General features: G+C 68.1%; 58 protein-coding genes (1 of these 58 only partly in view). 24 read left to right on the top strand and 34 right to left on the bottom strand.

Features of this window, described 5'->3' with window-relative positions; genetic code table 11:
* From alc to uraD, 9 genes are all read right to left on the bottom strand, one after another.
* Nucleotides 1-500: the 5' portion of an allantoicase gene (alc, locus tag IU459_RS10280; protein WP_195129251.1), read on the bottom strand. The gene continues 478 nt to the left of window position 1, outside the view; only the first 500 of its 978 coding nucleotides appear in the window; the start codon lies at nt 498-500; its stop codon lies beyond the left edge, outside the window.
* A gap of 190 nt (nt 501-690) precedes the next feature.
* Nucleotides 691-2,025, bottom strand: a complete 1,335-nt coding sequence (locus tag IU459_RS10275; RefSeq protein WP_228837681.1) for a DUF6986 family protein — start codon at nt 2,023-2,025, stop codon at nt 691-693.
* Nucleotides 2,022-4,838 carry a molybdopterin-dependent oxidoreductase gene (locus IU459_RS10270; RefSeq protein ID WP_195129250.1) on the bottom strand — a complete coding sequence of 939 codons (2,817 nt, stop codon included), beginning with the start codon at nt 4,836-4,838 and terminating at the stop codon, nt 2,022-2,024. The genes IU459_RS10275 and IU459_RS10270 overlap by 4 nt, the downstream gene beginning before the upstream one ends.
* Nucleotides 4,835-5,683 (bottom strand): FAD binding domain-containing protein, encoded by an 849-nt coding sequence (locus tag IU459_RS10265; protein ID WP_195129249.1) that lies wholly within the window; start codon nt 5,681-5,683, stop codon nt 4,835-4,837. The genes IU459_RS10270 and IU459_RS10265 overlap by 4 nt, the downstream gene beginning before the upstream one ends.
* Before the next feature lie 589 nt (nt 5,684-6,272).
* Nucleotides 6,273-6,425, bottom strand: a complete 153-nt coding sequence (locus IU459_RS10260; protein ID WP_195129248.1) for a hypothetical protein — start codon at nt 6,423-6,425, stop codon at nt 6,273-6,275.
* A 131-nt stretch (nt 6,426-6,556) separates the two neighbouring features.
* Nucleotides 6,557-7,909: an 8-oxoguanine deaminase gene (locus IU459_RS10255; protein ID WP_440446476.1), complete on the bottom strand. Its 1,353-nt coding sequence runs from the start codon at nt 7,907-7,909 to the stop codon at nt 6,557-6,559.
* Nucleotides 7,906-8,811, bottom strand: a complete 906-nt coding sequence (gene pucL / locus IU459_RS10250; RefSeq protein WP_195129246.1) for a factor-independent urate hydroxylase — start codon at nt 8,809-8,811, stop codon at nt 7,906-7,908. The genes IU459_RS10255 and pucL overlap by 4 nt, the downstream gene beginning before the upstream one ends.
* 7 nt (nt 8,812-8,818) lie before the next feature.
* Nucleotides 8,819-9,136 (bottom strand): hydroxyisourate hydrolase, encoded by a 318-nt coding sequence (gene uraH, locus IU459_RS10245; RefSeq protein ID WP_195129245.1) that lies wholly within the window; start codon nt 9,134-9,136, stop codon nt 8,819-8,821.
* A gap of 28 nt (nt 9,137-9,164) precedes the next feature.
* A complete protein-coding gene (gene uraD / locus IU459_RS10240) occupies nt 9,165-9,668 on the bottom strand; it encodes a 2-oxo-4-hydroxy-4-carboxy-5-ureidoimidazoline decarboxylase (protein ID WP_195129244.1) in 504 nt (167 codons plus the stop codon).
* 138 nt (nt 9,669-9,806) lie between these two features.
* Here uraD and IU459_RS10235 point away from each other — a divergent pair, with 138 nt between their 5' ends.
* Together IU459_RS10235 and IU459_RS10230 are read left to right on the top strand one after the other, a co-directional pair.
* The gene (locus IU459_RS10235) at nt 9,807-10,394 is read left to right on the top strand and encodes a nucleotidyltransferase family protein (RefSeq protein WP_195129243.1); all 588 of its coding nucleotides are present in this window, start codon (nt 9,807-9,809) and stop codon (nt 10,392-10,394) included.
* A gap of 13 nt (nt 10,395-10,407) precedes the next feature.
* Entirely contained in the window at nt 10,408-11,445 is a 1,038-nt protein-coding gene (locus IU459_RS10230) for an XdhC family protein (protein WP_195129242.1), read from the top strand.
* Between the two features lie 4 nt (nt 11,446-11,449).
* On the opposite strand, the gene IU459_RS10225 is transcribed toward IU459_RS10230, so the two are convergent.
* The 4 genes from IU459_RS10225 to IU459_RS10210 form a co-directional block, all read right to left on the bottom strand.
* Nucleotides 11,450-12,538, bottom strand: coding sequence for an ABC transporter substrate-binding protein (locus IU459_RS10225; RefSeq protein WP_195129241.1), 1,089 nt, complete (start codon nt 12,536-12,538; stop codon nt 11,450-11,452).
* 89 nt (nt 12,539-12,627) lie between these two features.
* A complete protein-coding gene (locus tag IU459_RS10220) occupies nt 12,628-13,425 on the bottom strand; it encodes an ABC transporter permease (RefSeq protein ID WP_195129240.1) in 798 nt (265 codons plus the stop codon).
* Nucleotides 13,422-14,168: an ABC transporter permease gene (locus IU459_RS10215; RefSeq protein WP_195129239.1), complete on the bottom strand. Its 747-nt coding sequence runs from the start codon at nt 14,166-14,168 to the stop codon at nt 13,422-13,424. Before IU459_RS10215 ends, IU459_RS10220 begins: the two co-directional genes overlap by 4 nt.
* 112 nt (nt 14,169-14,280) lie before the next feature.
* Nucleotides 14,281-15,084 (bottom strand): ABC transporter ATP-binding protein, encoded by an 804-nt coding sequence (locus IU459_RS10210; RefSeq protein ID WP_195129238.1) that lies wholly within the window; start codon nt 15,082-15,084, stop codon nt 14,281-14,283.
* 155 nt (nt 15,085-15,239) lie between these two features.
* On the opposite strand from IU459_RS10210, the gene IU459_RS10205 reads away from it, so the two are divergent.
* From IU459_RS10205 to IU459_RS10195, 3 genes are all read left to right on the top strand, one after another.
* On the top strand, nt 15,240-15,941 hold the full coding sequence (locus IU459_RS10205; protein ID WP_195129237.1) for a nicotinamide mononucleotide transporter family protein: 702 nt from the start codon (nt 15,240-15,242) through the stop codon (nt 15,939-15,941).
* 164 nt (nt 15,942-16,105) lie between these two features.
* Nucleotides 16,106-16,582, top strand: coding sequence for a hypothetical protein (locus IU459_RS10200; RefSeq protein ID WP_195129236.1), 477 nt, complete (start codon nt 16,106-16,108; stop codon nt 16,580-16,582).
* Entirely contained in the window at nt 16,579-17,403 is an 825-nt protein-coding gene (locus tag IU459_RS10195) for a hypothetical protein (protein WP_195129235.1), read from the top strand. Before IU459_RS10200 ends, IU459_RS10195 begins: the two co-directional genes overlap by 4 nt.
* A gap of 44 nt (nt 17,404-17,447) precedes the next feature.
* Here the strand turns inward: IU459_RS10195 and IU459_RS10190 are convergent, their stop codons facing one another.
* The 5 genes from IU459_RS10190 to IU459_RS10170 form a co-directional block, all read right to left on the bottom strand.
* Complete coding sequence (locus IU459_RS10190) at nt 17,448-18,239, bottom strand: DeoR/GlpR family DNA-binding transcription regulator (RefSeq protein WP_195129234.1); 792 nt, start codon at nt 18,237-18,239, stop codon at nt 17,448-17,450.
* Between the two features lie 75 nt (nt 18,240-18,314).
* Nucleotides 18,315-18,971, bottom strand: a complete 657-nt coding sequence (locus IU459_RS10185; RefSeq protein ID WP_195129233.1) for a TetR/AcrR family transcriptional regulator — start codon at nt 18,969-18,971, stop codon at nt 18,315-18,317.
* 111 nt (nt 18,972-19,082) lie between these two features.
* Nucleotides 19,083-19,982 carry a carbohydrate ABC transporter permease gene (locus tag IU459_RS10180; protein ID WP_195129232.1) on the bottom strand — a complete coding sequence of 300 codons (900 nt, stop codon included), beginning with the start codon at nt 19,980-19,982 and terminating at the stop codon, nt 19,083-19,085.
* Nucleotides 19,979-20,860, bottom strand: a complete 882-nt coding sequence (locus tag IU459_RS10175; protein WP_195129231.1) for a carbohydrate ABC transporter permease — start codon at nt 20,858-20,860, stop codon at nt 19,979-19,981. Before IU459_RS10175 ends, IU459_RS10180 begins: the two co-directional genes overlap by 4 nt.
* 1 nt (nt 20,861) lies before the next feature.
* Complete coding sequence (locus tag IU459_RS10170) at nt 20,862-22,112, bottom strand: extracellular solute-binding protein (protein WP_324198818.1); 1,251 nt, start codon at nt 22,110-22,112, stop codon at nt 20,862-20,864.
* 160 nt (nt 22,113-22,272) lie between these two features.
* Here IU459_RS10170 and IU459_RS10165 point away from each other — a divergent pair, with 160 nt between their 5' ends.
* The 5 genes from IU459_RS10165 to IU459_RS10145 all read left to right on the top strand — a co-directional run bounded on the left by IU459_RS10165 (nt 22,273) and on the right by IU459_RS10145 (nt 28,140).
* Nucleotides 22,273-23,178: an SIS domain-containing protein gene (locus IU459_RS10165; RefSeq protein ID WP_324198817.1), complete on the top strand. Its 906-nt coding sequence runs from the start codon at nt 22,273-22,275 to the stop codon at nt 23,176-23,178.
* A gap of 224 nt (nt 23,179-23,402) precedes the next feature.
* The gene (locus IU459_RS10160; protein WP_228837678.1) at nt 23,403-24,821 is read left to right on the top strand and encodes an ROK family protein; all 1,419 of its coding nucleotides are present in this window, start codon (nt 23,403-23,405) and stop codon (nt 24,819-24,821) included.
* A 358-nt stretch (nt 24,822-25,179) separates the two neighbouring features.
* On the top strand, nt 25,180-26,340 hold the full coding sequence (locus IU459_RS10155; RefSeq protein WP_195129230.1) for an N-acetylglucosamine-6-phosphate deacetylase: 1,161 nt from the start codon (nt 25,180-25,182) through the stop codon (nt 26,338-26,340).
* Nucleotides 26,337-27,290, top strand: coding sequence for a hexose kinase (locus IU459_RS10150; protein ID WP_324198816.1), 954 nt, complete (start codon nt 26,337-26,339; stop codon nt 27,288-27,290). Before IU459_RS10155 ends, IU459_RS10150 begins: the two co-directional genes overlap by 4 nt.
* A 25-nt stretch (nt 27,291-27,315) precedes the next feature.
* Nucleotides 27,316-28,140: a class II fructose-bisphosphate aldolase gene (locus IU459_RS10145; protein ID WP_195129229.1), complete on the top strand. Its 825-nt coding sequence runs from the start codon at nt 27,316-27,318 to the stop codon at nt 28,138-28,140.
* 382 nt (nt 28,141-28,522) lie between these two features.
* Here IU459_RS10145 and IU459_RS10140 read toward each other — a convergent pair whose 3' ends face one another.
* The 3 genes from IU459_RS10140 to IU459_RS10130 are packed head-to-tail and all read right to left on the bottom strand — an operon-like array spanning nt 28,523 to nt 29,807.
* The gene (locus IU459_RS10140; protein WP_195129228.1) at nt 28,523-28,723 is read right to left on the bottom strand and encodes a DUF397 domain-containing protein; all 201 of its coding nucleotides are present in this window, start codon (nt 28,721-28,723) and stop codon (nt 28,523-28,525) included.
* Between the two features lie 15 nt (nt 28,724-28,738).
* Nucleotides 28,739-28,936: a DUF397 domain-containing protein gene (locus tag IU459_RS10135; RefSeq protein WP_195129227.1), complete on the bottom strand. Its 198-nt coding sequence runs from the start codon at nt 28,934-28,936 to the stop codon at nt 28,739-28,741.
* Between the two features lie 10 nt (nt 28,937-28,946).
* Entirely contained in the window at nt 28,947-29,807 is an 861-nt protein-coding gene (locus IU459_RS10130) for a helix-turn-helix domain-containing protein (RefSeq protein WP_195129226.1), read from the bottom strand.
* 187 nt (nt 29,808-29,994) lie between these two features.
* Between IU459_RS10130 and IU459_RS10125 the strand changes: the two genes are divergently transcribed.
* Nucleotides 29,995-30,288, top strand: a complete 294-nt coding sequence (locus IU459_RS10125) for a hypothetical protein (RefSeq protein WP_195129225.1) — start codon at nt 29,995-29,997, stop codon at nt 30,286-30,288.
* 56 nt (nt 30,289-30,344) lie between these two features.
* Nucleotides 30,345-30,785: a DUF4254 domain-containing protein gene (locus tag IU459_RS10120; RefSeq protein ID WP_195129224.1), complete on the top strand. Its 441-nt coding sequence runs from the start codon at nt 30,345-30,347 to the stop codon at nt 30,783-30,785.
* Here the strand turns inward: IU459_RS10120 and IU459_RS10115 are convergent.
* The 6 genes from IU459_RS10115 to IU459_RS10090 form a co-directional block, all read right to left on the bottom strand.
* Complete coding sequence (locus IU459_RS10115; RefSeq protein ID WP_195129223.1) at nt 30,780-31,070, bottom strand: DUF3349 domain-containing protein; 291 nt, start codon at nt 31,068-31,070, stop codon at nt 30,780-30,782. The genes IU459_RS10120 and IU459_RS10115 overlap by 6 nt on opposite strands.
* 17 nt (nt 31,071-31,087) lie before the next feature.
* Nucleotides 31,088-31,423 carry a DUF3349 domain-containing protein gene (locus IU459_RS10110; protein ID WP_324198815.1) on the bottom strand — a complete coding sequence of 112 codons (336 nt, stop codon included), beginning with the start codon at nt 31,421-31,423 and terminating at the stop codon, nt 31,088-31,090.
* An 11-nt stretch (nt 31,424-31,434) separates the two neighbouring features.
* Nucleotides 31,435-31,719, bottom strand: a complete 285-nt coding sequence (locus tag IU459_RS10105; protein WP_195129221.1) for a hypothetical protein — start codon at nt 31,717-31,719, stop codon at nt 31,435-31,437.
* Nucleotides 31,720-31,730: 11 nt separating this feature from the next.
* Nucleotides 31,731-32,951, bottom strand: coding sequence for an inorganic phosphate transporter (locus tag IU459_RS10100; protein ID WP_324198814.1), 1,221 nt, complete (start codon nt 32,949-32,951; stop codon nt 31,731-31,733).
* A gap of 87 nt (nt 32,952-33,038) precedes the next feature.
* Nucleotides 33,039-34,292, bottom strand: coding sequence for a lipase family protein (locus tag IU459_RS10095; protein ID WP_195129220.1), 1,254 nt, complete (start codon nt 34,290-34,292; stop codon nt 33,039-33,041).
* Nucleotides 34,293-34,627: 335 nt separating this feature from the next.
* Nucleotides 34,628-36,139 carry an ATP-dependent DNA ligase gene (locus IU459_RS10090; RefSeq protein WP_195129219.1) on the bottom strand — a complete coding sequence of 504 codons (1,512 nt, stop codon included), beginning with the start codon at nt 36,137-36,139 and terminating at the stop codon, nt 34,628-34,630.
* Nucleotides 36,140-36,235: 96 nt separating this feature from the next.
* Between IU459_RS10090 and ramB the strand changes: the two genes are divergently transcribed.
* Nucleotides 36,236-37,642 carry an acetate metabolism transcriptional regulator RamB gene (ramB, locus tag IU459_RS10085; RefSeq protein ID WP_195129218.1) on the top strand — a complete coding sequence of 469 codons (1,407 nt, stop codon included), beginning with the start codon at nt 36,236-36,238 and terminating at the stop codon, nt 37,640-37,642.
* Nucleotides 37,643-37,696: 54 nt separating this feature from the next.
* Here the strand turns inward: ramB and IU459_RS10080 are convergent, their stop codons facing one another.
* A complete protein-coding gene (locus IU459_RS10080) occupies nt 37,697-38,929 on the bottom strand; it encodes an MFS transporter (protein WP_228837677.1) in 1,233 nt (410 codons plus the stop codon).
* Nucleotides 38,930-39,003: 74 nt separating this feature from the next.
* On the opposite strand from IU459_RS10080, the gene IU459_RS10075 reads away from it, so the two are divergent.
* Nucleotides 39,004-39,846 (top strand): TetR/AcrR family transcriptional regulator, encoded by an 843-nt coding sequence (locus tag IU459_RS10075; RefSeq protein ID WP_195129217.1) that lies wholly within the window; start codon nt 39,004-39,006, stop codon nt 39,844-39,846.
* A gap of 208 nt (nt 39,847-40,054) precedes the next feature.
* On the opposite strand, the gene IU459_RS10070 is transcribed toward IU459_RS10075, so the two are convergent.
* Nucleotides 40,055-41,884, bottom strand: a complete 1,830-nt coding sequence (locus tag IU459_RS10070; RefSeq protein WP_195129216.1) for an acyl-CoA dehydrogenase — start codon at nt 41,882-41,884, stop codon at nt 40,055-40,057.
* A gap of 373 nt (nt 41,885-42,257) precedes the next feature.
* On the opposite strand from IU459_RS10070, the gene urtA reads away from it, so the two are divergent.
* The 6 genes from urtA to IU459_RS10040 all read left to right on the top strand — a co-directional run bounded on the left by urtA (nt 42,258) and on the right by IU459_RS10040 (nt 48,097).
* Nucleotides 42,258-43,529, top strand: a complete 1,272-nt coding sequence (gene urtA / locus IU459_RS10065; RefSeq protein ID WP_195129215.1) for an urea ABC transporter substrate-binding protein — start codon at nt 42,258-42,260, stop codon at nt 43,527-43,529.
* A 333-nt stretch (nt 43,530-43,862) separates the two neighbouring features.
* Nucleotides 43,863-44,747 carry an urea ABC transporter permease subunit UrtB gene (urtB, locus tag IU459_RS10060; protein WP_195129214.1) on the top strand — a complete coding sequence of 295 codons (885 nt, stop codon included), beginning with the start codon at nt 43,863-43,865 and terminating at the stop codon, nt 44,745-44,747.
* On the top strand, nt 44,744-45,889 hold the full coding sequence (urtC, locus tag IU459_RS10055) for an urea ABC transporter permease subunit UrtC (protein WP_195129213.1): 1,146 nt from the start codon (nt 44,744-44,746) through the stop codon (nt 45,887-45,889). The genes urtB and urtC overlap by 4 nt, the downstream gene beginning before the upstream one ends.
* A complete protein-coding gene (urtD, locus tag IU459_RS10050) occupies nt 45,886-46,698 on the top strand; it encodes an urea ABC transporter ATP-binding protein UrtD (protein WP_195129212.1) in 813 nt (270 codons plus the stop codon). The genes urtC and urtD overlap by 4 nt, the downstream gene beginning before the upstream one ends.
* A gap of 2 nt (nt 46,699-46,700) precedes the next feature.
* Nucleotides 46,701-47,393: an urea ABC transporter ATP-binding subunit UrtE gene (urtE, locus tag IU459_RS10045; protein WP_195129211.1), complete on the top strand. Its 693-nt coding sequence runs from the start codon at nt 46,701-46,703 to the stop codon at nt 47,391-47,393.
* A gap of 8 nt (nt 47,394-47,401) precedes the next feature.
* Nucleotides 47,402-48,097 (top strand): GntR family transcriptional regulator, encoded by a 696-nt coding sequence (locus tag IU459_RS10040; RefSeq protein ID WP_195129210.1) that lies wholly within the window; start codon nt 47,402-47,404, stop codon nt 48,095-48,097.
* Between the two features lies 1 nt (nt 48,098).
* Here the strand turns inward: IU459_RS10040 and IU459_RS10035 are convergent, their stop codons facing one another.
* Nucleotides 48,099-48,974: an NERD domain-containing protein gene (locus tag IU459_RS10035; protein WP_195129209.1), complete on the bottom strand. Its 876-nt coding sequence runs from the start codon at nt 48,972-48,974 to the stop codon at nt 48,099-48,101.
* 228 nt (nt 48,975-49,202) lie between these two features.
* On the opposite strand from IU459_RS10035, the gene IU459_RS10030 reads away from it, so the two are divergent.
* A complete protein-coding gene (locus tag IU459_RS10030; protein WP_195129398.1) occupies nt 49,203-49,736 on the top strand; it encodes a carboxymuconolactone decarboxylase family protein in 534 nt (177 codons plus the stop codon).
* Nucleotides 49,737-50,078: 342 nt separating this feature from the next.
* Here the strand turns inward: IU459_RS10030 and IU459_RS10025 are convergent, their stop codons facing one another.
* Nucleotides 50,079-50,864: a TetR/AcrR family transcriptional regulator gene (locus IU459_RS10025; protein WP_324198813.1), complete on the bottom strand. Its 786-nt coding sequence runs from the start codon at nt 50,862-50,864 to the stop codon at nt 50,079-50,081.
* Between the two features lie 127 nt (nt 50,865-50,991).
* Between IU459_RS10025 and IU459_RS10020 the strand changes: the two genes are divergently transcribed.
* On the top strand, nt 50,992-51,369 hold the full coding sequence (locus tag IU459_RS10020) for a VOC family protein (RefSeq protein ID WP_195129207.1): 378 nt from the start codon (nt 50,992-50,994) through the stop codon (nt 51,367-51,369).
* Nucleotides 51,370-51,522: 153 nt separating this feature from the next.
* Here IU459_RS10020 and IU459_RS10015 read toward each other — a convergent pair whose 3' ends face one another.
* Nucleotides 51,523-52,374 carry an SDR family oxidoreductase gene (locus IU459_RS10015; protein ID WP_195129206.1) on the bottom strand — a complete coding sequence of 284 codons (852 nt, stop codon included), beginning with the start codon at nt 52,372-52,374 and terminating at the stop codon, nt 51,523-51,525.
* A gap of 98 nt (nt 52,375-52,472) precedes the next feature.
* Between IU459_RS10015 and IU459_RS10010 the strand changes: the two genes are divergently transcribed.
* Nucleotides 52,473-52,871 (top strand): winged helix-turn-helix transcriptional regulator, encoded by a 399-nt coding sequence (locus IU459_RS10010; RefSeq protein ID WP_195129205.1) that lies wholly within the window; start codon nt 52,473-52,475, stop codon nt 52,869-52,871.
* Nucleotides 52,872-52,909: 38 nt separating this feature from the next.
* Nucleotides 52,910-53,326, top strand: a complete 417-nt coding sequence (locus IU459_RS10005; RefSeq protein ID WP_195129204.1) for a PPOX class F420-dependent oxidoreductase — start codon at nt 52,910-52,912, stop codon at nt 53,324-53,326.
* Nucleotides 53,327-53,391: 65 nt separating this feature from the next.
* Here the strand turns inward: IU459_RS10005 and IU459_RS10000 are convergent, their stop codons facing one another.
* Together IU459_RS10000 and lpdA are read right to left on the bottom strand one after the other, a co-directional pair.
* Complete coding sequence (locus IU459_RS10000) at nt 53,392-54,093, bottom strand: polysaccharide deacetylase family protein (protein ID WP_195129203.1); 702 nt, start codon at nt 54,091-54,093, stop codon at nt 53,392-53,394.
* Nucleotides 54,094-54,216: 123 nt separating this feature from the next.
* Nucleotides 54,217-55,617, bottom strand: coding sequence for a dihydrolipoyl dehydrogenase (gene lpdA, locus IU459_RS09995; RefSeq protein ID WP_195129202.1), 1,401 nt, complete (start codon nt 55,615-55,617; stop codon nt 54,217-54,219).
* Between the last annotated feature and the right edge of the window lie 191 nt (nt 55,618-55,808).

Below are 55,808 nucleotides of genomic sequence, written 5' to 3'. Positions count from 1 at the left end.
AACCGCGCCACGCCGCCGTCGGGATGCATGGTCAGCTTCACGTGCGTCCAGCGTTTCTCGTTCTCGACGGTGAACAGGTTGCGGCGGTCACCCGCGACCGGGGAACGGTCGATCAGCATCACCCAATCATCGCGTGCGGCAATGGTTTCCGCGGCAGGATAGTCCTCGATCTCCAGCGCCGACACCGAAACCGCGGGCGGGTAGTTTCCCTTGAACCACGCGGTGTCGACCACGATGCCGCGGATCACGCCCGGCACGCCCAGCCGCACGATCGCGGAATCGTCGCCGGGCTGCCCGCGATGCCTGCGGGTCTCCCAGCCGTCATAGATCTGGCCTTTGTGCCCGAAGGTGGACGGTCGATGCTCGGCGGGGCCGGGATTGATCAAATTCTCCTTCTCGGCGAAGAATTCGTCATCGGCCCAGATCACCGAGCCGCCGAGCGGGCGGACCGCCAGATCCGGCAGCAGCGTGAACTCTTCGTCCTCGACGCCGTCGTGCATCGCGCCTCCTGGGTCTTCGTGGGACGCCCGCGCCTGGTCGGGGCGATGAGGCGCTCCGCGATCGGCCACGCCTTCAGCGTCGTTCGGAGCCGCACCGTTCGGTAGGCCGCTCACGACTTCGCCTCGCTGGCGCTCGGCTCCGTCGTGCGCGGCGGCGCGCTGCGTCTCCGATTCACTCGCTGACGCTCCCTCACGTCGACTCTTCCGGAATCGGTGCGCGCGCCGCCAGTGCGCGCAGCACCGTCTCGGTCAGCTCCGGTACGCCCGCGGTCGGCCTCGCGCCGCAGTCGATGCCGCGCAGGACCGTGGCGGCCAGCGCTTCGGCCGTGGCAGGCTCGTCCATGACGTCGCGGCCGCGGCGAGCCAGATAATCCAGCAGCCGCGGAACTGCCACGTCGATGGCCCGGCGGAAGAAGTCGTAGGTGGCCAGCCAGCGCGTGACCAGGTGACCGGGATGCATGTCCCAGCCCTGGTAGTACCCGCGCCGCAGGGCTCGGGCGACCAAGCGGTGATGGTTGCGCAGCGCGGCCTCGGGGTTGGCGTCGGGCACGACCTGGGTGGAGCCGTCGCACACCCACACCCCGCTCTGGGCGGCCGCGACCTGCATGACCGCCTTGGCGTAGTCGGCGGCCGGATGGTCCAGCGCCTGGTCCGGCGCGGCGACGCCGCATGCCGCCGTGTAGTCGTAGGTGCCGAAATGCAGTGCGCTGCAACGTCCCTCGGCCAACGTCAGCATTGTGGCCACCGGTGCGGTGCCGTCCGCGGCGAGAATCGCCTGCGGGCTCTCGATCTGCAGTTCGAACCGCAGACTGCCCTCCGCGATGCCGTAACCGCGTTCCAGCCCGACGCACAGCTGCACCAGTGCTGGAACCTGCTGCGCCGCACGAATTTTCGGGACCGTGAAGACGAAACCATCCGGCACCCCGCCCGCGCTCTCCAGCACCAGGTCCAGGGTCCGCAGTGCACGGCGACGCTCACCGACCCCCAGGCCCTTCATCCGGATGCCGCTGCTCACCGGGCGCGGTCGCTGCCCCCGCGCACCAGGGGTGGTTTGCCGGGCGACGTGCTGCCCGCGCCGGAGGTCCGGGTCAGGTTCGTCGGCGCCACCTCCTGTCGCGGACTCTCCGACCGGCGGGCCATCGGAGCGCCGCGACCATGCCGCGAGCACGGCTCCCGCGGCGATAGCGGCCCGGTCCTCCTCGGGGTCGGGGCGCACGCCGTAGCCGTCCTCGAAGTCGATGCGCAGGTCCTGGACCGGGTCCAACTCCAGCCGCTTGCGCACGTCGGGCAGCGACCCGGTGTCGTCGAAGGTGGCCAGCAGATCGTAGTGGCGGTCGAGCAATTCGATCGCGGTCGCGCCCCATTCCGCCGGAGTCTCCTCCGCCACTCGATCGGCCGGAACGTACACCGTGTGGATCGGCTGCGACCTGCCGTTCGATCCCGGATACCTCCGGCGCAGCTCGGCGTCGACCGTGTCGAGCATCGCCTCGATCCTGGCGCGGACGTGCTCGGGCACCTTGGTCATCGCGACTCCTTCTTCCGCAGCGCGGCCCACACCCGGTCCGCGGTCATCGGCAGGCGGTCGAGGCGGACGCCCACCGCGTCGCGGATCGCGTTGGCCAGCGCGGGCGCGACCGGGTTGTACGGCGACTCGCTCATCGATTTGGCGCCCAGCGGCCCGAGGGTGTCGGCCGTTTCGGCGAAGTACACCTCGGTGCGGGGCACGTCGGCGAACTGCGGCACGTGGTAGTGCCGCAAGGTCTGCGTGAGCATCACGCCGTGGTCGCTGCGCATGTCCTCGTACAGCGCGGTGCCGATGGCTTGCGCGACACCGCCTTCCACCTGCCCGCGGCACTGCACCGGGTTGAGAACCGTGCCCGCGTCGGCCGCCTGGATCGATTGGAGGATGCGGACCGAGCCGGTGCCGGGGTGCACGGCTACCCGGAAGGCGTGCACGTTGAAGCTCACCGACCTGGGGCTGCCCGCGTGGTCGGCGCGCGCTGTCAGGTCGCCGGGAGCCAGCAGCTCGGACGCGCCGAGTAGCTGGTCACCGCAGTGCACGCCGCCGGACATCAGCACACAGTCGTGCTCCGGGACGCCCGATAGCTCGGCCGCTCTGGCCAGCAGCAAGCCGCGCAAGGCTCCAGCGGCGGCGTAGACGGCCTTGCCCGCGACCACGATGCCGGTGGAGCCGAACGCGCCGGTGTCGTACTCCACCAGGTCGGTGTCGGCGTGCCGGATCACGATGCGGGACACGTCGGTGTCCAGCGCGGTGGCCGCGAGCTGCGCGTGCACCGTAGTGGTGCCGTTGCCGAATTCCGCTGTGCCGACTCTGATCTCGTAGCGTCCGTCGGGCAGCAGCGACGCCGTCGCGGTCGATCGGTGGCCGCGCGGCGGGATGGTCGCGATCATCGCGGCGGCCATCCCGGTGCCGACGCGCCATTCCGGGCCGGGCGCGTGCACGTCATTGCCCCGCAGAAGTGCCCGCTCGGCCAGGTCCAGGCACTGGTCCACGCCGTAGCTGCCGAACATCAGGTCGCCCTCGTTCACCGCGGCTCCGACGAACCGATCGCCGGGCACCACGACGTTGCGGCGCCGGAATTCGAACGGGTCGATGCCGAGCGCATGCGCGAGATCGTCCAGCGCCGACTCGACCCCGAAGATCACCTGCCCGAGTCCGTAACCGCGGAACGCCCCGGAGGGGACGTTGTTGGTGTAGACCGCTTGCGCGTCGACGCGCTTGTTGGCGCAGCGGTAGAGCTCCACCGACTCACCGACGCCGTGGAACATCACGCCGCCGCTGTGGTTGCCGTATGCCCCGGTGTCCGCGAGCACGTCGACGGCCAGCGCGGTCAGCACTCCGTTCGCGTCGGCGCCCGCCGTCACGGCGACCCGCATCGGGTGCCGGCAGGTCGCGGCGGTGAACTCGTCGGAACGGGTGAACTCGTACTGCACCGGCCTGCCGGTCCGCAGGACGGCCAGCGCGATCAGGTCCTCGGCCAGCATCTCTTGCTTCGCGCCGAATCCGCCGCCGACTCTGGCCGCGAACACGCGGACCCGCTCGGGCGGCAGTCCGAAGACGCGGCACAGTTCGGCGCGCACCAGAAACGGGACCTGGGTACTGCATCGGATGACCAGCCTGCCCGCGTTGTCCAGCCATCCGACCCCGCCGTGCGTCTCCAGATGCACGTGCTGCCCGCGCGGTGAATGCCACACACCACGCACCACCTGGGCCGCTGCCGCCAGACCCGCCGCCACGTCGCCCACCTCGCCGTGCACTTCGGCGACCAGATTGCGGCCGGGATCGTCGATGCGCGCCGAATCCGGCTTGTCACCATGCAGTTTCGGCGCGTCGGCTCGCAACGCTTCCTGCGGGTCGAACACCGCGGGCAGCATCTCGTAGTCGACGTGCAGCAGCCGGACCGCCGCGCGGGCGGTCGCGAGGCTCTCCGCCACCACCGCGGCCACCCGCTGCCCGACGAATCGGACGGTCCGGTCCAGCACGTAGGTGTCGTCGGGGTCGTCCGTCCGCAGCTCATGTCGTGCGGTGGAGAACGCCACGTCCGGCGCGTCGGCGTAGGTCAGCACCGCGTGCACGCCCGGCAGCGCCTCGGCGTGCGCGGTGTGGATCGATCGGATTCGGGCGTGCGGGTGGGGACTCCGCAGCACGGCGATATGCAGCGGTGCGGCCGGGGGCCCGTCGGCCGCATCGCCTGTTCGCTGCCGGTCCGCCGCGGAGGAATCGGCGGCGAGCTCGCCCTGTGGCAGGTCGAGGGTGAAGGGCTCGTTGCCGGTGACGATGCGTGGTCCGGCGATGGCGCCGACGCCCGCGCCCGCGCCCGTCGTCACCGTCTGGTCGAGCGCGATGGCGGCGGGATCGTCCGGGGTGGACGGCTCGCCCAATGCCTCCCGGATCGCCCGGTAACCCGTGCAACGGCACAGGTTTCCCTTCATCAATTCGGCGAGTTCGCTCTCGCGTCCGCCGAGCGGTCCATCCGGGGCGCACTCCAGTCCCACGGCGGTGACGACCATGCCCGCGGTGCAGAAACCGCATTGGAATCCGGCGTTGTCGACGAATCGGCGCTGCACCGGATGCGGGTGCTCCGGCGTCCCGAGCCCGGCAGCCGTCGTGATGGAACGGCCGGCCGCGCGGTAGGCGGGAAACACGCAGGAGTGCACCGTCATTCCGTCGACCAGCACCGAGCAGGCCCCGCAATCGCCCGCGTCGCATCCCTTTTTCACGGCCAGGTGGCCACTCTCGCGCAAGGCCGTGCGCAGGCACTGCCCCGGTCGCGCCTCGAACTCGACAGGCTGCCCGTCCACCTCGAACCGCGTCATGATGCGCGTTCCCGTAGTTCACCGGCGACTTCGCGGGCGAGCAGCCCGGTGACGTGCCGGCGCCATTCCGGCGAACCGTGCGGGTCGTCGAACCAGAGCGTGGGATCGATCGCGCCGAGGGCGTCCCGCAGCTCGGGGTCGCTCGGCGGTGCGGCGAAGTCCAGGACGACCGGCTTGGTCGTGGCGGCCGTGATGGTGACCGCACTGCGGCCGTCCGGATCCCGCCGCCCCATCACTACCGCACCGGACCGGCCGAGTGGGGCAAGCGCGATCTTCCGAAAGCTGGTGTGGGCCAGCAGACTCGATCGAGGCAGGTAGATCGAGCGCAAAACCTCGCCGGGCCGCAGGGCCGTGTATCCAGGACCGAGGACGAAGTCCCGCAAGGGAATACCGCGATCGACGCCGTCCGCCGCCCACACCAGCGCCAAGCCGTCGAGCGCGACCAGCGCGCCGAGCACCGCACCGGCGGGCAGCGCGAGACAGACGTTGCCTCCGACGGTCGCGGTGCGCCAGATCTTGTGTGAGGCCAGCAGCGCCCGGCATGACTGCGCGAACAGCGCCGTCCCCGGCCACTGGTCGCGCAAGACCGGCTCGCCCAGCTCATGTCCCTGCGCCGCACCGGCGAACTCGGCCAAGGTGCAGGTCGCGGCGATCTCCAGTCCGTCGTCGACCGCCTCGAAGGCGGGCCAGCCCATGGTCGTGATGTCGACCAGGCGGACCAGCTGATCCTGCGGTTCGGAGAACAGGAAGGTGCCGCCGGCGAGCACCGCGGCCGACTCGCCGAGCAGGGTCAGGTCCGCTCGCTCGCGGGCGATCACCACCTCGCGGATCGTGTCCAGGTCCACGTCTCACCTCGTTCCTGCCTCCCCGTCACGGTAGAGCCAGTCGGTTGCCGCCATATTGCGCCCGACGCACGCCAGATTGCGCGGCCGTTACCTCGCCGCGCGACGACCGCCCGCGGCAGGGAGCCACCGCGGCCGCGCGCTTCCCAGGCGCGCCATCCGCGATCCAGAGCTCCCGCCCGCTCCGCTGGTCGCCCGAGCCGACACTGCTTCAGTATCTCGCGTCCGGCCTGACCAGGCACGAAACCTCGCTCACCGCCGCGATTGCGCTTCGCGCCCGCTGTACCGACCGAAACCGCACCCCGATTACGGCCGACGCACCATCGATGTACGCGACGTTCCGATCCGCAGCTGACTTCGACCGACGCCGACGCGGGGCGTCCACCGCACCGCCTCATCCAGCGCGATCTCGCGCACCGCCAGCAAGCTCGCAGTGTTACACCGGCGCCATCTTTTGCGCGGCCCGCTCATCCCGCCTCGCAGCACCGCCGCCCACGTCGCCGGTATACGCGGCGAGTCCGGCACAGATCGCCATGGCACGCGCCCGGCATCCCCGGTCCGCGATCGTCTTCGGCCAGCGCGGAGAACTGTGTCAGATGCTCGACTCTTCCAGCCCTTCTCGCCCTCCGGCCTGCAAGCTCGTACCCGACATCCGCACCACGAGTCGCGAGGCCCGCTCTTTCCGCCCACGCATCAGCGCCCGCCGCTCGACCTTCGCGACGACCTCGGCACGTCGGATCGCCACAGCGTGTACCCGACATCCCGACCCGGGATCGTCCCCGCCGACACTGAGAACGGCACGAGCCACACCGGAGCGGTTCGGCGCACCACTAGCAAGCTCGTAGCGCCACGACCGACCACTTCGGAGCCGTCCGCTCATCTCGCTTTCGCGAGCAACGCCGCCTGTGCGCGGGCCACCTCCGTGGCGACCACGTCCGTGGCGACCGTGCGGACCTCTCCGTCGCGCACTACCTCGCGTCCGTTCACCAGTAGCGCGGCCAGCGGTGGCGGTGCGCCGAGCACCAGCGCGGTCACCGGATCATCGATTCCGGCGTGCGCGGCGGTGTCCAGGCGCCACAGTGCCAGATCCGCCAGTTTGCCCACTTCGATCGAGCCGATCTCGGCGGCGCGGCCCAGCACTCGCGCGCCGCCGATGGTGGCCAGTTCCAACGCCGTGCGTACCGTCATCGCGCGGGGGCCGCCTCGGTTGCGAGCCCATAGCAGCGCGTGCCTGGGCTCCTCGATCATCGAGCCGGACTCATTGCTCGCCGCGCCGTCGACGCCGAGCCCGACCGGGACGCCCGCGCGCACCAGGTCGGCCGTGCGCGCGACACCGGCGCCGAGCCGCGCGTTCGAGGTGGGGCAATGCGCGACGCCGGTGCCGGTTCGCGCCATGGCCTCGATCGCGTCGTCGTCGAGATGGACGGCGTGCGCGTACCAGACGTCCGGGCCGAGCCAGCCGAGCCGCTCCAGGTACTGCGCGGGCGTGCAACCGAAAGTCTGTGCGCAGTAGTCCTGTTCTTCGATCGTCTCGGCGAGATGGGTGTGCAACCGGACTCCGGCGGTGCGGGCCAGCGCCGCCGACTCGCGCAGCAGTTCCGGCGTGACCGAGAACGGCGAGCACGGTGCCAGCGCGATCCGCAGCATCGAGTCGTACGAGGGGTCATGCCAGCGCTCGACGGCCGCCGCACTCGCGGCGAGGATGTCGTCCAGGCTCTCCACGACCTCGTCGGGCGGCAACCCGCCCGCACTCACCCCCAGATCCATCGAACCGCGGCAGGGATGGAACCGCAGGCCCACCTCAGCCGCCGCGGTGATCTCCGCCCCGAGCAGGTCACCACCCTCGCGCGGGAACAAGTAGTGGTGATCGGTGGTGGTGGTACATCCGGTGCGGACGAGCGCGGCCAGCGCACCCGTGGCGGCGACGCGCACCGCGTCCTCGTCGATGCCCGCCCAGACGGGGTAGAGCGTGGTGAGCCACTCGAACAGCGTGTGATCGGTGGCCAAGCCGCGGGTGATCCACTGGTAGAGGTGATGATGGGTGTTCACCAAGCCGGGAGTCAGCAGGCAGCCGCGGCCATCGATGCGCCGCGCGCCCGCGTCGACTTCCGGCGCGTCGCCCTCCCCGACCGCCTCGATCCGGTTGCCGCGCACGACGACGTAGCCACGCGAGTACTCGGTGCGGCGATCGTCGACGGTCGCGATGGCACAGCCGGCAATGACGGTCACCTCGTCCACGCGAGACCCGCTTCCGGTGCGTCGGCACGCGCCACGGTGGCGTGGATGAGTCCGTAGGGGCGGTCGTCGGCGTGATAGACCTCGCCGCGGTTCTCGATGCCGAAACGAGCCAGGTCGTAGTCGAAATGGTGCTTGTTCGGCGCGGCGAGCCGGATCTCGGCCAGCACCGGGTACGCGGCCAGCGCGGCTTTGCCCATCTCGAACAGCGTCTGCTGGAGCGCTTTCGAGTGCAGCGTCGCGAAGGTCTCCACCAACCGCGCCCGCACTCCCGCGTAGACCTCGTCCCAGTCGACGCCGCCGGTGCCGGCGAAGCGCCACTCGGCGACCAGCGAGGTGGCCAGCAGCCGGTCTTCGGTCGGCGCGAGCACGGTGAAGTCGTCGGTCAGGAAACCCGCGAACTCCGACCCGGTCGACTTCAGGATGGTCAGGTCCTTCACTCCGCCCACCACCCAGGCCCGCCGATCCGCGCCTGCACCGGCCACGGTGACCGCCGCCGTGCGTACCTCGGCCCCTTGGCGCACCCAGGTGTGATCGTGCTCGACCCCGCCGACCGGGACCCGCTGCCAGGCGTATTCGTCGACCTCCACGCGCGCGCTGGTCACCGGTTCGATCTCGGTGACGAAGTGGTCGGCCAGCGCCAGCGCGTAGTCCTCGATCGTGCGCAGACCCGGCTGCTTCGCGAAGGCGTAGGCGGTCTGCTTCTGCGTATCGGTGGGCAGTACCTTCGCCTGGTCACCCGTGACGTACGCGTCGGCGAAATCGCCGCGCAGCACCGTGGAGACGTTCACGTCACGGATCTCGTGCCGCACGGTCTCCCGGTAGATCCGGACGATCCGATTCTCCGCCTTGCCGTATCGGTGGTCCGACAGCACGATCGGCCCGGTCAGTTCCATGCTCGGCTCAGCTCCCTCGGTAGGTGGAAAAGGCGAACGGCGACAACAACAATGGGACGTGGTAGTGCCGTTCCTCGGTGACCGCGAACGCGACGACGACCTCGGGATAGAAGGTTTCGACCTCCTGGCCCGCGAAATAGGCGCCGGTGTCGAACACCAGACGATAGGTTCCCGGTTCGAGCGCTTCGCCCAACGCCCGTATCCGGCCATCCGCGTCGGTTTCCCCCGAATCGAGCTGCCGCGCTTGTCGATACAGCGCCACCGTGACGCCCACAGCCGGTATGCCACGCACCGCGTCCAGCACATGGGTGCTCAAAGTGCTCATGACGGCACCTCGCTGCCGCTCGGCTCCGTCATGACCACTCCGCCAGCAGCGCCCGCAGCCGTATGCGGTTGATCTTCGCCAGTTCTGTTCGCACGACTCGCCTTTCGGTCTCGGGATCATTACGCAGCCGGGCGGTGAGCAGCGCGAGCAGCTCCTCGGCCGACTTACCGCTCGCGCACACCAGGTAGATGTGCCCGAACCGTGCCTCGTAGGCGCGATTGCCTTCGGCGAGCGCCGTGCGGACCGCGTCCGCCGCACCCGCCACCCCGGCCTGCTCCCGCGCCGATGCCGCCGAACGCGGTCGCTCCCCGATCCGGGGGTGACCAGCGAGCGCCGAGTCGAGCTCGGCGTCCGGCAATCGCTCCAGCACCGCGTCGGCGGCGCCGAGCAGCGCCTCGACACTCGGGTACGGACGGCCCTCGACCAGCGACCGCGCGAAGCCCGGCGACGAGCAGCAGCCGAGCACCGCGTCGTAGGCGGCGGCGTCGGACAGCGCGTCGAAGGCCGCGAGTCCAGGTCGCTGATCCGTCATCCGAACAGCATCGAATACGACCACGCGGGCCGCCACCGGAAACGGGAGATCACCCTCGGCGTGTCGCGCAGGTGAACGCGGCCTGAGCAGTGGTTTTACGTCGTGCGGCGCAGACCGCCCGGTATTACCGTCATAACCATGGCTGATCAGGACCGCCCGGCTGTCGCGGGCGTCGTTCTCGCCGCCGGTGCGGGAACACGCTACGGGCGGCCCAAAGTCCTCGCAGAGGGCGGCGCATGGCTGCGCGCGACGGTGGCCGCGCTGCGCGATGGCGGCTGCGATCCGGTGATCGTCGTGCTCGGAGCGACCGGCCCCACGCCGCAGATCATCGATCTGCCGCCGGGCGTGCAGCACGTGTGGGCCGCCGACTGGGCCACCGGGCTCAGCGCCGCACTCCGCGCAGGTCTGATCGCCGCAGCTCGCACCCCCGCGCGTTACGCCGCGATCATGCCGGTCGACACCCCCGACGTCGGCGCCGAGGTAGTCGCCCGGGTCCTCGCCGCCGCGGTGGCGGCGCCCAGCGGCCTCGCGCGAGCTGTGTTCCACGACACACCTGGGCACCCAGTTGTTATGACGCACAAGCATTGGAACGGGGTTTGTGGAGCCGCGGCCGGAGATTCCGGAGCTCGTACCTATTTGACCGGCAGAAACGATATGGTGTGCGTCACGTGCGACGATTTGGCGACGGGGATCGATCGTGACTTTCCGGCCACGACCGCACGGTGATCGGAGCTAGCTGATGCGGGACATCATCGACGACCTGTTGCGGGTGTGGCACTCGGGCCGGACCGGAGGGCTGGCCACCATCGTGCGCACGGTGGGATCGGCCCCGTTACCGGTGGGCTCCGCGATGCTGGTCGACCCGGACGGCGGCGTGTACGGATCGGTCGCCGCGGGCGGGCTGGAGGACATCGCGTACGAGGCGGTGCTCCAAGCCGCGCGCACCGGCCGGCGTGCGCTGCACCGCTTCGGGGTGGCCGGCGGCTTCGAGGCGGGTTCGACCGGCGAGGGGATGATGGACGTCTTCACCGAGCCGTTCTCCCGGAGACACTTCCCGGAGTTCCCCGACGTGGCCGCGGAGATCGCGGCGCACCGCAGGGTCACCGTCTTCACCGTCGTGTGGAACTCCGACGCCGACCTGATCGGCCAGCACCTGATCACCGACCGAAGACACCCGACCGAACTGCTCGCACTGCCGGATTCCGACGTATTCGTCGCCTCGTTCGCTCCACCCCCGCGCCTGATCATCTTCGGCGCCAATTCCTTCGCCGCCGCCCTCACCGTGCAGGCCAAGCTGCTCGGCTACCGGGTGACGATCTGCGACTCACGCCCCAATTTCGCTACGCCGGAATCATTTCCGGGCGCCGAGGTCGTGGTCGACTGGCCACACCGCTACCTCAACGCCCTCTCCTCGGCCGGTGAGATCGACAGCAGCACAGCCATCGTCGTGCTCGCGCACGATCCCGCGTTCGAAATCCCGCTGCTCACCGTGGCGCTCCGACTACCCGAGCTGGGGTACCTCGGCGCCATGGGTTCACGCCAGGTACACATCCGGCGTATCGAGGACCTCAGAGCAGGCGGTTTCGGCGACCATACCCTCGCCCGACTACATTCGCCCGCGGGCTTCGACATCGGAGCGCGCACGGCCCCCGAAGTCGCGGTCTCGATCGCGGCCGAACTTCTTGCCGTACGCGCGGCGCAACCGGCGCGACCGTTAGACCCCTACAGCGGTGAAATCCCGATCACTCCGAAAACCGCTGTGGGGCTCGGCATCTAGTTACCTATTTCAGTCCCGGATTCTCGGCATACACCTCGCGCAGCACGGACAGGTCGAACAACTGCTGGGCCTTGATATCGATCTTGGCGGTGCGCAGCGCGGCGATATTCTGCTCGATCAGCGCGTCGCTCATCGTGAGCAGACCATTGGCGGCCGTGTCCGGTGAGACCACCAAATCATTCTGCGCTATGGCCTCTTGCGTCTGCTCGGCCAGATCGAGCTTCTGATCCTTGCCGTACACCTCGACCGCGAGCCGGGCCGACTCCGCCGGATTCGCCACCGCGTCCTTCCAGCCCTTGATCTCGGCGGCCAAGAACGCCTTCAGCTTGTCGCGTTCTTTGTCGATGGTGGACTGCGCGACGGTCAGAGTCTCGGCGACCAACGGCAGGTTGAAGTCGGCGAACAGGAAATGCGTGTTCTGGAATCCTTTGGCCGCCAGTGTGATCGGTTCGTTGGTCACATAGCTGACCCATCCGTCGACTTCACCGTTGGCCAGCGGAGTCGGATCGAATTGCGCGGGCACGACGGTGACGTCGCTCGGCTTCATCCCGTTGGCGGTGAGCAATGCGTTGAAGATCAGCTGGTTGGTGTCCTGCACGCCGATCTTGCGGCCCTTCATGTCCCCCGGCGTCCGGATCGGCTTGGCCGCGGAACTGACGATCGCGAACGGGTTCTTCTGGTAGGTGGTCGCGACGATCTTCGCGGGCAGGCCCTCCAGGATCGCCGGCGCGGTGGTCTGCGGCGCCGACAGTCCGAGCCACACCTTCCCGGTGTCCAATCCCGCTTCCACCGACGTGCTCGCCGCGCCGCCCGCGATGAGATCGACCGCACCGAAACCGGCTTCCTTGAAATAGCCTCTGGCGTCGGCGAAGTACTCGCCCGCGAATTCGATGTTCTTCAGCCAGGACAGCTGCACCGCGACCTTGCCGTACTTCGAGCCGTCCGGGGTCGAGCCGCCCGAGGTGTCGCTCGTCTCACCACCGCAGGCGGCAATGGCCGCCGAGCCGCCGAGCACGGCCGCGGTGAGCGAGGAGTAACGGAGAAAGGTACGTCGGTTCAGGTGCCCGAACGTGGAGCGCTGCACGGGTGTCATGGGCCGAATCTAGGTGCAGCGCGTTTCAAATTCTTTACTTTGACGTTCCGGGCCTGAATTCGCGCGGATTTCGCCGGCCGACCGCGCGGTCAGTATCGTCCCGCCTCCGGCCCGAAGCGGGCGAGCACCAGGTTCTCGATGACACCGACGATGGCGTACAGCACCACCGAGACCAGTGTGACGATGACGATCGAGGCCCACAGCTTGCTGTACTGGAAGGTCGGGATGGCCCGGATCAAGCTGGCGCCGAGCCCGGTCCCGCTGCCGAGCCATTCGCCCAGCAGCGCGCCGATCAGCGCGCCGGGCACCGAGATCCGCGCGGCGGCGAACACCGAGGGCAGCGCCGCAGGCACGGCGACCATGCGCAACCCGGTCCACCGGGATCCGCCGTAGGCGACCACCAGCTCCAGCGCCTGCCGCGGCGCATTGCGCAGTCCCGCCATGATCATCACCAGGGCGGGGAAGAACACCACGATCGCGGCGAGCACGGCGACCCCGGCCAGGCCGCGGCCGAAGACCAGCACGATGATCGGCGTCAACGCCACCAGCGGCACCGAGCGCAGCAGCATCGCCACCGGAAGGAAGGTCTGCTCGACCGCGGCGAACGACACGAACAACGCGGCGACCACCAGCGCGGCGAGCATGCCCGCGCCGAACCCGATGGCCGCGTCCCGCAGGGTGATCTGCAGATCGTCGAGGATGGCCTGACGCGCGGTCTCCGCGTTGGGCGCGGTCACCAGATAGGCCCAGATATCGCCGGGTGTCTTGCCGACTCGCGGACCGACCTGCGGAAACGCCTTCAGGAAGACGTACCAGATCACCAGCATCAGCAGCAGCGAAGTGGCCAGCGGGAACAGGAACCGCCCGATTCGGCGCAGCAGGTTCATCGCGCCTCCTGGGCGGTCCACGGAGCGACCAGCCGGGCGGCCAGCGCCACCAGCGCGTAGCCGAGTCCGGCCAAGGCCGCGGCGGCCAGCGCCATGCCCCAGGTGCGCGGCACGTTGTAGGCGGTCTGCGCGGCGGTCAGCGCCACTCCGATGCCGCTGTCCACGCCGCCGAGGTACTCGCCGATGATGGCGCCGAGGACGGCGGACGGCGCGGCGATCTTCAAGGCCGCGAAAGTGCTCGGCAGCGCTGCGATCGCCTGGACCCGGCAGAGCTGTTGCCAGCGTCCGCCGCCGTAGGCGCGCACCAGGTCGAGGCTGGTGCGGTCGGCCGAGCGCAATCCGGCGACGGTGCCGACCATCGTGGTGAAGAAGCAGTACATAGCGGCGAGAAAGACGGTCGGGGTGCGCCCGCCGAAGACGACCAGAATGATCGGGCCGAGCGCGAGCAGCGGCGTGCAGTAGCTCAGGATCGCCAGCTGGGTGGCCAGCGATTCGATCGGCGGAACGAGCACGATCAAGACGGCCAGCGCGATGGCCAGCCCATTGCCCCAGACGAACCCTTGCAACGCACCGAGCGCGGTGATCCGGAAATTGGGTCCGTACAAGCCCCATCCGTCGGTGAACATGGTGTGCAGCACCAGCCACGGGCTGGGTATGGTGCCGCCCGCGACCTCGAACGCGGCGAGAATCCACCACACCGCGACCAGCCCGAGCACGCCGAGCACACCGCCGTAGCGCTTCATGACGCGCCTCCCGCTCGGCGAATGCACTGTGCGAGCGGATGCCGCCGCACCGGCCGCATGTGCGTACTCACCCGCTGCCATCCCGGCTTGCGATGGCGAAGACAGCGCCAGCTCACGCCAAGCCTCCTTTTCCCAACTTCCCGAACAGCAGCTCGGACAGGTAGTCGTGCAGCTTGTGGAACTCCGGTGTGCGCATCATCTCCGGCAGCCGCGGGCGCGGCAGGTCGATCTCGACCAGCTCCAGCACCCGGCCCGGCCGCGGGCTCATCACGGCCACCACGTCGGACAGGAACACCGCCTCCGCGATGCCGTGCGTGACCATCAACGTGGTCGCCGGTTTCTCGGTCCAGATCCGCAGCAATTCCAGATTGAGCCGCTGCCTGGTCATGTCGTCGAGCGCGCCGAACGGTTCGTCCAGCAGCAGCACGGTCGGCTTCACCACAAGCGCCCGCGCGATCGAGACCCGCTGGCGCATGCCGCCGGACAGCTGCGCGGGTTTGGCCTTCTCGAAGCCGTCCAGCCCGACCAGCCGGATCAGCTCGGCGATCTGACCCGGCTCCGGCGTCATCCCGGCGACCTGCAGCGGCAGCTTGATGTTCGACTCCACCGACCGCCACGGCAGCAGCGCCGAATCCTGGAACGCGATGCCCAGCTCGTGGTGCCCGCGCAATTCGGCGGGCGTCTCGCCGTTGATCGACGCCTGGCCCGCGGTCGGCGTCTCCAGACCGGCGAGAATGCGCAGCACCGTCGACTTGCCGCAGCCGGAGGGGCCCAGCAGCGACAGGAACGCGCCCTGTTCGGTGTGCAGATCCACGGAATCCAACGCCTGCACCGTTTTCCGGCCTACCCGGAAGGTCTTGGTCAACCCACTGAGATGAATTCCGGTCCCCCCGGCGGTACTGCTTTCCGTGCTCATGACGGTCACCCTAGGAGCACCCGGTTGCGCGGATATTGCGAATGGCGTCGTCAGATTGCGCAATCGTTACGGTGCGCACGACGGCCGCCGCGCGGATTTCGAATCGCGGCGATCGGATGCGGATGAGATGCGCCCCGCCACTGGTTGCACGACAGGTGAACCCGATCATCACGCTGCTCGACGCCAAGCTGCACATCGCGGGCTCGGAGATCCTCTGGCGCGAGGTGATCGGCAACGGCTTCGGCTTGGCCTCCGCCATCGGCGGCATGCGGCGGCGGGTCTGGGCCTGGCCGATCGGCATCGCCGGGAACGCCCTGCTGTTCACGGTGTTCGTCGGTGCGATCTTCCACACACCACAGCAGCTGAACATGGCGGGGCAGGCCGGACGCCAGCTGATATTCATCGCGGTGAGCGGCTACGGGTGGTGGAGCTGGTATCGCCGCGCGACGGCGGACACCGGTCGCGAGCAGCGCGGTGTCTCCCCGCGCTGGGCGAGCGCCCGCGAACGATGGCTGCTCGCGGCCGCCATGCTGCTCGGCACCGCGGGCTTCGCTCAACTCTTCGGCTGGATCGGGTCGTTCGGCCCGTGGGCGGAAGCGTGGATCTTCACCGGCTCGGCGCTGGCCACCTACGGCATGGCCCGCGGCTGGGCCGAATTCTGGTTGATCTGGATCGCCGTCGACTTTGTCGGAATCCCGCTACTGGTACGGGCCGGCTACTACCCGTCGGCGACGCTGTATCTGATCTACGCGGGCTTCGTCGTGTGGGGCTTCCTCGTCTGGGTGCGAACCCTGCGCCGAGGCGCCGACGCCGGCGCGCCGCGCGATCGAGTTGCCACCGCCGTCGCCGATCAGTAATCGGGGCCGCCAGATTCATCTATTGGTAACCCCACGGCTACCTTCCGGAATCACCGTTCGATATGTTCCCACTGGCGGGAAAACCCGCAGTGCCACAAATTTGCCACACTTGCTGAGAGGTCCACCGCCGCGCCACTGTACCGGCCTGCGGAGGAATATCTGGCATGACAATGCAAGACGTCCAAGAGATCCGGCTGATTGCCGACAATGTACTAGCTGCACCCGACTGGTTCACGCCAGAGCAGGTCTCCACAGCTTGCGGAGCGGAGTTGCGTGAGGTATCCAGCACCAACCCCTATGCACGCGAATTCGCAGCACATCTGGACGGCGAGCCGTTCTCATCGATCGTGTTCCGCTGCCCGCTCGCGCCGGAAGCCAGGTCGAGCTCCCTCGCCATCATGTACGTCGCGAGGGACGTTCGAATTACCCGAACAGATATGGCGGCGCGGTTCGAATTACCGATCGAGAGCGCACGGATCAACCCGAGGATTCCCCCCGATGGAACGGTATCGTTCACCCTGGGGCAGGGGGCCAGAACGATACGCCTCAGATTTGATGCCCGCTCGAAGCTGCTGCGAGATGTATCCGTACACGAGAACCGTGCGCAATTTCGGCGCCCCAGCTCCGGCAGCCTCGAATGAGGCTGCTACGCCAGCTCTTCACGAACCTGGCAACCGGTCTGCGCCGCGATTTCTCGAGAACTGCGGATGGCATATCGAGCAATTACCGCGGCTACCGCAGGGACATCAATGATTCCGTTGCAGAATTGGTTGACACCGATATCGCCGGACGGAACGCTTTCGGGCAACTTCGGGAACTACCGGAATATCTGAAAAGCTTGCAGCGACTTGGTTACTCGACATCCGTCCGCTCCGGGCTCGGCAGTGAAGTCGATAGAATCGCCGAAATGTCCGAGGACCTCATCCGTAAGATCCAGGACGTGCAGCAGGACGGGTGGTCCATACGCTACGGAAAAAGGGGTGACGGAACATACGCCGACTACGACGAGAAGGCCATAGTTCTCGACAGCAAGATGAAAGACAACCCCTTGGCGTCCGCCGATGCGCTCGCACATGAAATCGACCATGCCCACCCGGGGAATCCGCACAACGACGCGCCATCGCCGCCGATGGGCCGGACCCGGAAGAGATGGGTCGACGATCATGTGGACCGGTCGCTGCTGAACGAAGGCCATGCCGTGATGTCACAGCTCACGGTACGGCACCAGATACTTCAAAACGGCGGACCGGACATAAACCATAGCGCCGCCGGAAAGTATCTCAGGATATACGAAAGATATCGCGATGGCGAGTTCCCCCGCGACGAGGCGGTACAGCGAATAGCCGCACACTATCGCTTCGAGACCGGAAGCAACAGCAAAATGCCGTACGGGCAGCAATTCCGGGAATGGTACGAGGACTATTGGGACAGGTGGATCGCGCAGACTGTTCAGACGCGCTGATAGCGACCCGGCCGGCACCGTCGAAACGACTGTGCGACCGCGATCTACACCACGTCGACCCGCACGCCCGCCGCGCGGATGGTCGCGACCGCCGCGGGGTCGGCGTCGGTGTCGGTCACCAGTAGCTGCACCTGCTCGATGCCGCAGATGCGGGCCAGCGCCGTGCGCTCCAGCTTGTCCGCGGTTGCCACCACCAGCACCCGCCCGGAACGGCGGACCATCTCGGTGGTCACCCCGGCCTCGTCGATGTGCCTGCACTGGGCGCCGCCCTCGGCGGAGATCGCGTTCACGCCGAGGATGAGGTCGTCGAGCCGCAATTCGGCCAGGGAGCGTTCGGCCAGCGGTCCGTGCAGCTCGTAGGACTCGCGCCGCGCCACCCCGCCGAGCACGATCGTGCGCACGTGCGGCCGCAGCACCATCTCGCCCGCGATGTTCAGCGCGTTGGTGACGATGGTCAGCTGCTCGTCGCCGGACAGTCCGAGGTCGGTCCGTCCGGCCAGCGCCCTGGCGACCGCGGTGGTGGTGGTGCCGCCGTTCATCCCCACCACCGCGCGCGGATCGATCAGAGCGGCGGTGTGTTCGGCGATGCGCTGCTTGGCTTCGCCGCCGGACTGGCGGTAGCGGGCGGGCAGGTCGTAGGCCACGGCGGTGGCCACCACGCCGCCGTGTGTCCTGGTCGCCAGTTGCTGTTCGGCGAGTGCGGTGAAATCGCGGCGCACGGTCGCTGCGGACACACCGAGCCGCTCGGCGGCTTCCTCCACCGAGAGCCGGCCGGATTCGGCGAGCAGTTCCAGCAACCGGTTCCACCGTTGCGGTCGGTCGGTCGGTCCGGTCATCTCAGACCGTCCCGGTCGTGCGAGAAACCCGCTGTTTCGGTGAGCACGCGCACAATATGACCACAGGCATTCCGCTCAAGTCAGCGCGAGGCCGGAATTCACGAAATAGGCGATTTCCTCGCATATTTCGTCGAGTCCGAGTGCCGCGTCCGGCGCCGTGCTCTGCACCAGCTCCTGGGCAAGGGAATTGACCGCGCCGATCACGGCGAGAGCGAACAGATCGAAACGCCGCCGCGACCCGGTCTCGCCGCGCTCGATGGCGCGTTCGGCCTCGCCGATCAGCAACCTCGACAGCAGGCGGCGCTGCTCCCTGCGCCACTCCTCCACCGCGGTGCTCACGCCGACCACCTCGACGTAGCACACTCGGGCTCGGCGAGGGTCTGCGCAGGTGACTCCGAGATACGCCCGGAAACTCGCCACGACACGGGTGGCCAGGGGCTTGTCCGCGGTTTCCGCGAGCGCGGCGAGCGCGCGGTCCAGGGCCTGCGTGGTGATGCGATTCGCCAGCGCGATGAGCAATGCCTCGCGGCTGCCCATGTCCTCGTAGAAACTGCGCGTGGAGACATTGGCGAAGGCGCAGAGCCGTTCGATGGACGTGGCCGTGTACCCCTGGGTGCCGAATAGTTCGAGCGCGGCGTCGATCAGCCGGGTCTGCCGCTGGGCCACCCGTTGTTCCTTGGTCAGGCCGCCGTAGTGGCGACCGTCCTTGGCTCCGTGATCTTGCCGTGTCACCATTCGATGCTACCGCGTGGCAATCGCTGGTCCGCGCCGCGAACGTCGATCCCTCGGGATCGTCCGCGGAGGTTCTGGCCATGGACGGCAAGGGATCTGGCCACGCCCCGGCTATTTGACGCTGCCCGCTGTGAGCCCCGCCACCAACCGCTTCTCGATCACCGCGAACAGCAGCACCACCGGAATGATGCCGACGGTGGAGATCGCGAACACGTATTGCCACGCCGTGTCGTACTGACCGACGAACTTGGTGAGCGCGACCGACAGCGGCTGGTTCTCCGGCGTGGTCAGCACGACGAGGCTGGCGGCGAACTCGTTCCAGCACGCCACCACGACGAAGATCGTCGCCGTGACGATGCCCGGCCACACCAGCGGCAGGCTCACCCGGATCAGCGTCTGCCATCGATTCAACCCGTCGAGCAACGCGGCCTCCTCGATCTCGATCGGGATCGCCGCGAAGAAACTGTGCAGGATCCACACCGCGAACGACAGGTTGAACGCCGCGTTCACCAGGATCATCGCCAGCCAGGTGTCGTTGATCCCGAGCGCGAAGAACTCCCGGATCAATCCGGTGACCAGGACGGTGGGCTGCAACATCTGGGTGATCAGCACCAGGCCGAGAAACACTCCGCGGCCCGGAAAGCGATGGCGGGCGGTGTAGTACCCCGCTGGTATCGCGACCAGCAACACCAGCGCGGTGGCGCAGACCGCGATGATGATCGTGCTGGCCAGGTTGAACGGCAGCGGCGTCTCCGGCGTGTCCCACATGGTCACGTAGTTGTCCGGGTGCCAGGACTCCGGCAGGTACGTCGGCGGGATCCGCAGGATCTCGGCCCTGCTCTTCAGCGAGCCGAGCACCATCACGACGAACGGCAGCAGGAACGCCGCGGCCAGCACCACCCCGATCGCGGTGAGCTCCCAGCGCCTCCGTTTCGCCCGTGCACGAACCGCGACGGGCTGCGGTGTGCCGGGAACCTGCTCGATTCGCGCCACCTCGGTGCGCGTCGTCATCGGTCGACCTCCTGGGTCGGGCGGACCACCTTCACGTAGATCGCGATGACGACCACGATCAACGCGAAGTTCAGCACGCTCATCGCCGCCGCCGTGTCGACCTGCTGATTCTGCCTGATCAGCTTGAAGGTCAGCGTGGTCGTGGTGTCGGCGGAGAAGCCCGCGATGCTCCCGGTGATCACCTGCAGAATCGGCAGGGAGTTGAACACGTTGATGATGTTGATGATGGTCGCCACCGCGATCGCCGGGCGCAGCTGCGGCAGCGTGAGGTAGCGGTAGCGCTGCCACGCGCTCGCCCCGTCGACCCGGCCCGCCTCCTCGATCTCCGCCGGAATCGACTGCAGTCCGGCCAGGATCGTGTAGGTCGTGAACGGCACCGAGACGAACACCGCGACGCCCATCGCCACAAGGAACGCCTGCGTCGGTTGCTTGGTGAAGCCGTAGCCCCGGTCCAGCAGGCCGATGTCGACCAGGAACCGGTTGGCGATGCCGACATCCGGATCGAGCAGGTAGTAGAAGATGGTCGTCGTCATCACCACCGACGCCGCCCACGGCACCAGGATCGCCATCCGCACCGCCGTGCGGCCCGGGAAGTCCTTGTTCAGGAACTGGGCCAGCGCCGCGGACAGCAGCAGCGTGATCAGCACCACGCCGACCACCCAGACCACCGTGTGGACAAGCACCGAGCCGAGTTCCGAGATCCCGAACAGCGCCCGGTAGTTGGCCAGCCCGGCGTTGCCGCGGTCCTGACCGTAGGCGCTCAGGTCCCTGGTACTGGTCCACACCATGTAGCAAGCCGGGAAGGCGACGATGGCCGCGATCAAGACCAGCGACGGCCCGATCCACGGCAGCGCCGCCAGTATTCCTCTGCGCCGCACGCTACTTCGCGGCTTCCTGGATCCGCCGCAACACCTGCGCCGGGTCCGCGCCCTGGGCGATGGTGCCCATCTGCTGCCGGATGGCGCCCTGCGCCGCGGCCCATTTCGGGTTGTTGCTGGGATAGAACCGCGCCACCGGGAGCGTGGCGGCGAACGCCTTGGTGACCGGGTCGTCGGCGAGCGCGGCCGCGGCGCTGTGCGTGATCGGGATGAAGCCCTCGTGCTTGACGAAATTCGCGTACACGGCGGCGGAGTAGAAGTAGTCGAGGAACTTCCTGATCGACTCGGTCTTCTTGCCGTCCTTTTTGAACGCCATCAGGTGATCGGCGACCCCGAGGGTGACCGGCCCGCCGGTCTTGGTCGGCGACGGCGCGGTCGCGTAGCGCAGGCCCGGGTTCTTCGCGGCGATCTGGCCGATGGTGGGCGGTAGCGCTTCGATCATGCCGATCTTGCCCTGAATGAAGGCGTTGATCACGTCCTTGCGGTCGGTCGCGCCCGGATTGGGCTGCGTCGCACCCGCATCGATGAGGTCGCGCATGGCCCGCACGCCCTCCAGGTTCTCCGGGGTGTCGACGGTGATCCGGTCGCCGTCCGCCCAGGCGCCGCCCGCGCCGAACGTCCAGATGGAGGTCTCCCCCTGGGCCTCCTCGCTGCCCAATGGCAATCCGTACCCGGAGACGCCGCCGCCGAGTGCCTGGATCTTCTCGGCCGCGTCGGTCAGCTCGGCCCAGGTCTTCGGCGGCCGGGTGATGCCTGCCTTGTCGAACAGCTCCGTGTTGTAGAACAGCGTGCGGGTGGAGGCGAACAGCGGCAATGCGTACTGGGTGCCGTTCAGCGCGGCGTTCTGCGCGAAACCCGGCTGGATATCGGCCAGTACCGGCGCGGAGACGATCTCGGCCGCCGGGTAGAGCATGCCGTCGCCGGCGAAGCTGGCGTAGGCGTCGATATTGAGGACGTCCGGGGTGGTGGACGTGGACTGGAGCTTCGTGCGCACCACGTCATTGATCGAATTCCAGGACTCCATCTGCAGATTGACGGTGATCCCCGGGTTCTGCCTCTGGAACTCGGCGATGATGCCGTCCCACAGAGCCTTGGTGCCGGTCGCGCCGTCGCTGTAGGCGGGCGCGAGGAAGTTGATCGTGGTGTCGGAGTCCGCGGCGTCTTTCGAACCGAACCCGCAGGACGAGAGGGCCAGCGCAAGGCCGGTGACCATCGCGACTCCGGCAAGCACGCGGTGGAATGGTCTTTTCACGAGCAGAACCTTTCAGATTTACCCACCCGGCGCCAACGGAGGAACCGATGATGGGGGGACGCACCGTCCGTGCACCTCAATCTAGCCCGGATGGTGATCAAATGTGACCGATTTGAGCGTAAATTTGACATGAACGATCACGCGGGGTGAAGCTGTTCGTGTGCCTGCCGAACACACCCACGCGCCGTACCTGGCCACCGAGGTAGCCACCCAGCCGGACGACTGGGCGCATGCCGAGACCGTCGCCGCCGACCACCGCGCCGTGTTACCCCAACCGGGTGAGCGCGTGGCCGTAATTGGTTGCGGAACTTCGTTTTTCATGTCCCGAGCGATCGCCGCCCTACGCGAGGACGCGGGTCACGGCGTCACCGACGCGTGGCCCGCCAGCGCGGTCCGCGATCGCGACTACGACCGCTACCTGGTGATCTGCCGGTCCGGCACCACCACCGAAGTCGTGCGTGCGATGCGGGCCATCCCGGCGCACATCCCGCGGGCGGTGATCTGCTCCACGCCCGGCACACCCGTGCTCGACCTCGGCGATCCGATCCTCATCGAGCGGGTGGACGAACAGTCGGTGGTGCAGACCCGCTTCGCGACGACCACCCTCGCCATCCTGCGCTGGCACCTGGGCCAAAACCTGACACCCGTGATCGCCCAGGCCCGCGCGGTGCTCGCCGAGGATCCCGCCGAGTCCCTGGCCGCGGTGCGCGCCGCGGAGCAGATCAGTTTCGTCGGCATGGGATTCGCGGCGGCCATCGCCGACGAAGCGGCGCTCAAACTGCGCGAGTCCTGCCAGTCCTGGACCGAAGCGTACTTGGCGACCGAATATCGCCACGGTCCGATCAGCATCTCCGCGCCGGGCCGCGCGGTCTGGGCGTTCGGGCCGCTGGAGCCGGACTTCGCCGCGGATGTCGGGGCCACCGGCGCACACCTGGAACACCGCGACATCGATCCGATGGCGGATCTGATCCGGGTGCACCGGCTGTGCGTACTGCGCTCCGCCGACCTGGGACTCGACCCCGACCGCCCGCGCAGCCTCAACCGCTCCGTTGTCCTGAAGTCATGACCGGGGGCCGGGCGATGGCTCCCGTCCGATGCTGTCGAATCACAGCCACCTCAGCGCTCGAGACAGCCGCACTCCACGCCGCCGCACAGGCAACAACCGCGCCTGTCCGATTCCGGCCCACACTTGCCCTGCGCACACCAGAGCCCACGCCGACCGACGCGGGCGTTCCCATCCCTGCCGCGTGTGCGGCGGCACGGGCGCTACCAGGAACTACTGTGCCGAACATGGGTACCAAACAGCCGGATGCTCCCACGCACATCGGCGTGACCAGATCCGGATCGCCCAGGGCGGAGTTCACCCGCTCCGCAGCCGCACCGGACGTAGCCGGCCCGCCGAGCACACGCTCACGCTCCGGCGCGGCCGGACCCGGATCGGCCGCAACAGAATTCGCACGATCCGCCGCCGCGCCGGACGCGGTCGAGCCGCACCGGACGCGCTCGCGCTCCGGCGCGACCGGGCACAGTTCGCACACGGAGGAGTTGAGGCCCTCCGCCGCACCGGACACCGCCGAGCAATCCGCGACCACGCGCGGCCCGGCGGCTGCGACTCGATCGGCCACACCACTACCGGACCCGGACGCGGCCGAGCAGCACATGATGCACTCGCACCCCGGCGGGACCAAGCCCAGTTCGCACACGAACGAGTCGCCCCGCGACGCCGCACCGGACATAACCGAGCAGTCCGCAACCACGCAGAGCCCGGCAGCTATGACGAGCTCTGTCGCGCCATTTCCCGATGACGCGCTTGTGCTCGGGTTGGATGTCGGTGGAACCACCATCAAAGGCGAGATCACCGATGCCGGAGGTACGGCGCTGGCCGTCGGCGCGGTCGCTACGCCGCGCGGCGCGGCCGCCTTCGATGCCATGGGAGAGCTGGGCGAGCGATTGCTGGCCGAGCTGCCGGAATCCGACCGGGGCCGCGTCGCCCGTGCGGCGGTGGTGCTGCCCGGAATCGTCGATACCGGCCGATCCGTCGCGGTGTTCAGCAGCAACGTCGGCTGGCGCGACGTGCACGTCGGCGACCGTTTCACCAAGCGCTGGGGCATGCCTACCCTGATCGAACACGATGTCGCGGTCGCGGGTTGGGCGGAAGGGCGTTACGGCGCCGGACAGGGCCACGAGAACGTGTGCGTCGTCATCCTCGGCACCGGCGTCTCCGGCACGCTGTCCGTCGGCGGTCGCCTGGTGCGCAGCGGCTATGGACAGGTCGGCGAATACGGGCACATACCGGTACGGCGCGACGGATTGCCCTGCCCATGCGGCAATACCGGCTGCGTCGAGACGATCGCCTCGGGCGCGGCGATCGCACGGGCATACACCCGTCGCACAGGACGCGAGATCGCTGGTGCCGCCGATGTTTTCGCGCGCATGCCCACCGATCCCGACGCCGCGGCCGTGGTCCAGGACGCGATCGACGCACTCGCCGACGGACTGATAGGCATCGTGCACGCGGCCTGCCCCGAGGTGATCGTCCTCGGCGGTGGACTCGCCGGAGCCGGCGCGGCACTCACCGAGCCACTGCAGCGAGCACTGGCCGACCGCCTCCGCCTGGTCCCCACACCCCGAGTCGCGCTCGGCGAATTCGGCGCCCGCGCAGGTCTGGCGGGCGCAGCACTCCTCGCACGGAAGGGGACGTTGGCATGACGCACACGCCCGCCGATCAACTCCGCCCGGAACCCGCACCCAGAATCGCCTCCACCGAATTCAGCACACAAGCGGGCATGGCGTGCACTGCATTTCGCACGGCAGGAAACACCGGCATGACGCGCACGCTCACCGATCAACTCCGCCTGGAACCCGAACCCGGAATCGCGTCCGCCAAGCGCGGCACACATGCGGGCCTAACGGGCACCGTATTCCGCACGGGACGGAACGCTGGCATGACGCGCACGCCCGCCAATCGACTCCGCCCGGTTTCCGCACCCATTACGGCCTCCACCGAGCGCGGCACAAACACGAGCCTCGCGGACGCAGCACGATTCGCACGGGAGGGAGCACTGGCATGACAGAGCACTCCGAGCTGACGATTCGTGGGCGCATCGTTTCGGCGAGTGTCACGCTCGATGACGGTGTGGTGATGACTTCCGGGGAGCGGATCACGGCGGTGCGGTCGTTCGCGCAGTGGCGGGCGGTCCACCTGGATTTACCCGAGCCGCCATTTTCCGGAATCCTGCTGCCAGGGCTTGTAGATATTCACAATCACGGCGGGTTCGGGCATCGGTTCGACACGGTGGACGCCGCGCAGGCAAGAGCGGCGGCTGAGTCGCATCACGCGAGCGGCTCCACCACGGTGGTGGCCAGCGTGGTCACCGGACCAGCCGCGGAGATGGTGGCGCAGACCGCCGTACTCCGCGAACTGGCCGAGGAAGGCGTGCTCGGTGGCATCCACGTCGAGGGGCCTTTCCTGGCCGAGGCGCGATGCGGAGCACAGGATCCCCGATTTCTGCGTGACCCGGATCTCGACCTGACCGATCAGCTGTTGGGCGCGGGCGGTGCGTGGCTACGCGCGATGACGCTCGCGCCGGAGCGCCCCGGATACGCGGATGCCGCACGACGATTGGTCGACCACGGTGTAGTGGTCGCGCTGGGCCACAGCGACACCGACTACGAAACGTTCCGTAATGCACTGCACCCCTGCGGTTCAGGCAGCCTCGTCACTCATCTTGCGAACGGGATGCCACCGCTGCATCACCGCAACGCGGGTCCTGTCGCCGCGGCTCTCGTCGCCGCGGCCGCCGGTGACGTGATCGTGGAACTGATCGGCGACGGCGTGCACGTCGATCCGGGCTTCGCCGCGCTGGTGTTCGCCTCCGCGCCGGGGCGGGTCGCGCTGGTGACCGATGCCATGCAAGCGGCGGGGCTCGGGGACGGCGAATACCAGCTGGGCCCACAGTCGGTCACCGTGCGCGACGGGGTGGCGCGAATCGCCAATGGCTCGATCGCGGGTGGGGTCAGCGCACTGTTGCAGTGTGTGGCGCGAGCGGTGCGCGAATCGGATGTCCCATTGCGGGACGCGGTGCTGGCGGCCACCTGCACTCCGGCCACCGCGCTGGGGCTCGCGGACGTCGGTGACCTGCGGCCCGGCTACTTCGCCGACATATTGACAGTCAGTGACAATCTCCAGTTGCGCCGGGTGCTCAGACGTGGACAGTGGTTGTCGTGATCCTCACCGTGACAATGAATCCCGCGTACGACATGACCTACCGGGTCGAACGCTTCGAACGCGGGCAGGCCCACCGGGTCCGCTCGGTGGAGCAGCGCATCGGCGGCAAGGGCATCAACGTGACCCGGGTGCTGAATCAGCTCGGCAAATACGCCAGGGCCACCGGTTTCTCCGACCATGCTTTCGCGGCCGCCGCCGAACTCGAGATGCCGGTGGACTTCGTGCACGCGCTGCCCTGGGTGCGCCGCACCGTGGTGATCAGCGAGTCCGAGGACGGCACCGCCACCGCGCTATGGGAACCGGGCGCCCGCGTCTCCAATCCCCATGCGGCCGAGCAACTGGCCGTCCGGGTGGCCGGGCTGCTACCCGAGATCGCGGGGCTGGTCATCTCCGGTTCGTTGCCGGGCGGCATCGAACCCTCGCTTCCCGCCGAGATCGCGCGCACCGCCATCGCGGCCGACGTGCCGACCATCGTCGACGTCGACGGCGAGGCGTTGCGCCTGGCCGCCCAGGTGCCGGGCATCGTGCTCACGCCGAACCGCGGGGAAGTGCATCGTCTCACCGGTATCGAACCCGACACCGCCGACGCCATAGTGACCGCCGCATACCCCCTCGTCGAACAGGGTGTGCGCGCCGTGATCGCCACCCGCGGTGCGGAAGGAATGGTCGCGGTGACCGCAGACGGCGCGTGGTCGGCCGCACTCCCCGAACCCCTCGCCGGGAACCCCACCGGCGCAGGAGATTCTGTGGTGGCCGCGGTGATCGCCGCCCTTTCCACGGACGCCAGCCCGGACTGGTCTGCCCTGCTCACCGACGCGGTAGCGACTTCGGCTGCCGCCGTGGTCATCCCGGTGGCCGGTGAGATCGACCGCGGCCTGCGGACCCGGCTCGCCCCCACGGTCCGAGTCGAACGGCTCGATTTACCGAAACACCAGGAAACTTCGCCATGACAATCGCTGCACGAAAACATGCGCTATGCCGCTGACCCCCGTTCCGAATCTGATAGCAGCGGCCCGTCCGGGTGGGCTCGGCGCGTTCAACGTGATCACCCTGGAGCACGCCGAGGCGATCGCCGCCGCAGCGGAATCCGCTAAAAGGCCAGCGGTCTTGCAGCTTTCGGAGAACACGGCGATCTACCACGGAAGCATCGCCCCACTCGCACTCGCCTGTCTGCGCATCGCCGCCGATAGCAGCGCGTCTGTCGCAGTCCACCTCGACCATGCCACGACCGTCGAATTGATATATGCCGCAGTCGATCTCGGTATCCGCTCGGTCATGTACGACGGCTCCACCCTCGACTACGCCGACAACCTCGCCACCACCGCCGCCATCGCCCGCTGGTGCCACGACCGCGGCGTGCATATCGAAGCCGAACTCGGCGAAGTCGGCGGCAAAGACGGCGCCCATGCCCCCGGCGCACGCACCGACCCGGACGAGGCCGTCGAATTCGTCGACGTCACCGGCATCGACGCCCTCGCGGTAGCCGTCGGCTCCTCACACGCCATGCACACCCGCACCGCGGAGCTCGACAACGAACTGATCGCCCGCCTCGCGGCAAAAGTCCCGGTCCCGCTCGTACTGCACGGCTCCTCCGGCGTCCCCGACGACGGCCTACGCGCCGCCATCACCCACGGCATGACCAAAGTGAATATCGCCACCCGCCTCAACATCCAAATGACCACCACTATCCGCACCACCCTCGCCACCAACCCCACCCTCTCCGACCCCCGCAAATACCTCACCCCCGCCCGCACCGCCATCCAATCCGAAGTCGAACACTTCCTCCACCTCCTAGCCTGATCACCGCGAGTGGCACACCACGGAGAGGTCTTCTCGCGTTTCGCCGCAGCCATGTGCCACTCGCGAAGGATGTCGGGGGTGGTGGTCCGCCACGCCCTCCGCCGCCACGGCGCAGACCTCTGCGAGTGGCACACCACGGAGGTACCTTCTCGCGTTTTGCCTCAGTGATGTGCCACTCGTCGCTGGGAGCGGCCGGCGGCGCGGGCGAGGGAAGTCGGCGCCGCCGGCCGGTCGGGTGGTGGAGCAGGGCAGTTGTCCACCGGTCGTGCTGTCGGTTGGTTGCACCGACGGGGCTACTCTTCCCGGTCCGGCTGAGTGTTGCTTGTAGTCAAGCTGAGAGTCGGCTGGGAGTAGGACGACAGTGGTTGCGGTTGTCGCTCGACTAGGCAAGTTCGGCGGATCGAATCGCCGATGTGAATGCGGACCACTGGGTGGGTGTGAATGCCAGGACGGGCTGAGCGCCCGGCGTGCCATGAAACTTGCTGTCACGGACCAGTACTCGGTCGCCATCGAAGCACACCTCGACGCAGGTCTGACTGTCCTTGGAATGGGACGACGTGAACCAGCCGGTCGCGCGCGACATCTTCTTGCGGCACACCTAGGTGAGTTGGGCGCGGACGGCCGATGTGAAGGCAGACCACTGCGAGGTAGTGAACGCCAGTACGGGCCACGCGTCCGGCGATCCTTGAAACTTGCTGTCGCGAACCAGAACTAGATCACCATCGAAGCACACCTCGACGCAGGCGACGCTGTCGTTCGAATGCGATGACTTGAACCAACTGGTCGCACTCCCCATGCCGATCAGGCTACAGCGCGCCCAAAATGCGTTCAATCACCGCCATCGACTCGATCCGCGGGAGCGCATGCTCGGCGAGGGCGTTGCCGAACATGGTGGAAAGGTGCCGGACGGACTCGCCGTCCTCGACCACGCCGAGATGAACCAGTGTCTCAGTCCACGCCACGTCAGGTAGAAGTGCGCTGTCGAAACCGAGCAGGTGGAACGACGCACCGGTCAGCAACGCACCGCCTGGCGCGTCGAATGGTATGACTCGGATGTCGACCGCGTCGGAGCGCTTGTCTGCAACCGAGAGCAGATGCAGAAGCTGGCCTTTCAGGATGTCGACACCACCGGTTCGTTGCGTCAGCGCGGCCTCGTTGACAATCGCGGTCAGCTGCACCGGCTCCGCTCCGGTAAGCCGCTCCTGCCTCCGCATGCGCACCTCGACCCAGCGGTCGATCTCGACTTGCCGAATCCGCGCCCTATCGACGGCGATCACCGCCCGCGCGTACTCCTCTGTCTGCAACAAACCGGGGATCAGGATGCTCGTGTAGCTCCGGATGTTGTGCGCCCCGTATTCCAATCCGTAAAGCCGTGCCACTTCGTCCGACAGCAGACCGGCATACTCCGACCACCACCCGCGCCGCTTCGCGATTTCGCGCAGCCGCAGCATTTCCGCACGCTCGTCCGCGTCGAATTCCAGTAGGTCCATCAGCTTTCGCAGCTTGTCTTCGGCGAGGATCCGGTCCTTCTCCACCTTCGACCAGTACGACAGCGTGAAGCCGAGTTCTTTGGCGATCACGGCACCGGTGACGTCGAACTCGGTGCGGCGGCGCTTGATTCGGAGCATGAGCTCCCAGCGCGCGACCGTGGGCGAGAGTGGTGCCATCGTCCGATGCGTCCTTCCGGCTCCGCGGCTGTTCGTGCAGAAGACCGTACTCGCATCCATGGCGGATCGAGCTTGTCAAAGTGACTGGTCAACTTGACTAATCAGTGGACCTGTCATAGCTTCTTTGTGTCGCGCATCACAGGCGGGGGCTTCCGGTCCCGCTCGGCGGGGATGGAGGGGGTTCTGAATGTCTGTGCACGTCATCGACCGGGCTTGGATGGTGAGTGATCGGACGCCGCATGAGGCGCGGCGGGTCAGCGAGGACGCGTGGGTGGTGTCCTATCTGCGCGGTCGGATGGTGTCGACGGAGCAGGCGGCGGCGGCTATTCAAGCGGCGGAAGCGGTTTCGCTGATGGAGGAGTTGGCGAGCCGGATCGGGCTCACCGCGATGGAAGCGCTCGGCCTGGTCGTCATCGAGAAGCCTTGGGATGCCCGTCATGGGTACCGATTGCCGCGCCCGGGCGGGCGGCATCGGCGATGACTCGCGCGTTTCGCGTACTGCCCGGCAATACCAGTCGATTCAGGGGGGTAATCGCGGTGCGACCGCTGCCGACCAAAGAACTTGTCCTGCATGCCTGCCGCGCGACGCCGCGCGGCGACCATCCGATTCTTGCGTCCGCGCACCTGCTCGCGGGATTGCACCAGCGTCGTCTGCTTACCGAGCCGGGCGGGGCGAACCTGATCGATCAGCACCGGGCCGGGCTCGTCGTCGCCATCGATCGCTGGGTGGCGACCGAGATGCCGCTTCCGCACGGCGGCGCCTTCATGCACACCGAAACGGTGGGCATGGTGATCGACCGGCTCGCCCAGTTCTCCGCCTCCGCCCACGACATCCTGCCCGCCGCACCGGAATGGGCCGTGCACGACGCCTGGGAGCGCCTCGCCGAACTGGCACTCGGTTACGAAGATCTCGCCTACGAAGTCGCGGCGGGACTGCGCCGCCTGCCGTACCTCAGCGGCCCCCGGTCGGGGTCATGAATCTCCGGAACCGTTCTCCTGGTCCGGCCAGGCGCGCGCCTCGACGCGGGCGCGCACCCGAGCGACGTCGGCTTCGGACGGCATGTCGTTGGTGATCTTGGTGATGGTGACCTGGATATCCGTCGTATCGCCGGGATCGGCCAGCTCGGCGGCGATCCGGGCCACCTCCTCGTCGGACAGGCGGCGGCGCAGCAGCGCGAGCAGCGGGATGTAGTCGGATTCCGGGACACCATCCGGATATCCCGCCCGCAGCCAGTCGATGATCGCGGTCAGGAAGGGAGGCATCGGCGATCGCTTTTCGGTCAGTCGGAATCGGCGGGCGGGTCGGCCAAGGGCCAGCCACCCGCCGCCAAGTGCGAGGCGACGCGGGCGATGTCGTCGTCGTCCGGTTGTTCCTTGGCGAACCGGGCGATGGCCTGCTCGATCTCCGCGCGGGTGATCCCGGTTTCCGGATTCGAGGCGGCCAGTTCCTCGGCGATCGCGGCCACCTCGTAGTCGGTGAGGTGGCGGTGCAGCACCGCCAACAGCGCGACATAGTCCGACCGCGGAACGCCCTGCGGGTAACCCGCACGCAGCCAGCCTACGATCTTGCCGAGCAGCTTGGGCCGGATCGGCGCGGGTTTCGCTTGATCGGTCACACTGCCGCCCTTCATGCCTGTCCGAACAGATGGATGCCGAATCTGGCCGCCAGAAACGCCTTGGCCGTGTAGAGGATGCCAGTGATGATCGCCGCGACGACCAGGGTGAGGCACACCAGCGCCACCGCGAGCGCCGGATAGTTGCGCCGCACCGTGCGTCCGTCGGCGGTCACGGCGGCCGATAGGGACCAGAACCGCACTCCGATCGCGAAGATCATCGGCAGGCCCGCGCCGAGCAGCAGCCCGGCCGCGGTGACCTTCCCCAGCGAGCTCAGATTCGTGACGAGAGTGTGCACGCCTGGTCCTCCTACACCTGGGCCGAATGGGTCGAGTTCGACGGCGTCGCCGGGCCGCCGTCGGCGGGCTTCTCCGCGGCCGCCTGGGGATCGGTACTACCACTCGGCCACTCGTTGACGTTTCCGGTGTGCACCGGGTCGCGCCGCGACCGCAGATACATCAAGGTCGACAATGCGATCAGGATGGTGAAGACCACCAGCACGCCCGCCAGCCCACCGATGACGTGCGCGATGACCCAGCAGACCGCCCCGGCCACACCGGCCAGCGGCAAGGTGAGCAACCAGGCGACGACCATCCGCCCCATCACGCCCCATCGCACCTCGGCGCCCTTGCCGAGACCGGTGCCGAGGATCGAGCCGGTCGCGGTCTGCGTGGTCGACAGCGGCAACCCGAAGTGCGCAGAGGTGAGAATGATCGCCGCCGAGGCGGACTCGGCCGCCAAGCCCTGCGGTGAGTCGATCTCGACCAGGCCCTTGCCGAGCGTCCGGATGATCCGCCACCCGCCGAGATACGTGCCCGCCGCGATCGCCACAGCACATGCGGCCATCACCCACAGCGGCATCTCGTCGTTCTTGGTGAGCGTCCCGTGCGCCACGAGCGCTAGGAAGATCACGCCCATCGTCTTCTGCGCGTCGTTGGTGCCGTGCGCCAGCGAGACCAGCGAGGCCGAGCCGATCTGTCCCCAGCGGAAGCCCTGAGTGACCTTGCCTTCGTCGGAGCCCTTGGTGATCCGGTAGACCAGCCAGGTGCCGATCGCCGAGACCAGCGCGGCGACGACCGGGGCGAGCACCGCGGGAAGAACGATCTTGGTGACCACGCCCTCCGAACCGGACGCCCAGATCACCCCGCTCCAGCCGAGCGCGGCGAGCGTCGCGCCGATCAGACCGCCGAACAGCGCGTGCGAAGAACTCGACGGCAACCCGAACAACCAGGTGAGCAGGTTCCACAGAATCCCGCCGACCAGACCGGCGAACACGATGACGAGCAGGTCCTGGCCCGACACCGCGTCGAGGCGGACGATCCCCTTGGCCACGGTCGCGGCGACGGCGACGGACAGGAACGCACCGATCAGGTTCAGCACCGCCGAGAGCGTGACCGCGACGCGCGGGCGGAGGGCACCGGTGGCGATCGAGGTCGCCATGGCGTTGGCGGTGTCGTGGAATCCATTGGTGAAATCGAAGGCGAGCGCCGTGCTGATGACGATCAGGAGAACCAGTAGTTCGACGGTCACGCCTCCAGTGTGAAGCACCGGCGAATACGAGTGCCGCCCGGTTGCCGCGCGCCGTTCGCCCAGGATGGACTATCCTGTTCGCCCTGCTCAGCCGAATCGGGTGCAGCCGGAAGCTACGGGCCGGCCTGCGAAGCGATCGTCGATCCACTCGGTCGCCCCGGGGATGCCGCTCATCCCGACCAGGAAGTGTTCGCCTAGGTAGACCTGGAAATCAACCGGCGTCCCGGCGCGACACCAGTCCGCGTAGAGATTCTCCGCACCGGCCAGCGGCACCCACGGATCGTGCGTGGCGTGATAGAGGAACACCGGTACCGTCGGCGCGGCAGCGCCCAACCGGTTGGCGGCCAGGACCTCCTTGATCACCGGCAGATCGGTGGGCGCGGCCGCGTCGGTGAGCACCTGCACCGGGATCGGCGCGACGACCCCGGCGAACTCCTGCGCGGACATGCAGAAGTCCTTGCCGATCTGAGCCAGGCGCCAGCCGTTGTCGTTCATCAACTCGAGCATCTCCGGGTACTCCCGCGCCAGCCCGAGCGTCGCGGCCAGGAAGACCCCGGACGCGAGGTTGCGGCCGTTCATGGTGCCCAGCAGCATGCCGAAGTCGGCGGGAATTCCGCCGAACGCCGCACCGACGAGATTCAGCTCCGGCGCGTACACCGGCGCCAACTGGGCGGCCCACCCGCTCGCGATAGCGCCACCGGAGTAGCCCGTGACCACCGTCGGCGTGTCCGGTCGCAATCCGAACTCCGGCGTTCCCACCGCGGCCCTGATCGCGTCGAGCACCGCGTGCCCGGCCATCACACCCGCGCCGTACGCCTGACGCGGGCCCTGATGGTCCGGCACGAGCACGGCGTAGCCCTTGGACAGGGGAATCTGGGCGGCCCACAGCTTGGCCGACAGCTCGCTCTTGAGTTCGTAGGACGGCGCGCACCGATGCCCGAGTGAATCGATGGCGGCATTGAACGTCACCAGCGGGCGCGGGCCCGGCCGGGTCCACGGCGTCTTCGGCACCAGCAGCGTCGCGACCACCGGGACCGGGCGGCCCTTGGCGTCGGTGGATCGGAGCAGCACTTCGGTCGAGGTCAACGGAAAAGCCGTCAGGCCGGTGCCGCCCGGACGGGTCGCGAGAACCGTTCCCGGCGGCTGGCTCTCGAACTCCGGCGGCGGCGTGTAGAACGGATCGCCCAGCGGCGTGGGCAGAATCCCGCCGTACTCGCGGGAGGGGGTGAGGAACTGCTCGATCGGATTCGCGTGCGCGGGCGTTCCGACCGCACTCACCGCCACGGCGCCGAGCAGCGCCACCAGCAGTCGGGCAGACCGCCCGCACAGCAACTTTCGCATCATCCCACCCGCCCGCCGATTCCTTGTCCGGAAGCACGAACCGGCCGGACCATTGCATTGTGGCGGCCATCCGGAACCTTGCGCTGCCCATACTTACAGTGGCTCGAGAGCCTTCGCACGCCCGACACGCGCCCTCGGCCGATCGGGCGCGCTTCACTTCGCGAGTCGCGTCGACAACGCTCCGCAGCTCGACTCCGTCGACGCCTCCGTGCTCCCCCACGACCGCACCCGTCAACGAGCAGCACGCCGTGAGACCACGGCACAGCTGGCCGCGCATGACGCCGGAAGCCGGTGATCATCGCCTATCGCGCCTTCGGCGTCGAGAAAGAGGACGCTCAGGGCAAAAGGGCGCGGACGGTGTCGATGGTGTCGGCGTCGGCGGGTTCCTTGTCCGGGCGGTAGCGCACCACGCGAGCGAAGCGCAATGCGACGCCGCCGGGATAGCGCGGGCTCACCTGGACCCCGTCGAGGGCGATCTCGACGACCAGCCGGGGCCACAGGTACACGGTGTACTGATCGCGGGATCGCTCGTGCCGCGGGAATTCGGCGGTCTGCCAGTGCAGGAGCGCGTCGGTGAGACCTTTGAAGGTCTTGCCCACCATGACCGGTTCGCCCGTGTCCGGATCGCGGGCGCCGAGGTGCAGATTCGACAGGTAGCCCGTGCGGCGGCCGTAGCCCCACTCCGCGCCGAGCACGATCAAATCGAGGATGTGCGTCGGCTTGATCTTCTGCCAGGCCCGGCCGCGCCTGCCCGCAGCGTACGGCGCGGTCAACGACTTGACCATGACGCCCTCGTGCCCTGCCGCGAGCGCGCCGTCGAAGTATTCGGCGGCCGCCTCGGCATCCGGCCGCAGCAGAGCGGGGATGCTGTGCTCGCCCGCCACTTCGGTCAGCGCGGCGCGCCGCTCCGCCAACGGAGCGTCCAGCAGGTCCCGCCCGTCCAGGTGCAAACAGTCGAAGAAGTACGGGTGCAACAGCAGTTCGCGGGTGGAGCTCACTTCGGCGAAGCGGCTCATGGTCTCCTGGAACGGGCGCGGGCGCCCCGCGTCGGTGAGCGCGAGTGTCTCGCCGTCCAGCACTACGCTCGTGCAGGCCAGACCGGCGACCAGCTGGACCAGCTCCGGGACGCCCGCGGTGATGTCGCGCAGCGTCCTGGTGAACACCCGGACCTGATCCCCGTTCCGGTGCACCTGGATGCGGGCACCGTCCAGCTTGTGCTCGACGCTCACCTCGCCCTCGAATTCGAGCAGCGCCTCGTCCAGCGTCGCGCCCGGCGAGGCCAGCATGGGCTGGATGGGACGACCGACCTCGAGCCGGAACTCGGCGAGTGCGGCGGCGCCGCCGGTGAGCGCGGCCGCGGCGGTGACCGGCAACTGGCCCGACAGCATGTACGCCCGGCGAACCAGGTCGGCGGGCACGTCGGCGCTGATCGCCACGGCCTCGGCGACGACAGCCGTCAACGCGCCCTGGCGCAGCTCCCCGGTCAGCAGGCGCAGCAGAAAGCCCTGCTCATCCGTGGTGGCGGCGGACCAAAGCGCGGTGAGCAGTTCCTTGCGGCGGGCCGCCGAACCGGGGCCGGAGGTCTGGGCCAGATCGCTCAGCGCGGCATGCACCGCGGAGACCGTCAGCGTCGCCCCGGCCGCCGGTGGGTGGTCCAGCCCGGCGAGTGTGCGCCAGCCCGTCCCGATCCGGCCCTGCGGCAGTTCACCGGACACCCAGGCGACCACAGGCGCCAGTTCCTGGGGTTCGGCCGACGTCAGCAGCCCCGCCAACGTGGCGATCTTCGTCTTTCGTGACCTGGTCGCCCGAACAGTCTCCGAGGCCAGGACGACATCCGAGAACAACACCCTGCCGACGGTAGCGGCGGGGTATGACACCCGTGCGGCAACCCGAGTGCTAATTGTTCCTTGGCACGGATGCGAAACCGCCCATAGGCTGGGCCCATGGCCAAGACTTACGTCGGAGCGCGGCTGCGCCAGCTGCGAACCGAACGCGGGCTGAGCCAGGTCTCGCTGGCACAGCAACTGGAGATCTCGGCGAGCTACCTCAACCAGATCGAGCACGACGTGCGCCCGCTGACCGTAGCGGTCCTGCTCAAGATCAGCGACGTGTTCGGCGTGGACGCGACCTTCTTCGCCGCCCAGGACGACACCCGGCTCATCGCCGAGCTGCAGGAAGTCGTCATGGACCAGGAGCTGGGTATCGAGGCCGACGCCCAGGAGATCGCGGACATCGTCTCGGCGCATCCGAGCATGGCCCGCGCGCTGGTCAACATGCACAACCGCTACCGCAACACGTCCGCGCAGCTGGCCGCGGCGACCGAGGACCGGTTCGCCGACGGCGCGGGCAGCGCGGCGATCAGCAAGCCGCACGAGGAAGTGCGCGACTACTTCTATCAGCGGCAGAACTACATCCACGAGCTGGACACGGCCGCCGAAGAGCTCACCGCGCGCATCCGATTCCACGGCGGCGATGTGAACAGCGAGGTCGCCAGGATGCTGCGCACGCACGACGTGCGGATCACCGAACGCATCGATCTCGGCGAGGGCGTGCTGCACCGCTACGACCCGGAGACCCGAAATCTGGAGATCGCGCCGCATCTGTCCGGTGGGCAGCGCACCTTCAAGCTGGCCGCCGAGCTGGCCTACTTCGAATGCGGCGACCTGCTGGAAAAGCTGGTCGAGGAGGGCAATTTCGCCTCCGAGGACGCCCGCAAGCTGGCCATGCTCGGCCTGGCGAACTACTTCGCGGCGGCGACCGTGCTGCCGTACACGCACTTCCACGAGGTGGCCGAGGATTTCCGCTACGACATCGAGCGGCTGTCGGCGTTCTTCACCCAGAGCTACGAGACCATCTGCCACCGGCTCTCCACGCTGCAACGACCGTCGCTGCGCGGCGTCCCGTTCTCGTTCGTCCGGGTGGATCGGGCGGGCAACATGTCGAAGCGCCAGTCCGCCACCGGTTTCCACTTCTCCGCCAGCGGCGGGACCTGCCCGCTGTGGAACGTCTACGAGACCTTCGCCTACCCCGGCAAGATCATGACGCAGATCGCCCAGATGCCCGATGGCCGCAAATACCTGTGGGTGGCCCGCACGGTGGAGCGCCGCGCCACCCGCTACGGCCAGCCGAGCAAGACCTTCGCCATCGGCCTCGGCTGCGAGCTGCGCCACGCGGGCCGGGTGATCTACGCCGACGGCATCGATCTCGACGAAGTGCAGCCGACACCGATCGGCGCCGGCTGCCGGGTATGCGAGCGTGCCAACTGCCCGCAGCGCGCGTTCCCGCCCCTGGGCAAGGTGCTCGACATCAGCGAACACCGCAGCTCGGTCTCGCCGTACGTGTTGAAGTAGTCGCACCGCCACCGCTCATCGGGAGCACCGATATCGGCCGGACATCAGGTGCGATCACGCGAGCTGCACCGGCCGCTGGACACGCAGGCCGACCACCGTCATAACGAGGGCAGCGACGAGCAGTAGCGCCAAAATCCAGGCGAGAACGGCGAATCCGTGGGGAGCTGCGGCCGACGCGACGAGCGGGCCGATGGTGGCGCCCACGTAGAAGCTGAACATCGCGACCGACATGGCGGCGGCACGGGATTTGCCGCCCAGTTCGCCCGCGCTCTGCAAGACCGCCGGAGCGACGACGCCTACGCCGCCGACCAAGACGGCGAGCAGGACGGTCAGCACGACCGGATGCGTTCCCTCGAAGGTCGCGACCACCATGGCCGCCGTCGCGACCGATACACCCAGCACGATCTGACGGTGCTTGGACAGCCTGGCCAGCGGGACCGCGACAAAAGGCAGCGCGATCATCACCGGCAGCGCGCCCGCGCGCAGGGCGAGCAGTTCCCCCGAATTCTGGATGACACCCGTCAATTCGAGACCGGTGTACACGCCGACCATCGCGGCCATGCTCATCGCACCCGCGAGCAGCAGCGGCAGCAGTGCGCGGATGCGCAGCACCGCGGGAATCGCGGCGTAGCTGTGCCGCAGCGGCCGGTCCCGCCCGGCTGGGCCGTCGGCGACCAGCATCGAGCGCAACACCAGCGCCAGTACGGCGAAAGCGACTGCGGAGGCGATGAATACGGTGCGCCAAGGGAACGCGCCGACCATCGCCTGCGACACGATCTGCGCGATCACCGTCGCCGCGAGAAATGCCGTCGACACCGACATCGTGGCCACGGCCCGGTGCGCGGGATCGAGGCGGGTGGCGATGTAGGCCATGATCGCGGGCGGCATCGAGCCGACCACCAGGCCCTGCACCACCCGCAGGCCGACAGCCAGCGGCGCACTGACCGCCAAACCGGTCAATAGTGTGACCACTGCGGCGACCAGCATTCCGGTGACCAGCACCCGCCGGTGACCGTAGCGGTCCGACAGCGGACCGAACAGGACGAAGCCGCCCGCGTATCCGAATGCGAACGCGCTGATGATCCAGGTCAGCACAGCGGAGCCGACGCCCCAATCGGCCTTCATGGCGGTGAACAGCGGGATGGGGACGTACATCTGGCCGGTGGCCAGCAGGGCGGCGAGGACGAAGAAGGGGAGCGTGCGCTGGGTGTGGGCACGAGATGACGCGCCTGGGCTGCGCGTCACGGCCGAGGCGTCGGCCGCGGGCTGAACGATGGGCATTGCCATGCGTCGAAGGTATGCCCGTCCAAGCCAAGATGTCAACCAAATAGTTGGTTTAATGACCTGGTAAAGTCTCGGTCATGACGGCCACGACGAAACGCAGTGACGTGACCAGGCAGGCCCTGTTGCGCGCCGCCCGCGACGAATTCGCGCAGTACGGGCTGGCCGGCGCCAGGGTCGACCGCATCGCGGAGGCCGCGGGCGTCAACAAGGAACGCATCTACGGGCTGTTCGGCAGCAAGGACAAGCTGTTCGACGTCATCCTGATCGATACGCTGCGCGAGTTCATCACCGTGGTCGAACCGCTGGCCGACACCGAACCCGGCGCCTACGTCGGGAAGCTGTTCGACTACCACAAGAACAATCCCCAGCTGCTGCGGCTGATGCTGTGGGAGTCGCTGCACCGCGGTGCCGACGCGCACGACATCGACGGCTGGCGGGCCCAGCACTACGTGCGCAAATCCGACCGCGCCCAAGAGCAATTCGACGTGGACTCCGACAACGCGGGCCGCCTGCTGATCGCTCTGTGCGGCCTGGCCAACTGGTCGCTCGCGGTGCCGCAGACCACCAGGCTGCTACTGGGCGAGGCCGCGGAGGACACCGACGGCACCCGGCAGTTCCTGATGGAGTTCGCCAGGGCCGCAATGCGGCGCGGCTCGCCCGTGGGCGAGCACGAGGCGCGCGTGCCGGAAGTCGAACTGGTCAACGACTTGACCACCCACGGCGAGCACTCCGATGTGGACCGGGCCGCCGCCCGACTCCGGGACGCCCAAGCCGCCGCGGAAGCCGCCCGCGAAGAACTCGCCACGACGCTGCGCGCCGCCCACGCCGCGGGCGCGAGCGCCAACAAGCTGGCCAGGCAGGTCTCCGGCACCCTCTCCCGCCCGGTCGTACTCAAATTGCTCGCCAGCCCCGACGCCTGACGCATAGCATCAGCCTGACCGTCGCGGCGGGCGCCACATGCGTCGCTGATCCGAGAGTCCCACTACGACCTCGGCCCGATTGCTCAGCCGGGAGGCAACCGGAACCGTCGCCGCGACGCACACCGGGCACCCGAACAGCCACCGACCTCGACCGTCGGCTCGCGGCGCGACGGTCGAGGTCCCTGGTGACAAGTTCGGGGGACGAGCGCTAGAACGCCGCCTCGTCCAGCTCCATGATGTCGTTGTCGAGCGCGGCGATGATCCCTTTCACCGCGGTCAGGGTCGGCAGCACGTTCTTGGCGAAGAAGCTCGCCGCGGCGACCTTTCCGGTGTAGAAGGCACGGTCCTTCTCCGGCGCGTCCCCGGCCAGCGCGGCGGCGGCGATCTCCGCCTGCACCAGCAGTCGCCAGCCGATGAGCAGGTCGCCGACCGCGAGCAGGAAGCGCACCGAGCCGAGGCCGATCTTGTACAGCTCGGCGGGCGTCTGCTGCGCGGACATCAGATGGCCGGTGAGCGTGGCCGCCATCGCCTGCACGTCCGTCGCGGCGGTGCGCAGCAGTTCGCGCTCGGTGTCGAACCGGCCGGTCTTCGTGTCCAGGAATGCCGCGATCTGCGCGTTGACGTGGCCGAGCGCGACGCCGCGGTCGCGGGCGATCTTGCGGAAGAAGAAGTCCTGCGCCTGGATCGCGGTGGTGCCCTCGTACAGCGAGTCGATCTTCGCGTCCCGAATGTACTGCTCGATCGGATAGTCCTGGAGATAGCCCGAGCCACCCACCGTTTGCAGCGACTCGGTCAGGTACTGGTAGGCCCGCTCGGAACCGACGCCCTTGACGATCGGCAGCAGCAGATCGTCCACCCGGTGCGCCATCTCGGGGTCGGCGCCCGAAACCAGCTGCGCCACATCGGCGTTCTGGTGGGCGGCCGTGTACAGGTACACCGCCCGCAGACCCTCGGCGTACGCCTTCTGCATGGCCAGCGAGCGCCGCACGTCCGGGTGGCGGGTGATGGCCACGCGAGGCGCGGCCTTGTCGGTCATCTGGGTCAGGTCGGCGCCCTGCACCCGCTCCTTGGCGTAGTCCAACGCGTTCAAGTAGCCGGTCGACAGGGTGCCCGCGGATTTGACGCCGACCATCATGCGCGCGTTCTCGATCACCTGGAACATCTGCGCGATGCCGTTGTGCACCTCGCCGACCAGCCAGCCTTTGGCGGGCACCCCGCTGCCGCCGAAAGTCACCTCACAGGTGGGCGAGGACTTCAAGCCCATCTTGTGCTCGACTCCGGTGACGTACACGCCGTTGCGCTCGCCGAGCGCCAGGGTCTCGTGGTCGAACAGGAACTTCGGGACGTAGAACAGCGATAGGCCCTTGGTGCCCGGTCCCGCGCCCTCCGGCCGGGCCAGCACCAGGTGGAAGACGTTCTCCGCCGTGTCGCCGACCTCGGCGCCGGAGATGAAGCGCTTGACGCCCTCGATGTGCCAGGAGCCGTCCTCCTGCCTGATCGCCTTGGTCCGTCCCGCGCCCACGTCCGAACCCGCGTCGGGCTCGGTCAGCACCATGGTGCCCTGCCAGCCCTTCTCGAAGCCGAGCGCGGCCCAGCGCTTCTGTTGCTCGGTGCCGACGTTGTACAGCACGGACGCCATGACGGGGCCCATGTTGAAGAACGACGCCGACGGATTGGCGCAGGTGATCATCTCGGCGACCGCCCACACCAGCGCCGCGGGCGCAGGGATGCCGCCTATGCCTTCCGGTATGCCCAGCCGGCTCCAGTCCGACTCGCGCACGGCGGCGATGGTCTTGCGCAGCGGCTCCGGAACCGAGATCGAGAACGTGGTCGCGTCGTACACCACCGGCTCCCGGTCGGCTGCGGCGAAGGAGTCCGCGACGGGGCCTTCCGCCAGCCGCCTGACCTCGGCCAGGATCTCCCGGGCCGTGTCGGAGTCGAGGTCGCCGTAGGCGCCGGTGTCGAGGAGCTTGCCCAGTTGGAGCACTTCGAAGAGGTTGAACTCGATATCCCGCAGGTTCGCCTTGTAGTGGCCCATCTCGTCCTCCTCGACTCGAGTCCGGGGCAGGCGCCGCCGGGACAGACGGTTGCGACCTCGTACGAATCGAAGCGTGCCGCATCGCGGCGACGCTACGCAACCGTAGCCACGTCGACCCGGCCAGCGGGTTTGCCGAGACCTCACAACTGTCCGCCCGCGGTTGACCGCAAAGGTTCACACGTGCGAAACAGATGAAACGGACTCGTTATCGACAGATATTCCGGCGCAACAACTTCTGTCTACCGTTCGCATCACGAATACAGCGGTTGTATACAGCCCGGTGTACCGCCGTGACCGGGTCGAAAGCCGCGGGTATTCGATGCGGCGCGCATCCAGCGCCGCCGCACACCTGATGAGGAGAAGGGTCCGCCCCATGTCAGATTCCCGTGCCATCCCGCGCCATCGGCGCTTGGTCAAGGCGATGGCGGTACCCACCGCGGTCGCGCTCGCCGGCCTGTTGCTGACCGCCTGCGGCGCCAAGGACGACGCCTCGACCGGTTCGAACGCCGCGTCCTGCGTGGACACGTCGAAGGACACGATCAAGGTCGGCTCACTGCACTCGCTGTCCGGCACGATGGCCATCTCCGAGGTCACCGTCGCCAACTCCACCAAGCTGGCCGTCGACCAGATCAACGCCGCGGGCGGCGTGCTCGGCAAGAAGATCGAGCTGGTGCTGGAGGACGGCGCTTCGGACCCGAAGACCTTCGCGGAGAAGGCGGAGAAGCTGATCAGCTCCGACTGCGTCGCCGCGGTGTTCGGCGGCTGGACCTCCTCGAGCCGCAAGGCCATGAAGCCGAAATTCGAGAGCCTCAACTCGCTGCTCTACTACCCGGTGCAGTACGAGGGCCTGGAGGACAGCAAGAACATCTTCTACACCGGCGCGACCACCAACCAGCAGATCATCCCGGCGCTGGACTACCTGAAGCAGAAGGGCATCACCTCGCTCTACCTGGTCGGTAGCGACTACGTCTTCCCGCAGACCGCCAATCGCGAGATCAAGGCCTACGCCGCGGCCAACGGCATCGAGATCAAGGGCGAGGACTACACCCCGCTCGGCTCCACCGACTTCTCCACCATCGTGAACAAGGTCCGCACCGCCAAGGCGGGCGCGGTGTTCAACACCCTCAACGGCGACTCCAACGTCGCGTTCTTCCGCGAGTACACCAGCGCGGGCCTGAAAGCCGCTGAGATGCCGGTGATCTCGGTGTCCATCGCCGAGGAGGAGGTCGCGGGCATCGGCGCGCAGAACATCGCGGGCCAGCTCACCGCGTGGAACTACTACCAGACCGTCGACACCCCGGTGAACAAGAAGTTCGTCGCCGACTACAAGGCCGCGTTCGGCGCCGACAAGCCGACCTCGGACCCGATGGAAGCCGCCTATGCGTCGGTCTACCTGTGGAAGAACACCGTCGAGAAGGCGAAGTCGTTCAAGGTGGAGGACATTCAGGCCGCTGCCGACGGGGTGAGCTTCGAAGCCCCCGAGGGCCTGGTGACCATCGACGGCTCCAATCACCACATCACCAAGACCGCCCGCATCGGCGAAATCCGTCCCGACGGTCTCATCTACACCGTCTGGGACTCCGGCAAGGCGGTGACCCCGGACCCGTACCTCAAGTCCTACGACTGGGCGAAGGGCCTGAAGTAGTCCACGACCGTGTCCGTGGCCCAGCTACGAGTTTCCGGCACACCCGCGACGAAGTCGCCGGCGGCGGTCGTTCGAAGCGCAATGAGGGGGGCCACGGACACGGGCGGGCGGGCTCCGAACCCCTGCAACCACTCGGCCGAACCCTGGCTTTCGAGCGAAGCGAGACCGAGCGTTGCCCGTTCGCGGCCCGGCTCGTGTCCGAGTGGCCGCCGCGTCCGCGACGAAGTCGCCAGCGGCGGTCACTCAGGCACGAGCAACAGGTGGGCCGCAACACGCAGCGCCGCAGGCGCTGCCAAAGCAAACACAGTCAGACCAACACAGGAGTCTCTTCCCATGGATGTTCTGATCGGACAGCTCTTCACGGGGCTGAGCCTGGGATCGATTCTCTTGCTCGCCGCGCTCGGGCTCTCGCTGACCTTCGGTCAGATGGGCGTGATCAACATGGCGCACGGCGAGTTCATCATGGCCGGTTGCTACACGACTTACGTTGTGCAGAAGGTCATTTCGTCAGCGGGAGTGTCGCTCGTCGTCTCCCTGCTGATCGGGTTCCTGGTCGGCGGACTGCTGGGCGCCGCGCTGGAAATGGGCCTGATCCGCTGGATGTACGACCGGCCCCTGGACACCCTGCTGGTCACCTTCGGTGTGGGGCTGGTGCTGCAACAGCTGGCCCGCGATATCTTCGGCGCGCCCGCCAAGAACGTCATCGCGCCGGAATGGCTCGGCGGCGGCGTCACGATCCTGGGCGCGGTGGTGCCGAAGACGCGCATCTTCATCCTGGTCCTCGCGGTCGTCGCGGTGACCGCGCTGGCCGCGGTGCTGAAGACGACGCCGCTGGGCCGGCGGATCCGCGCGGTCGTGCAGAACCGCGGCTTGGCCGAAACATCCGGCGTGTCCAGCCGTTTCACCGACATCAGCACCTTCTTCATCGGCTCCGGGCTGGCCGGCGTGGCCGGGGTCGCACTGACGCTGATCGGTTCCACCAGCCCGACCATCGGCCAGAGCTATCTGATCGACGCGTTCCTGGTGGTGGTCATCGGCGGGCTGGGCCAGATCAAGGGCACGGTGATCGCGGCGTTCGCGCTCGGCCTGCTCAATTCCTACATCGAATACTCGACCACCGCGTCCATCGCGAAGGTCATCGTGTTCGTCATCATCGTGATCTTCCTGCAGGTCCGCCCGCAGGGCCTGTTCACCGTCCGGACAAGGAGTCTGGCATGACCACACTCGTGCAACGGTGGCGCGCACACTCCTCGCTCACCGCCCTGGCCGGATTCGCGGTTGCCGCCGTCCTGTTGTTCGCGGTCGCTCCCGCCGTGCTCAGCGACTTCCGGCTCAACCTGCTGGCGAAATTCCTGTGCTTCGCGATCGTCGCGGTCGGCATCGGATTGGCCTGGGGACGTGGCGGCATGCTGACCCTCGGGCAGGGCGTGTTCTTCGGCATCGGCGCCTACATCATGGCCATGCACCTGCAAATGGCCGACGCCGCGCGGCTCGGCAACGACGTGCCGGAGTTCATGGAGATCGCGGGCATTCGCGAATTGCCGTCGTTCTGGCGGCCTTTCGCGTCGGCTCCGGTGGCGCTGCTCGGCATCCTGATACTGCCCGCGCTGGTCGCGGCGGCGCTCGGGTACGGCGTGTTCAAGCGCCGGGTGAAGGGCGCCTACTTCGCCATCCTCAGCCAGGCGCTTGCCGCGGCGCTGGCCATCCTGCTGACCGGTCAGCAGGCCATCGGCGGGTTCACCGGCCTGTCGGACTTCCGCGCGTTCTTCGGTTTCAAGCTGTCGGACCCGGTGAACCGGCGCATGCTGTTCTTCCTGGCCGCAGGCACGCTGCTGGTGGTGGTCGCGCTGGTGCGGCAGCTGATGCACAGCAGATACGGCGAACTGCTCGTCGCGGTGCGGGATCAGGAGGAGCGGGTGCGCTTCCTGGGGTACGACCCGGCGAACGTGAAGATCGTCGCCTACGTGGTCGCCGCCTTCTTCGCCGGCATCGCGGGCGCGCTGTTCACCCCGATCGTCGGCATCATCTCCCCCGCCGACATCGGCGTCGTCCCGTCCATCGCGTTCCTCATCGGCGTCGCGATCGGCGGCCGCACCACCCTGCTCGGGCCGGTGCTCGGCGCGATCGGCGTGGCCTGGGCGCAGACGGCGTTCTCCGAGGAATTCCCGTCCGGGTGGACCTACCTGCAAGGCGTGCTGTTCATCGTGGTGGTCGGTTTCGTCCCGGCGGGACTCGCCGGACTGTGGCCGATGATGAAAGGGCTGGCGGAGGGCCGATTCCGGCGTCCAGTGGCCCCGGCTGCGGCCGTGGCGGTCGAGACGCTGCCGGAACCCGCGACCGAGAAAGTGGAATCCCGATGACCGAGACGGCGCACGAACCCAAACTCGGCGGCAACGCCGGAATGTCCAGCGAGTACCTCGAGATCCGCGGTCTCTCGGTGAGTTTCGACGGCTTCAAGGCCGTCACCGACGTCGACCTGACGGTGTTGCAGGGTGACCTGCGCTTCCTGATCGGCCCCAACGGCGCGGGCAAGACCACGCTCATCGACGCGATCACCGGGCTCGTTCCGGCGACCGGATCGGTCCAGAAGACCGGCGTCGAACTGCTCGGCAAGAAGGTGCATCAGATCGCCCGCCTCGGCGTCGGGCGGACGTTCCAGACCGCGAGCGTCTTCGAACAGCTCAGCGTGCTGCAGAATCTCGACATCGCGGCGGGCGCGGGCCGCTCGGCGCTCACCATGCTGCGGCGCCGCAAATCGGTGCTGCCGAGCATCGAGGAGGCGCTGGAGACCACCGGCCTGGCCGGCCTGCGCGACAAACCCGCCGGCGTCCTGGCGCACGGGCAGAAGCAGTGGCTGGAGATCGGCATGCTGCTGGTGCAGAACGCCTCGGTGCTGCTGCTGGACGAGCCGGTCGCCGGGATGAGCGCGGAGGAACGCGAGGAGACCGGAAACCTGCTGCGCCGCATCGGCGGTGAACGCGTGGTCGTGGTGGTCGAGCACGATATGGACTTCATGCGCGCCTTCGCCAGCTCGGTGACCGTTCTCGCGGGCGGCAGGGTGCTCAGCGAGGGCACCGTCGAGCAGGTGCAGGCGGACCCGAAAGTCCAAGAGGTCTATCTCGGCACCACCGCGGCCGTTGGGACCGAGCTGGAAGACGAAAGGGCATAGCGATGCTGGAGCTCACCGAAATCCACTCCGGCTACGGCCGCACCGAGGTGATCCACGGCGTCTCGGTGACCGTCCCGGATGACAGCGTTGTCGCGGTCATGGGACACAACGGCGCGGGCAAGACCACGCTGCTGCGCACCGCCGTCGGCCTGATCGGCACGAAATCGGGGCGGATCGCATTCGACGGGGAGACGATCACCAAACTGTCCCCGTCGCGACGGGTGCGGCGCGGCATCGCTTACGTGCCGCAGGGACAGCAGAGCTTCCCGCAGCTGACCACAGCGGAGAACTTGCAGGTGGTCGCGGACGGGCGCAAGCGGGGCAAGGCGCTGATCGACGAGTCGCTGGATCTGTTCCCCGCGCTGCGCGACCTGCTCGCCCGCAAGGCGGGCCTGTTGTCCGGCGGACAGCGTCAGCAGCTCGCCATCGCGCGGGCGCTGATCACCGAGCCCAAGCTGCTCATCCTCGACGAGCCGACCGAAGGCATCCAGCCGTCGGTGGTCGCCGAGATCGAGCGCACCATCATCGAGCTCACCCGGCGCGGCGGATTGAGCGTGCTGCTGGTCGAGCAGCACATCGGGTTCGCGTTGCAGGCGGCGCAGCACTACTACGTCCTGCAATCGGGCCGGGTGGCCGCCACGGGCGCCGGCGGCGCGGCCGCCGAGAGCGCGGTCCGCTCGGCGATGGCGATCTGAGCACCGCCGTGACCCGCAACAGGGGTCGGATTCCGTTGCGCGAGCAGGTCTACGACTCGCTGCGACGGGATCTGGCCACCGGAGTCCTCGTGCCGACCGAACGGCTCGGCGAAGAACGCCTCGCCGAGGCCTACGGTGTGTCGCGCACCCCGGTACGCGAAGCGCTGGCTCGGCTGCAGGCCGACGGATTGGTCGAGCGGCTGCACGACGGCCTGTACCCGTATCGTCCCCGGCTCGACGAACTCGACCACCTCTACGAGCTGCGGATCGTGCTGGAAGCCAGGGGCATCCAGCGGGCGCGGCCGCCGGAACACGCGCACGACATGGACCTGGTGCGCGCGGAACTCGACACCTGGCGCGCGCTGCGCGACAACCCGCCCGAACCGGGACCCGGGTTGGTGGCGGCCGACGAACGATTCCACACCGCCTTGCTCGCGGCGGCGGGCAACGCCGCGCTCGCCGACGCGCTCGACGCGGTGCACGTCCGGGTGCGTCCGGTGCGGACGCTGGACATGCCGACCCCGGAACGGATCGCCACGATGACCGCCGAGCACATCGCCATCGCCGAACACCTGCTGTCCGGTGCGGTGGACGCCGCGTCGGCGGCCCTCACCGCCCATATCGACACCTCCCGGACACATGTGCTGGCCCGCGCGCAGCACGCGCTGCGCCTCACCAAACTGGGGCGGGCGGTGCGGGATTGAGTCAGCAGCCCGATTGGAACGGCCAGCACTCGGCGGGCCGGTACGGCGGCGGCGACGGCGTCGGGCTCGTCGTGGTGTCGGTCGCCCGAGTCGGTTGTGTCGAGTCCTGCACCAGCGCGCTGCCGATCACGGCGAGCACGAGCAGGACGCCGACCACCGCGACCACGACGACGGACCAGCCCGCGTAAGCCTGGCTCTTCGTCGCGACGCCGGGCGTCGGCTCGACCCGCGGCTTGGGTTGGCGCGCGATCATCGTCGCCGGCTCCGGCGCGTTCTCCTCGAAGCCCACGTCGAGCAGTTCGGCTCGGGACGGGGCGAGTTCCGCGAGGCCGAGCGCGTTGCACGCACCGATCACGCGGTCCACGGTCCAGTTGCGCGGCCCCGCCGAGAACCCTTCCAGGTAGATGCGCAGCTCGGTCGCGTCCGTGACGTTGCCGACGACGACGTCCAACCCCGCACGCAGATTGGTGCGTGCCGGGCGCACCACCGCGCCGCGGAACGGGACCAATACGACGGCGCCGCTGATGTGTCCCGGATCCTGCAACGCCCGCTGGAGCATGTGCTTCACCGCGTAGATGCCGTGCTCCACGCGGTCGGCAGGGCTGCCGGAATCCGGGTCGTCCAGTTCCACCGGCGCGTCACTGATCTTCCACGGCCCCTCGGCGGGCGTGCTCAGGATGCCGCTCTGCCTGCGCCGGAACCCGTGCACCTCGAGCACGGTCAGACCGCGCGGCGTCCACACCGCCGCGTCCACGCGCCGGTTGTCCGCCTCCAGGTCGATCACGGCGAGGCCGGCCGTCGGATACGACCGCAGGCACGCGACGAATTCCCGCTCGGCACCGGAAAGCTCCGCTCCGGGCCTGATCCTCACCAGCATCTGTTCCCCTGCCGACCTGTTGTCTACACCTGACACCGCGGAACCCACTGCGGCCGCGGCGACCCGCACCGGTACTGATGATGACGGGGTACCCGCCCGAAAACCACTGGAAAGCAAAAGAATGATCCCCCCATCCTGGAGCTGACGCCCGGGTACGCTCGATATACGGCCCAGCACCGACGCAGGCCGTACCAGCACGCGAGGAGGCGTCCCAGCATGGTTTCAGTGCTGCAACCACGCATCTCTCCCGGGCGACTCCGGGAACTCGGTCCAGTCAACTGGGTTGCCTGGCAGGTACTTTCCCGTGCCGCCGGCACCGACGACGCGCATTTGTTCAGCACGCTCGGCCGCACCAAGGGCCTGTTCCGCGGCTGGCTGCACTACTCGGGCAGGCTGATGCCGGGCGGGCGGTTGCCGCGCCACGAATCCGAGTTGGTCATCATCCGGGTCGCGCACCTGCGCGGATGCGACTACGAGATGGACCATCACATCCGCCTCGGCAGGCGGGCCGGGGTGACCGCCGAGGTCCTCGACCGGCTCCGCATCGGACCGGCCGCGGCGGGCTGGTCGCAGAAGCACCATGCGCTGCTGACCGCGGTGGACCAGCTCGTGGAGAAACGCGACATCGGCGACGACGCCTGGACCGAACTGGCCAAACACTACGACGAGCGCAGCCTGATCGAAATCGTCCTGCTGATCAACCAGTACGAGGGGCTGGCCGCCACCATCACCGCGCTGCGCATCCAGCGCGACGGTGTCTGAGGACAGCAGCCGGACGAGGCCCGTCCACAGCCCGCACCGGGCCGAGCGAAGGCAGAGGCAGCCGCAGGAAAGGGCACAGCTGGACGAGGCCCGTCCACAGCCCGCACCGGGCCGAGCGAAGGCAGGGGCAGGGACGGGAAAAGTCGCAGCCGGACGAAGTCCATCCTCAGCCCCGCACCGGGCCGAACGGTGGCAGAGGCAGCCTCATGAAGGGCGCTATCGGACGGAGTCCATCCACAGCCCGCGTCGCGCCGAGCGGACGCGAGGCAGCCGCATAGAGGGCGCTGTCGAACGCAGTACGCCTCGAGCCCGCGCACGGCTGCCGCGAAAGGCGGAGTACGCCTAACGGTCCGCGGAGCGCGGGCCTTCGATGCGCCGGGCGAGACCGTCCAGCACCAGCTCCAAGCCGAACTCGTAGGCATGGTCGGCGCTGTAGGCGGCGTCGTGTACCTGACCGGCGGCCGCGCCGACGCGCGTGGCGAGCGGATAACGCTCCGCATCGAAGACTTCGGCCAGCACCGGTGCGGCCCGCTCCCACCACTGCCGGTCCGACATAGCGCTGTCGGCCGCCGCGCGCTCAGCGTCGATGGCTATGCGGGCGACGGACGTGACGAATCCGAGCACGAACGTCAGCGCGGCGTCCATGGCGACGTCGTCCAGTCCGAGACCGTCGAAGGCCCGCAGCTCGTGATCGTATTTCGCGGCGAGACCGGGACCGAGCGGTGGACGGGTGGTCGGCAGGTAGGCGACCCACGGATGCCGCGCCAGCAGTGCCCGGTTCTCGGCGGCGACGCGAGTGACGCGTTCGCGCCAGGGCAGACCGGTCAGGTCGGCGCGTTCCATCCGCGCGTAGACCGTGTCTAGCATCAGATCGACCAACTCGGCCTTCCCCGGCACGTAGGTGTAGGTGGCCATCGGCGTCAGGCCGAGTTCGGTGGCGACCGCACGCATGGTGAGCGCGCCGATGCCTTCCGCGTCGGCGATCTCGATCGCCGCGGTGACCACCGCATCGACACTGCTGCGTTGCTTCGGCCCGCGGCCGGTGCCGGAACTCGCCGGAATCCGCCAGAGCAGCTCGAGTGTGCGCACCGGATCCCCCGCGCCGCTGCGCTCCTTCGGCTGTCCCACCGCCGCCTCCTCACGTGATCGAAATTCGATGGTATCCATGTGATTCAGATCACAGTGCGTCCGCCCGAAAATTTCTCTACAAAGTATAGCGTACTTAGTACAGAGTTACGACGCCCAGGGAGGGCTCATGAAAATCACCGGTTCCGCCATCTCGCTCAACGTCCCCGACCCGGGAGCCTCGGCGAAGTTCTTGATCGACCACCTCGGATTCGAGGAGAAGATGTCGGCTGACGGATTCATCTCGCTGGAGCGGCCGGATGCCGGGCTGAACGTCATCTACCTGCGCACCGGGCTGGCGAGCTTCAAGCCGAAGAGCGCGGCAGGCAGCGCGGGCGAGGGCCTGCTCGTGGTCTTCGTCGTCGACGACATCGATGCCGAGTACGCCCGGCTGCAAACCGAAGGAGTTCCGATCGTGACGCCCATCGAAACCGAGCCGTGGGGCGAGCGGTACTTCCAGATGAGCGATCCGAACGGGATCATCATCCAACTCGTGCAGTGGGTCTGAGTGGGTGTCTGACGAAAGCGGCGGTTGCGCCGCTGTGCTGACGTAGGGCGCCAACCGCGGCCACACAAGTATTTGCCACCCGAGGGCAGCGGGTCCATGGCGTCGGTCGCGGCTCGCCATGGACACGGCCCCGGACGCTCGGCTGACCTGATATCAGCCGAGCGCGGCGCGGAATACTTCGACAGCGCTGGTCGCAGGCCGGCCGAGCAGCTTTTCCAGATCACCGGAGCGCACGTCCAGAAGGCCCCGCGAAATGCCCGTGTCGGCATCGGCGAGTGCCTTGGCGTAGTCGGCGGGCAGCCCTGCCCCGACCAGCACGGCAGCGTAGTCGTCCTCCGACAGATCCTCGTAGCGCACAGGCTTACCGGCCGCATCCGCAATCGCCTGGGCTAGTTCGGCATAGGTGAGCGATTCGCTGCCACCGAGTTCGTATACCCGGCCCGCGTGCCCATCGGTGGTGAGCACCTTGGCGGCCACCTCGGCAAAGTCGGCGCGTGCCGCACCCGCCACCCGGCCCTCGGCCGCGGCACCGTGCAGCACACCCGAGCGCACCGCGTGCCCGAGGCCGCCCAGGTAGTTCTCCCAGTACCAGCCGTTGCGCAGCAGCGCGTACGGCACGGTCGATTCGGCGAGTACCGCCTCGGTCCCCTTGTGCTCTCGAGCGAGAATCATCGGATTCTCCGCCGCATCCGGGATGCTGGTGTAGGCGAGCAGTTCGACGCCTGCGCGCTCCGCCGCACGAATCACATTGGTGTGCTGGGCCACTCGGGCGCCGAACTCGTTGCCGGAGATCAGCAGCACTCGGTCGACGCCGTCGAGCGCCCGATTCAGCGCCGCCGCGTCGCCGTAGTCGGCCTGCCGGACGTCGACGCCTCGCGCGGCCAGATCGGCCACCTTCTGCGGATCGCGCACGATGGCCACAACCTCCGCAGATCCCTCACGCAACAGCGCCTCCACCACGAGTCGGCCCAGTTGTCCGCTGGCCCCGGTCACCGCGACGGTCATGACTACCTCCCAGTTGTGTACGGTTTGACTAGTACTAACTATTCGTAAGCACTATGCATTCTGATACTACTGCGGTCAAGTTGGGTACCATGGCGGTCATGACAACCCAGCGCACCGTCCCGGCTGAGGCCGACGACCCCACGCTGGAAGCCGATGTCTTCGCCCGGAACTGCACCTCGCGGCCGGTTTTGCAGAATGTGGCCAGCCGGTGGGGCACATTGGCGCTGGTCGCGCTGCGTGAGGGGCCGTACCGGTTCAGCGCCCTGCGCCGCCGAGTGGACGGCGTCAGCGAGCGCATGCTCTCGCAAACTCTCCAGGCGCTCGAGCGCGACGGCATGGTGCACCGGGAGGTACTGGAGACCATCCCCCCGCGAGTCGAATACACCCTCACCGAACTGGGCGCCCAGGTGGCCGAGCATCTGGAGGCACTCATCCAGGTGCTGGAGATCAACATGCCGCTCGTGCGCGAGGCGCAGGCGGCCTACCACCGCGACTGAGCCGGGAAGAGCCCGGCGTCATCGCTGGTTACACGGGCATGGAACTCGCCGCCGCAGTTGATTTCGCACGCGAACACCGCAGGTCCGTGCTCACCACGATGCGCCGCAACGGACGCCCGCAACTGTCCAACGTGCTGCACGTCGTCGGCGCGGACGGCCGCATCCGCATCTCCATCACCGCCGACCGCGCGAAGTACCACAACCTGGTCCGCGACCCATGGGCGGCGTTGCACGTGACCCGCGACGACTTCTTCGCCTACGCCGTACTGGAAGGAACGGTGGAACTCACGCCGGTCGCCGCCGCCCCCGACGATCGCACGGTCGACGCGCTCGTCGACTACTACCGCACCGCCTCCGGGGAGCACCCCGACTGGGACGAATACCGCAACGCGATGGTCGCCGATCGCCGCGCCTTGGTCCTGTTCACGCCGACACACGCTTACGGAATGCTCTGATTTCTCCGGACAACCCGGGCAGTCGGCCCGGGGTTATGCGCCCTTGCCCCGCGCGTGCCGATCGCTCAGCGGGACATCAAGTCGGAGACCGTGACGAATTGGTACCCGGCGGAACGCAATTCGGCGACAATGCGCGGGATGGCCTCCAGTGCGGCGGTCGCGCCGAACATGGCATGCAGCAAGATGATCGACCCGGGCCGGACCTCGGCGAGCGTTTCGGCGACGATATCGTCCGCGGTGGCGGACTTTCCGGAATCGGGTTCGACATCCCACATCACGGTGACCCGATCATGCTCGGCCAGGTAACGCGGCAGCAGCAGGAGCTTCTTGCCGTAGGGCGGGCGGAAGGTGATCGGGCCGACGTAACCCGTTTTCATGATCTCAGCGTCGGTGCGCTCCACTTCGTCACGAACCGTGCCGGGAGTGACGAAGACCATCCGCCGATGTGAATAGGTGTGATTGCCGATCTCATGGCCCGCCGCCGCGATGGCCCTGCCGTGCTCCGGGTGCGCGGCGAGATCACGGCCGTTCAGATAGAAAGTGGCCGGAACCTGGGCCTCGGCAAGGACTCTCAGCACTTCCGGCGCGCGATCGGTCGGTCCGTCGTCCAAGGTCAGCGCGACCACCTTCGCGTCGGTGTCCACCCGGCTCACCACATGACCGGCCAACTGGAAGGTGCGGGCGTTCATCACGTAGTAGGTGCCCGTAGCCAGCAGCACCACGACGACGAGCACCGGCACACTTCCGATCAGCCACCTACGAAGCATGCACGCTGTATAGCAGACCACCCGCGCCGACGCCGACTTCCGAAGTCCCTACCGCCGCGGAAACCATTGCCGGACAAGCCAAGGGGCGTGCGGCCGACGGCCGCACGCCCCTTGTGCCGAAGATCAGAAGTTGATCATGTGGCCGGCCAGGCCGTGGAACGCTTCCTGGAGGGCCTCGCTGAGCGTCGGGTGGGTGTGCACGTTGCGGGTCAGCTCGTTGACCGTCAGGTCCCACTTCTGCGCGAGGGTGAGCTCGGGCAGCAGCTCGGAGACGTCGGGGCCGATGAGATGCCCGCCGAGCAGCTCGCCGTACTTGGCGTCGGCGACGAGCTTGACGAAACCGGTCGGGTCACCGAGGCCGTGCGCCTTGCCGTTGGCGGTGAACGGGAAGGTCGCGACCTTCACCTCGTAGCCCTCGTCGCGGGCCTGCTGCTCGGTCAGGCCGAAGCTGGCGACCTGCGGCTGGCAGAACGTGGCACGCGGCATCATCCGGTAGTCGCCGAGAGTGACGGTCTCCGCGCCCGCGATCGTCTCCGCCGCCACCACGCCTTGGGCCTCGGCGACGTGCGCGAGCTGCAGTTTGCCGGTGACGTCGCCGATGGCGTAGATGTTCGGCACGTTGGTGCGCATGTAGTCGTCGATCACGATGGCGCCGCGCTCGAGCTGCACGCCGGTGGTCTCCAGGCCGTAGCCCTCGACCCGCGGCGCGAAGCCGACGGCTTGCAGCACCTTGTCGACGGTGACGGTCTCGATCGCGCCGGTCTTGTTGTCCTTGATCGAGACGGTGACCTTGGCGCCGTCGTCCTCGATGGACTGCACGGCGGCACCGGTGGTGATGGTGATGCCGAGCTTCTTGTACTGCTTGGTGATCTCCTTGGAGACGTCCGCGTCCTCGTTCGGCAGCGCGCGGTCGAGGAACTCGACGATGCGCACGTCGACGCCGTAGTTCTTCAGGACGTAACCGAACTCCATGCCGATCGCGCCGGCGCCGACGATCAGGATCGAGCCGGGCAGGTCGCGGGTGAGGATCTGCTCCTCGTAGGTGACCACGTTCGCGCTCAGCTGCGTGCCGGGCAGCAGCTTGGTGACGGTGCCCGCCGCGATGATCACGTTGTCGAACGTGACCGTCTCGGTGCCGCCCTTGTTGAGCTCGACCGACAGCGAGTTCGGGCCGGTGAAGGTGCCCTTGCCGTCGAACTCGTCGATCTTGTTCTTCTTCATCAGGAAGTGGACGCCCTTGACGCGACCGTCGGCGACCTTGCGGCTGCGGTCGAAGGCGACGCCGAAGTCGAAGGTCGCCTCGCCGGAGATGCCGAAGGTCTTCGCCTCTTTGGTGAAGATGTGTGCCAGTTCCGCATTCCGCAGCAGCGCCTTGGAGGGGATGCAGCCGACATTGAGGCACACCCCGCCCCAATACTTCTGCTCGACGATCGCGGTACGGAGGCCTAACTGTGCCGCACGGATGGCGGCGACGTAACCGCCTGGACCGGCACCGAGAACGACAACGTCGTAATGGGAAGTCACGAGACCGAGCCTAACTCCGCCGGGCAAACTTCACCCACCGGTCCCCCACAACAATGAGTCGTGGGCCACACCCACCAGAAAACTTCCCGTGACCGGGAAGAACATGGTAGATCCGGGGGTTAGCATGCCGCGCGCACACCCGGCAACACTGTGGTCAACTCGGCGGCCGGCGCGGTGGGCAGCAGCCGGAT

Origin of the sequence: Nocardia amamiensis (assembly GCF_015477605.1) — a bacterium.
Classification (GTDB): Bacteria; Actinomycetota; Actinomycetes; order Mycobacteriales; family Mycobacteriaceae; genus Nocardia; species Nocardia amamiensis_A.
The sequence above is the reverse complement of the archived record's forward strand: the minus strand, read 5'-3'. Positions and strand labels throughout refer to the sequence as shown.

What these genes read in the sequence shown, in the direction of transcription:
- IU459_RS10275 (WP_228837681.1), bottom strand. Translation starts at nt 2,025, where the DNA reads ATGACCAAGGTGCCCGAGCACGTCCGCGCCAGGATCGAGGCGATGCTC.
- IU459_RS10270 (WP_195129250.1), bottom strand. Translation starts at nt 4,838, where the DNA reads ATGACGCGGTTCGAGGTGGACGGGCAGCCTGTCGAGTTCGAGGCGCGA.
- pucL (WP_195129246.1), bottom strand. Translation starts at nt 8,811, where the DNA reads ATGGAACTGACCGGGCCGATCGTGCTGTCGGACCACCGATACGGCAAG.
- uraH (WP_195129245.1), bottom strand. Translation starts at nt 9,136, where the DNA reads ATGAGCACTTTGAGCACCCATGTGCTGGACGCGGTGCGTGGCATACCG.
- uraD (WP_195129244.1), bottom strand. Translation starts at nt 9,668, where the DNA reads ATGACGGATCAGCGACCTGGACTCGCGGCCTTCGACGCGCTGTCCGAC.
- IU459_RS10235 (WP_195129243.1), top strand. Translation starts at nt 9,807, where the DNA reads ATGGCTGATCAGGACCGCCCGGCTGTCGCGGGCGTCGTTCTCGCCGCC.
- IU459_RS10230 (WP_195129242.1), top strand. Translation starts at nt 10,408, where the DNA reads ATGCGGGACATCATCGACGACCTGTTGCGGGTGTGGCACTCGGGCCGG.
- IU459_RS10225 (WP_195129241.1), bottom strand. Translation starts at nt 12,538, where the DNA reads ATGACACCCGTGCAGCGCTCCACGTTCGGGCACCTGAACCGACGTACC.
- IU459_RS10220 (WP_195129240.1), bottom strand. Translation starts at nt 13,425, where the DNA reads ATGAACCTGCTGCGCCGAATCGGGCGGTTCCTGTTCCCGCTGGCCACT.
- IU459_RS10215 (WP_195129239.1), bottom strand. Translation starts at nt 14,168, where the DNA reads ATGAAGCGCTACGGCGGTGTGCTCGGCGTGCTCGGGCTGGTCGCGGTG.
- IU459_RS10210 (WP_195129238.1), bottom strand. Translation starts at nt 15,084, where the DNA reads ATGAGCACGGAAAGCAGTACCGCCGGGGGGACCGGAATTCATCTCAGT.
- IU459_RS10200 (WP_195129236.1), top strand. Translation starts at nt 16,106, where the DNA reads ATGACAATGCAAGACGTCCAAGAGATCCGGCTGATTGCCGACAATGTA.
- IU459_RS10195 (WP_195129235.1), top strand. Translation starts at nt 16,579, where the DNA reads ATGAGGCTGCTACGCCAGCTCTTCACGAACCTGGCAACCGGTCTGCGC.
- IU459_RS10190 (WP_195129234.1), bottom strand. Translation starts at nt 18,239, where the DNA reads ATGACCGGACCGACCGACCGACCGCAACGGTGGAACCGGTTGCTGGAA.
- IU459_RS10180 (WP_195129232.1), bottom strand. Translation starts at nt 19,982, where the DNA reads ATGACGACGCGCACCGAGGTGGCGCGAATCGAGCAGGTTCCCGGCACA.
- IU459_RS10160 (WP_228837678.1), top strand. Translation starts at nt 23,403, where the DNA reads ATGGGTACCAAACAGCCGGATGCTCCCACGCACATCGGCGTGACCAGA.
- IU459_RS10155 (WP_195129230.1), top strand. Translation starts at nt 25,180, where the DNA reads ATGACAGAGCACTCCGAGCTGACGATTCGTGGGCGCATCGTTTCGGCG.
- IU459_RS10145 (WP_195129229.1), top strand. Translation starts at nt 27,316, where the DNA reads ATGCCGCTGACCCCCGTTCCGAATCTGATAGCAGCGGCCCGTCCGGGT.
- IU459_RS10140 (WP_195129228.1), bottom strand. Translation starts at nt 28,723, where the DNA reads ATGTCGCGCGCGACCGGCTGGTTCACGTCGTCCCATTCCAAGGACAGT.
- IU459_RS10135 (WP_195129227.1), bottom strand. Translation starts at nt 28,936, where the DNA reads ATGGGGAGTGCGACCAGTTGGTTCAAGTCATCGCATTCGAACGACAGC.
- IU459_RS10130 (WP_195129226.1), bottom strand. Translation starts at nt 29,807, where the DNA reads ATGGCACCACTCTCGCCCACGGTCGCGCGCTGGGAGCTCATGCTCCGA.
- IU459_RS10125 (WP_195129225.1), top strand. Translation starts at nt 29,995, where the DNA reads ATGTCTGTGCACGTCATCGACCGGGCTTGGATGGTGAGTGATCGGACG.
- IU459_RS10115 (WP_195129223.1), bottom strand. Translation starts at nt 31,070, where the DNA reads ATGCCTCCCTTCCTGACCGCGATCATCGACTGGCTGCGGGCGGGATAT.
- IU459_RS10095 (WP_195129220.1), bottom strand. Translation starts at nt 34,292, where the DNA reads ATGCGAAAGTTGCTGTGCGGGCGGTCTGCCCGACTGCTGGTGGCGCTG.
- ramB (WP_195129218.1), top strand. Translation starts at nt 36,236, where the DNA reads ATGGCCAAGACTTACGTCGGAGCGCGGCTGCGCCAGCTGCGAACCGAA.
- IU459_RS10080 (WP_228837677.1), bottom strand. Translation starts at nt 38,929, where the DNA reads ATGGCAATGCCCATCGTTCAGCCCGCGGCCGACGCCTCGGCCGTGACG.
- IU459_RS10075 (WP_195129217.1), top strand. Translation starts at nt 39,004, where the DNA reads ATGACGGCCACGACGAAACGCAGTGACGTGACCAGGCAGGCCCTGTTG.
- IU459_RS10070 (WP_195129216.1), bottom strand. Translation starts at nt 41,884, where the DNA reads ATGGGCCACTACAAGGCGAACCTGCGGGATATCGAGTTCAACCTCTTC.
- urtA (WP_195129215.1), top strand. Translation starts at nt 42,258, where the DNA reads ATGTCAGATTCCCGTGCCATCCCGCGCCATCGGCGCTTGGTCAAGGCG.
- urtB (WP_195129214.1), top strand. Translation starts at nt 43,863, where the DNA reads ATGGATGTTCTGATCGGACAGCTCTTCACGGGGCTGAGCCTGGGATCG.
- urtC (WP_195129213.1), top strand. Translation starts at nt 44,744, where the DNA reads ATGACCACACTCGTGCAACGGTGGCGCGCACACTCCTCGCTCACCGCC.
- urtD (WP_195129212.1), top strand. Translation starts at nt 45,886, where the DNA reads ATGACCGAGACGGCGCACGAACCCAAACTCGGCGGCAACGCCGGAATG.
- urtE (WP_195129211.1), top strand. Translation starts at nt 46,701, where the DNA reads ATGCTGGAGCTCACCGAAATCCACTCCGGCTACGGCCGCACCGAGGTG.
- IU459_RS10035 (WP_195129209.1), bottom strand. Translation starts at nt 48,974, where the DNA reads ATGCTGGTGAGGATCAGGCCCGGAGCGGAGCTTTCCGGTGCCGAGCGG.
- IU459_RS10020 (WP_195129207.1), top strand. Translation starts at nt 50,992, where the DNA reads ATGAAAATCACCGGTTCCGCCATCTCGCTCAACGTCCCCGACCCGGGA.
- IU459_RS10015 (WP_195129206.1), bottom strand. Translation starts at nt 52,374, where the DNA reads ATGACCGTCGCGGTGACCGGGGCCAGCGGACAACTGGGCCGACTCGTG.
- IU459_RS10010 (WP_195129205.1), top strand. Translation starts at nt 52,473, where the DNA reads ATGACAACCCAGCGCACCGTCCCGGCTGAGGCCGACGACCCCACGCTG.
- IU459_RS10005 (WP_195129204.1), top strand. Translation starts at nt 52,910, where the DNA reads ATGGAACTCGCCGCCGCAGTTGATTTCGCACGCGAACACCGCAGGTCC.
- IU459_RS10000 (WP_195129203.1), bottom strand. Translation starts at nt 54,093, where the DNA reads ATGCTTCGTAGGTGGCTGATCGGAAGTGTGCCGGTGCTCGTCGTCGTG.